Consider the following 40,700-nt stretch of genomic DNA (forward strand, 5'->3'; position numbering starts at 1 on the left):
CGCGCCCGTTCCGTACGCGCCTGTTCCGTACGCGCCCGTTCCGTACGCGCACAGGCACCGCTCAGAGCGTGAAGTCGCCCTTCAAGGTGTCCAGCGCCCGGTCGACCAGCGCGATCAGGTCGTCCTGCCGGCCGCCCTCGGCCCAGTACACGCCCGTCTCCATCACGGCGGCGACGACGCTCATCGACAGGACCCGTACTTCGAGGTCGTCGGCCTGGCGGCCCGTCCGTTCGGCCACCACCCCGCAGAGCATGCGCCCGGTGACGGACATGCTCTGCATCATCCGGGCGCGTACGGCGGGCACTTCGACCATCAGCTTCGTGCGCAGCAGCATCTCGTCGGGCTCGGCGTCGAGGGCGTGCCGCAGAGCCTGCTTGATCACGGTCCGCAGGGACTCGATGAGCGGCTCGTCGGCGGGCCTGGAGCGCAGCGCCGCTTCCACCTGCGGGTCGTACTCGTCGGTGAGGACGATGTCTTCCTTGGACGGGAAGTACCGGACGACCGTGGAGGGGGAGACTTCGGCGGCCTCCGCGATCTGCTCGATGGTCGTGGCGCCGTACCCCTGTTCGGAGATCAGTCGGTACGTCGCGTTGCGGATCGCGATCCGCGTCTTGAGCTTCTTGCGCTCGCGCAGGCCGGGGCGGGCGCCGGGGCCGGTCATCAGGCCTGGTAGGCGACGAGCGAGATGCCGACGTAATGCGCGACGAACGCGGCCAGCGTCAGCGAGTGGAACACCTCGTGGAATCCGAACCAGCGGGGCGACGGGTTGGGGCGCTTGAGGCCGTAGATCACGCCGCCGGCGCTGTAGAGCAGACCGCCCACGATGACCAGGACGAGCACGGCGATTCCGCCTGCCCGCATGAAGTCGGGAAGGAAGAAGACGGCCGCCCAGCCCATCGCGATGTAACAAGGGGTGTAGAGCCAGCGCGGGGCGCCGACCCAGAAGACCCGGAAGGCGATGCCCGCGAGCGCTGCCCCCCAGACCGCCCACAGGAGCGTGCGGCCGGTGGAGTCGGGGAGCAGGAGCATCGTGAGGGGTGTGTAAGTGCCCGCGATGATGAGAAAGATATTCGCGTGGTCGAGTCTGCGCAGGATGGCTTCGCCGCGCGGACCCCAGGTCCCGCGGTGGTAGATCGCGCTGATGCCGAAGAGCAGACAGGCAGTCAGGATGTAGATCGCGCAGGCCACACGGGCGCGGGTGGAGTCCGCAAGGGCGATGAGCACCAGCCCGGCGACGACCACGGCGGGGAACATGCCGGCGTGCAGCCAGCCGCGCAGCTTCGGCTTGACCTGGCTGGAGAGGTCGGTCTCGGCGGTCGTCATGACGGCAATCCTAGCTACGCCACCGTAGGTTACGCGCCGGTACCCCGTATTGAGTGGTGATGCTCACATGAGAGGTCCTCTGGACATATGGGCGCGCGGCACGGATCATCAGATGAGTGCGGTCGGCACCGGATGAGCGCCAAAGAATCAACGCCGTAAAGCGTCCGGGTCGAGGCCCCCAAGGGGCATACATCTAAAAAACCCCTCATTTAGGAGCAACCGTGGCGCGCGACAACGCGGCTCCCACCACCCTTCCGACGAACCACCAGGAGCTGATCTCCTGGGTCGACGAGATCGCAGCCCTCACCGAGCCCGCCCAGGTCGTCTGGTGCGACGGCTCGGAGGCCGAGTACGAGCGCCTCGCCGAGGAGCTCGTGGCCAAGGGCACGTTCAAGAAGCTGGACCCGGTCAAGCGCCCGAACTCGTACTACGCCGCCTCCGACCCGAGCGACGTCGCCCGCGTCGAGGACCGCACCTTCATCTGCTCCGAGAAGGAAGAGGACGCGGGCCCCACGAACCACTGGAAGGCTCCCGCCGAGATGCGCGAGATCTTCTCGGGCGAGAAGGGTGTCTTCCGCGGCTCGATGCGCGGCCGCACGATGTACGTCGTCCCGTTCTGCATGGGCCCTGTCGGCTCGCCGCTCTCCGCCATCGGCGTCGAGATCACGGACTCCGCGTACGTCGCCGTCTCGATGCGCACCATGACCCGCATGGGCCAGGCCGTCCTCGACGAGCTCGGCACCGACGGCTTCTTCGTCAAGGCCGTCCACACCCTCGGCGCCCCGCTCGCCGAGGGCGAGGCCGACGTGCCGTGGCCGTGCAACTCCACGAAGTACATCTCGCACTTCCCCGAGGACCGCGAGATCTGGTCGTACGGCTCGGGCTACGGCGGCAACGCCCTGCTCGGCAAGAAGTGCTACGCCCTGCGCATCGCGTCCGTCATGGCGCGCGACGAGGGCTGGCTGGCCGAGCACATGCTGATCCTCAAGCTGACGCCGCCGAGGGGCGAGTCGAAGTACGTCGCCGCGGCCTTCCCGTCCGCCTGCGGCAAGACCAACCTCGCCATGCTGGAGCCCACGATCTCCGGCTGGACCGTCGAGACCATCGGTGACGACATCGCCTGGATGCGGTTCGGCGAGGACGGCCGGCTGTACGCGATCAACCCCGAGGCCGGCTTCTTCGGCGTCGCGCCCGGCACCGGCGAGCACACCAACGCCAACGCCATGAAGACCATGTGGGGCAACTCCGTCTTCACGAACGTCGCGCTCACCGACGACAACGACGTGTGGTGGGAGGGCATGACCGAGGAGGCGCCCGCGCACCTCACGGACTGGAAGGGCAACGACTGGACCCCCGAGTCCGGCACCCCCGCCGCCCACCCCAACGCCCGCTTCACCGTCCCGGCCGGGCAGTGCCCGATCATCGCGCCCGAGTGGGAGGACCCCAAGGGCGTCCCGATCTCGGCGATCCTCTTCGGCGGCCGCCGCGCCACGGCCGTGCCGCTGGTGACCGAGTCCTTCGACTGGCAGCACGGTGTCTTCCTCGGCGCGAACGTCGCGTCGGAGAAGACCGCCGCCGCCGAGGGCAAGGTCGGCGAGCTGCGCCGCGACCCGTTCGCCATGCTGCCGTTCTGCGGCTACAACATGGGCGACTACATGGGCCACTGGGTCAAGGTCGGTGCCAACGCGGACGCTGCGAAGCTCCCGAAGATCTACTACGTGAACTGGTTCCGCAAGAACGACGCGGGCAAGTTCGTGTGGCCCGGCTTCGGTGAGAACAGCCGCGTGCTCAAGTGGATCGTGGAGCGCCTTGAGGGCAAGGCCGAGGGCGTCGAGACGCCGATCGGCATCCTGCCGGCGAAGGGCGCGCTGGACACGGAGGGCCTGGACCTGCCGGAGTCCGACCTGGACTTCCTGCTCTCCGTCGACAAGGAGGTCTGGCGCGAAGAGGCCGCGCTGATCCCCGAGCACCTCAACACCTTCGGCGACCACGCCCCGAAGGAGCTGTGGGACGAGTACCGCGCGCTGGTCGAGCGCCTGGGCTGATCCCCGGCTCACCAAGAGCCCCGCGGCCGGGCCTTCCTGACATCCGCCCTGACCTGTGGGGTCACGGGCCCGCCGCGGCAGAGCCCCCCGAAGCCCCCTCACGGTTTCGGGGGGCTGCTCCATTTTGTAATTCAGCCCCTTGGGGGTCCCCCCGGACGAAGTCTGGGGGAGTTTGAGGAGCGGGGTCTGGGGCGGAGCCCCCACGCGGCGGCAGCCGCGAAATGTCACAGCCGGGAAGAATGGGGTCTCCCCTGCTCGAACGAAGTTGAGAGCTTGGGGAAGGGCAGGGGAACTGCGCCGCAGGCAGCCGCACCGCACACGCACCCGCACCGCACACGCACCCGCCCCACGCGCACAGACACGCAGTGAATGGCACCCGGTTCGTGGGCCTCTGCGGCCTACGAACCGGGGCCGTCAGTGGGCGCCGACCAGATCGAGGTCGGCGAGCGCAGCCGCATGCGCGTCCATCCGCTCGGCGGCGAGAATCGCGGCCGCGGTGTCCGCGCGCGACGCGGCCACGACGAGCGCGCGGCCCGCCAACTCGTGCGCGCGGCGGTGGAGCGCGGCCGGGGCCGCGTGGGTGAGACCGGCGTGCCGGGCCGGCGGGGCTCCGCGCAGCCTGGCCACCTCGGTGGCGATGCGCTCGGCCGCGGCGTCGAGGCCGAGCTCGTCGGTCACGGCGAGGAGCGCCGCGAGATGCCCGGCGAGCTGGATGTCCAGCTCTTCCTCACGGCTGCGGTGCGGGAAGTCGGCCTGGTCGACGGCCATGCGATGGACCGACTTGCTGCGGATCGGCTCGTACATGGGAAGGCCTCCTGCCAGGGTCAGGACACCAGCCTACATTAGATTCTGTCTAAAGTTGAGCCGAGTCGGGGCGAGTCCGTGAGCGCTACGGCTGCCCGTACCCGTCCAGGAAGCGCCCGATCCGCGTCACCGCATCCGCCAGATCCTTCGCCGCCGGCAGCGTCACGATCCGGAAGTGATCGGGCTCCGGCCAGTTGAAACCGCTGCCGTGCACGACCATGATCTTCTCCGCCCTCAGCAGGTCGAGGACCATCTCCCGGTCGTCCTTGATCTTGTAGACCTTCGGGTCGAGACGCGGGAAGAGATACAGCGCACCCTTCGGCTTCACGCACGTCACGCCCGGAATCTGGGTCAGCAGCTCGTACGCCGTGTTCCGCTGCTCCAGGATCCGCCCGCCCGGCAGCACCAGGTCCTCGATCGACTGCCGCCCGCCGAGCGCCGTCGCCACCGCGTGCTGCGCCGGCATATTGGCGCACAGCCGCATATTGGCGAGGATCGTCAGCCCCTCGATGTACGAGGAGGCGTGCGCCTTCGGACCGCAGACGGCCAGCCAGCCGGACCGGTATCCCGCGATGCGGTAATTCTTCGAAAGCCCGTTGAAGGTGAGCGTCAGCAGGTCGGGCGCGACGGCCGCGGTCGGCGTGTGCGTCGCGCCGTCGTACAGAATCCGGTCGTAGATCTCGTCGGAGCAGACGACGAGATTGTGGCGCCGGGCGATCTCCGTCAGACCGCGCAGCATCTCGTCGTCGTACACCGCACCCGTCGGATTGTTCGGGTTGATGATGACGAGGGCCTTGGTGCGGTCCGTGATCTTGCGCTCGATGTCGGCGAGGTCCGGCATCCAGTCGGCCTGCTCGTCGCACCGGTAGTGCACGGCGGTGCCGCCCGCCAGCGAGACCGACGCGGTCCACAGCGGATAGTCCGGCGCCGGTACGAGCACCTCGTCGCCGTCGTCGAGCAGCGCCTGCATCGACATCTGGATCAGCTCGGAGACGCCGTTGCCGAGGTAGATGTCCTCGACGTCCAGGTCGATGCCCTTGGTCTGGTAGTGCTGCATGACCGCGCGCCGCGCCGCCAGGAGCCCCTTTGCGTCGCCGTAGCCGTGCGCGCCCGCGAGATTGCGGAGGATGTCCTCCAGAATCTCGGGCGGGCACTCGAAACCGAAGGCCGCCGGGTTGCCGGTGTTGAGCTTGAGGATGCGGTGACCCGCCGCTTCGAGCCGCATCGCCTCCTCGAGCACGGGGCCGCGGATTTCGTAACAGACGTTTGCGAGCTTCGTCGACTGGATCACCTGCATGACGGCAACCTTACGGGCGCGTAACGGGACACGCTCCGTGTTTTTGGCCACGTGGGTGTCAGGCCGGGTGTCAGTCCTTGTCTCAAGCCTTCTTCAGAAATGCGGTCTTGAGGACGAGGCCCTTGACCTTCTTCGTGTTGCATTCGATCTCGTCGGGCTTACCGGTAAGGCGGATGTTTTTTACCAACGTTCCGCGTTTCAGGGTCTCCGAAGTGCCTTTTACCTTCAAATCCTTGATCAGGGTTACGGAATCACCGTCCGTCAGAAGGGTGCCGTTGCTGTCTTTCGTCTCGCTGCTCATGGTGTGAAAGGTTATTGCATCGGCCCGTGCGGCCGGTATGTCCCATTATCGGTCTCAGCTACTCCCGGCGCCCCGAAGTCCTTACAATCCGCGCCCATGAGCCACCAGGACAACGCGGTCTTCGCAGACGCGTCGGGGCGGCGCAACCGCCTCATGAAATACGTGGCCGTGCTGATCGGCGTCGGCTGCGTCGGATTCGTCGCGGTCGTCGTCGTCGGGCTGTTCGGTGCGGCGCCTTCCGGCGGCCCGCTGCCCTGGGGCGACGGGCGCAAGGCCGACCCGCCCGCACAGGCCGAACGCTCCCCGTCACCCACCGTCCCGGCCCCAGGCGCCGCCGAAAGCGCCGGTCCGGCCTCCTCCGCGGTCCCGGCCGCCGCCTCGTCCTCCTCGGGTGCGTCGTCCCCCGGCGCCCCCGCGAGCTCCGCCGCCCCCGCGTCGAAGACCTCGCCCGCCGCCCCCGCCCCCGAAGCCTCCGCCGCCCCCAGCGACAAGGGCCACACCGGTGACACCCCCGGACGTGGCACCCCCGCCGCCCCCGACGCCCCCGGCAAGGGCCACGACAGGTGACCCGGCACGCCGTCCGCCGCGACCCGCGCGCCCACTGGCTGCTGCTCTCCCTCACCATGGCCGTCGTCGCCACCGCGCTCGTCTTCAGCGGATACGGGCGCCACGAGATAGCCCCGACGGCCGCCCCCTCGCCGGCGCACACGAAACAGTGCGAGCGGGCCCCCGCCGGGCTCCTCGAAGGCGGCCCGGTCGTACGCCTCGACGAGAAGACCGGCGGCGTACTGGCCACACGCCCCCTCCCCGGCAACGTCGCCCTCACCTACGACGGTGGCCCCGACCCCGCCTGGACCCCGCGCCTCCTGGACGTACTGCGAAAGCACGGCGCCAAGGCCACGTTCTTCCTCACCGGAAGCCAGGCCGCCGCCCACCCCGCTCTCGTACGCCGCATCGCCGACGAGGGCCACGAGATCGGCTCGCACACGTACACCGACGCCAATCTGGCCGGTCTCTCCACGCCCCGCACCCGCCTGGAACTCGCCCTCACCCAGAACTCCCTCGCGGGCACAGCCGGCATCGGCACCCACCTCCTGCGCCTCCCGCACACCACGACGACGGCGGCGCTCTGCGACGACCAGTGGCAGGCGGCCCGCAAGGCCGTCGCCGACGGGTACGTCGTCGTCGCGTCCGACGGGAAGTCGGTACGGCAGCTGACCGGATCGCCCGCCGCCGTACGGGAGACCGGGAAGCTCCTCGAAGGGGCGGACCCCGAGAGCCGGTACACCACGCTCAGCACAGGCCTCGGCGGCCGGCAGTCGGCCACCTACCCCGTCACCGCCCTCGCCGAGTGGAGGGGCACAGCCGTCGTATGGGCGCAGAGCGCGTCACGTGCCTTCGCCGACGCCATGACCTGGCTGCTGGTCGTCGCGGGCGCGATCACCGTGCTGCGCCTGGTCATGCTCTTCACCGTCGCCCGTGTCCACGTACGCCGCACCCGGGCCAAGCGCAACCGCGGCCGGGGCAGGGCCGCCCCGCGGCCGGCCCCGCTGACCGACCCGGTGTCCGTCATCGTCCCGGCGTACAACGAAGAGGCGGGCATCGAGGCGACCATCCGCTCGCTCCTGGCCTCCACCCACGAGTACGTGCAGATCATCGTCGTCGACGACGGTTCGACCGACCGGACCTTCGCGATCGCCGACGCCGTCGACGACCGGCGCGTGATGGTCGTGCGCCAGCCCAACGCCGGCAAGGCCAGTGCCCTCAACACGGGCCTCGCCTGGGCCCACTTCGACATCATCGTGATGATCGACGGCGACACGGTCTTCGAACCGGACGCGATCAGGAACCTGATCCAGCCGCTGTCCGACCCGCGCGTGGGCGCCGTCAGCGGCAATACCAAGGTCGGCAACAGGCAGGGTGTGCTGGGCCGTTGGCAGCACCTCGAATACGTCATCGGCTTCAACCTCGACCGCCGCATGTACGACGTACTCGAATGCATGCCGACCGTCCCCGGCGCGATTGGCGCCTTCCGCCGCGAGGCGCTCACCGGTGTCGGCGGCGTCAGCGACGACACCCTCGCCGAGGACACCGACCTCACCATGGCGCTCTGCCGGGCGGGCTGGCGCGTCGTCTACGAACAGTCGGCCGTCGCCTGGACCGAGGCGCCTTCGACGGTCCGCCAGCTCTGGAAGCAGCGCTACCGCTGGTGCTACGGCACGCTCCAGGCGATGTGGAAGCACCGGGGCTCGCTCGTCGAACGCGGCCCGGCGGGCAAGCTGGGCAGGCGCGGCCTGACGTACCTCGCCGTCTTCCAGACCGTACTGCCGCTGCTCGCACCGCTGGTGGACGTTTTCGCGCTGTACGGGCTGCTGTTCCAGGGGGCCGGGCAGGCGCTCGCCGTGTGGACCGGCTTCACGGCGGTGCAGGTCTTCAGCGCGGTGTACGCACTGCGCCTGGACCGGGAGAAATTCGAACCCCTCTGGACCCTTCCGCTCCAGATCTTCGTCTACCGGCAGTTGATGTACCTGGTGGTCGTCCAGTCGGTGGTGACGGCACTCCTCGGCAACCGCCTGGGCTGGCAGCGCATGCAGCGCACGGGCACGGCGACGGAAACGCTGGACCGGCAGCCGGTCCGCGGATAAGGATTGGGCCGTTCAAACGTCAAATGGCGGTCATGGCACCGCAGTTGTCAGGAACCTTGAGGAGAGCGAGTGGCCACAGGCAGTGAACGTTCCCGGATGATCGCCGCGGAGGACGGGCACAGGGTGACGCCTGCCGAGCTGTTCTTCGACTTGGTGTTCGTGTACGCGATCACGCAGGTCACCGCACTGATGGCGGCCGACGCGACGCCGCTGCGGGTGCTCGGCGGGATGGTCGTGCTCGCGCTCCTGTGGTGGTGCTGGTGCTGCTTCGCCTGGCTGGGCAATGTGGTGCGCGCCGACTCGGGAGCGCTGTTCGCCGTACTGGTCGCGGTAATGGCCGTGATGCTGGTGGTCTCGCTCACCGTCCCCGAGGTCTTCTCCGACCTGCCCGGCGGCCTGCCCTCGCCACTGGTGTTCGTACTCTGCTACGGCGCGGTCCGGCTGCTGCACCTGGTCTCGTACCGCATCGCCCACCCCGACGACCGGATACTGCACGCCACGCTGCGCCGGACCGCACTGCTGTCGGTGGGGCCGCCGTTCGTCCTGCTGCTGATCGGCAGCGCCCTCACCGGCGTCGGGCAGGTGCTGGTGTGGCTCGGCGCGGTCGTGATCGATTACGTCGGCATCTACGTCACCGGGGCCTCGGGCTGGCGTATCGCCTCGCCGGGGCACTTCGCCGAGCGCTACGGCCTGATCGTGATCATCGCCCTGGGTGAATCGATCGTCGCGATCGGCGTGGGGGTGTCCGGCTACCCGGTCACCGCTGTGGTGCTGGCAGCCGCGGTCGCGGGCCTGTTGGTCGTCACCGGGCTGTGGCGCCTGTACTTCCGGCAGATCAGCGAGGCCGCGGAGCACCGGCTCGCGCCCTTGGAGGGCGATGCCCGCACCCGCCTGGCCCGCGATGTCTACACGTTCCTGCACCTGCCGCTCGTGGCCGGAGTGGTGCTCGCCGCGCTGGGCATGAAGAAGGCTCTCCACCAGATCGCCGACAGCAAGCACTACGCCCTCTCCGAACCGCTGCACGGGGTGGTGGCCTGGGCGCTGACCGGCGGCGTCGGCGTATTCCTCCTCGCGGCCGCGGCAATCCTGCTGCGCACCGGCGCCCGCAGGCCGGTCACCCTGATCGCGGGCGGCCTCGGCTGCCTGGCGGCGGGCGCCGTGGTCGTCCTGATCCCGGCGCTGGTCGCGCTGGCGCTGCTGGCAGCGGCGGTGACGGCAATGGTGCTGCTGCACAGCCGCTCGGCGCGAGTGGACGTGACGCTGTGATCAGCGACGCGGAGTGGCGCCGAATCCGTGGTGAGTTGCGCTTCGGCCAGGTCTTCACCGGCACGGTCGTCAAAGTGCCCAAGCCTGGAGTGATCGGCATCTTCGTGGACATCGGGCTTGACGTGGGCGGCTTCGTCGATGTCGTTCACCTGCCAAGGACAAGGGCCGAGGAGCGGTGGCCGGTCGAAGGAACGGTCACTCGGTTCGAGGTGTGGTGGGCAGCGGACGAGCCGCAACAAATACGCCTGAGGCCGCTGGATCCCGCCTACCGGTGCGACGACTTCGCCGAGCACGTGGAGCGCTGGCGGCCAGGGTGGCCCGAGCAGGTCGGGCAGATCGTCGAACCGCAATAGCCTGGAACGGCTGCGCTCCAGGGGTCTTGTCCGCCGCACCGAATCCCCCAACAATGCCCATGACAAACCGAGCGCAACTCCGGTTGCGCAACATCGGTCACAGAGGCAACAAAGAGGGGACCCCCACATGAAGAAGCCTCTCGTCGGCGCGCTCTTCGCCCTCCTGCTCCTCGGAGCGGGAGCGGCGCCCGCAGCCGCGGAGACTCTCCACAAGCCCCAACCGGCCGCCAAGGCGGTCGACTTCGCCGGAACGGTGGCGCTCAGCAACTGTTCCGGCTCTGTTGTACGTACGCCCGATTCCCAGCCGGACGACCCCGCGCTCGTCCTGTCCAACGGCCACTGCCTGGAGACCGGCTTCCCCGGCCCGGGCGAGGTCATCGTCGACCAGCCCTCCTCCCGTACCTTCAGCCTGCTCAACTCCTCCGGCAGCAAGGTCGCGACGCTGCGCGCAAGCAAGATCGCGTACGCGACGATGACCGACACCGATGCCTCGCTGTACGAACTCACCACCACGTACGCCCAGATACAGAACAGCTACGGCATCAAGGCGCTGGAGCTGAACGCCGCCCGCCCGGCGCAGGGCACGGCCATCAAGGTCGTCTCCGGCTACTGGAAGCGGATCTACAGCTGCAGCATCGACGGCTTCGCGTACCGCCTCAAGGAAGGCGCGTGGACCTGGAAGGACTCGGTCCGCTACACCTCCGCCTGCAAGACCATCGGCGGCACCTCGGGCTCGCCCGTGATCGACACCGCCACGGGCAAGGTCGTCGCCGTGAACAACACGGGCAACGAGGACGGTGCGCGCTGCACGGACAACAACCCGTGCGAGGTCGACGAGAGCGGAAACGTCACCGTGCGCAAGGGCATCAATTACGCCCAGCAGACGTACGGCTTCGTCGCGTGCATCGGCACCGGGAACAAGATCGACCTGACCCGCCCCGGCTGCGTACTTCCCAAGCCGTAGGCGTGTGACGCGGCGCCGCCGGGGTACCGGCGGCGCCGTGACCGGCCGGTCCGGTATCGGCCAACTTCGAGGCATTGCTCCCGCACACACCCGGGGGCGGCCGTTCGGCGGGTTAGGTTCGCGGCAGCGTGACGGTCACTCCGTTCCATGTACGTGAGAAGGGTGTGTCATGAGCGAACTGCCTGTTCAGACGTGGGGTTTGTGGGATCGCGAGGGTGCTGCGACCGTGCCGGCCGCTCCCGCCCCCGACGCCGAATGGATCTTCCCGGCCGAGCGCACCAGACTGGGCGGCTTCGCGCGGGTGTACTACGCGAAGAACCGTACGCGGCTGGAGAAGCCGGTGATCATCTCGGACGGGTTCAACTCCGGCCGGTCCGACATGGACGAGTTCTGGGACGGACTGAACAACAAGAACTACCCGTTCGCGACCGAGCTCTCCCAGCGCGGCTACGACCTGATCCTCCTCGGCTACGAAGAGCGCTCCGCGCCGCTCCTCGACAACGCCAAGGTCGCGCGGGCCTGCATCCTCAAGGCCATCGCCGAGCGCTCCGGCACCGCGACGCTGACGGTCGGCGGCTTCAGCATGGGCGGACTCATCACCCGCTACGCGCTCGCCAGAATGGAGTTCGACCGCGTCGACCACGAGGCGTCGCTGTACTTCAGCTACGACACCCCGCACCGCGGCGCATGGATCCCCGTCTCCCTCCAGGCGCTCGCCCACTTCATGACCGGCATCCCGAAGCTGAGCAGGCAGATCAACAGCCCCGCCTCGCGGGAACTGCTGTGGCGGCACATATCGACCGTGGACGGCACACCGGCAGAAGACCGGATGCGCCGTGAATTCCGCCTCGCACTGCGCGAGGCGGGGGAGTGGCCGATGATGCCGCACAAGATCGCGGTGGCCAACGGCGACGGCCGTGGCCGAGGTAACGGCGTACCGCCCGGCGTAAAGGCGCTGGAGTGCACGGAGGGCTACTTCACGCCCACCACCCTGCGGAGCCAGACCCCGGACGAGTCGGTCGTCGTCGCCTACCTCAAGGGCCTGCTCCAGGAGAAGGAGGTGGGCGGCGCAGGTCTCCCCGCGCTGGACGGCGCGGCCGGCGGCATGCTGGAGTCGTTCGGCATCGCCGCGCACAACCTGACGAAACCGCTGCTGGGGATGAAGGCGGTGGCGTACCACCCCTCGATCTGCTTCGTACCGACGATCAGCGCGGTCTCGATCCGGGACATCGGTCCGGAGACGCTGCAGGAGCCCGTCGGCATGCTCTCGCAGGACGAGAGCGACCTCGACGAGTTCATGTGCTCGTCCACCAACACCATGCACTCGCAGATGACGCCGGAACTGGGCAGCTGGATCCTGGACCGGCTGCCGGAGAAGTAAGCGGAGGAATAAGCGGCAATTGGACTGGACGCTGGGGCATCGGACGGCGGAAGCGGGCATGTGGCCGCCGCCCGATGCCCCGCCCGACGTCAGGGACGCATCACCGGAAACTCGGCAGAGCTCCACAGCGCACGTACGCCGGCCCGCTCGTCGTAGGCCAGACCGTCGTCGGTGTTCCAGATCTTGACGGGGTTCGTGGCGTCGTCGACCGTCGCCCAGCCCGGGTCGCCGGTGGTGGCGAAGTCGGACCATGCCCGGACCATCGACTGTGACAGCCGGTGGTCCGCGGGGTTGGGCGGGCCGCCGATGAGGAATGCGAGACGCTCGTCGTCGATGTTCCCGAAGGCGAAGGGAATGTCCGCGCAGTGCCAGGCACGTACCGCCGTCGCCCCCTCTGTCCCCGTACGCCGACGGGCGAAGCGCGACATGAACGCGCGGCCGCCGGCCCGGGCATGCTGCTCGGCGAGCCGGTTGCTGTACTCGCCGAACAGCAGGTCGCCGAAGACCGCGAGGTAGACGTCGAGCACCGGGGCGTCGGGCGTGAAGTCGCGGTAGCTGGCGATCAGGCGGTCAGGGAGCCCGAAGTCCTTTGCGAACTGCGCGAGTTGCTCCTCCGTCGTCACCTTGGCGCTGCTGCCGACGGCATCGAGCAGCCAGTACTCCTCGGTGGTGTGGCACACCAGCAGATCCACACCGGCGGCGGCACCGGCGGCCACGCCCGCGAGCGGGTCATGGGGGAGAACATCGCCGTCGACCACCGGGGCGTAGATCACGGGGTCGTAGTGGCGGTTACCGGACCCGGGGTCCTTGCGGTACCTGTCGACCACCTGGTCGGAGGCGCGGACCAGCGCCTGCGGGGTCGCGGCAGCCAACCCCTCGGCGGTGGCGGGGCAGCCCGCCGCTGCGGCGACTTCGCGGGTGGTCGCGTCGGCGAGTCCGGGCGAGTAGCAGGGCCTGGCGACGCTGTGGGCGATGGCGCGGCGGAACAGACCGCGGGCGCGTTCCATCACCATCAGACAGGCGACGGAAGCGGCCCCCGAGGACTGCCCGGCCACCGTGACATTGCCGGGGTCGCCACCGAAGGCAGCGATGTTGTCGCGTACCCAGCGCAGGGCGGCGACCTGGTCGAGCAGTCCCCGGTTATCCGGGAAGGAGGTTCCGCCGACGGGTATACGGCCGAATCCCTCGAACCCCAGCCGGTAGTTGAGCGTGACGACGACGAGCCCGGCGCGGGCGAGCGCGGTGCCGTCGAAGTCGGGCTGGGCGGAGGATCCGAAGGTGTAGGCACCGCCGTGGATCCAGACGAGGACAGGCAGGCGCCGCCCATCGGCATCCGGCGTCCAGACATTGACGCTGAGGATGTCCTCGTCACCGGCCGACCAGACCGGCGAGCCCGGCAGCTCGGCCGACTGCGGGGCGATCGGACCGTACCGGCCGCAGTCCCGGACACCGCTCCACGCCGCTGCGGGGCGTGGCTCGCGGAACCGATCGGCGCCGAACGGCGGCGCGGCGTAAGGAATTCCGAGGACGGCGACGACGTCGGGTACGACCGGCCGATGCCCCAGGACCCAACCGCCCTGCGTCTTGAATACGTCGTCGTCCATGAAACGTCCTCCCGGCTTGACCGGTCGTGATCATTCCATCGCCCGCCGCCCCGGCACCAACACCAAGAGCGCACCGATTCACGCACCCTGGATGTCAATCACCCCTACTCGTATCGGTACTTGAGCGAGTCGGCCTCCGCCTGCAGAACGTCCTCAATGCTCAGCTCGGGCATCCGCAACTGGGCAAGAGTCACCTCGGCGGAGCTCGGCTGCGCATCGGCGGGCAGCCACTCCTCGGGCTTCCACGCGGAACTGCGCAGCAGAGCCTTGGGGCAGTGCGGGTAGACCTCTTCGATGTCCACGACCAGCGCGCTGACCGGCGGCTTGCCCACGGCGGTCAACTGCGAGAGCAGCTCCGGCCGAGCGGACACACAGGCACGCCCGTTGACGCGCAGGGTGCTGGTACGCCCCGGAATCATGAACAACAGCCCGACCCGCCCGGTCTCCAGCACGTTCTGCCAGGTGTCGAGCCGCTTGTTGCCGGTGGCGTCCGGTATCGCCAGCGTCCGCTCATCAAGCACGGACACAAACCCGGCGGGCCCGCCGCGCGGAGTGGTGTCGCAGTTCCCCTCGGCATCGGCGCTGGAGATGAACACCAGCGAGGCGCACGCGATGAGCTGCCGCGTCTTGTCGGTCAGGCGGTCCATCTGCTTGCGTACGGCGGCTTCACCGGGCAATTGGTACAGCTCGCGCAGTCCGGCGGCGTCGCGCACGGCATCGGCGCGCAACGCATCGAACAGGGGGCTGGTGCGGCTCTTCGACATGGAGCCAAACCTAGAACATCACTGAACGTCACACCTGGTCGGCGCGGCCTGCGCCTGAGCTCCGCCACACGGGCAGGCTCACTCTTGCCGGTCGGTGTCCGCACCGCTGTGTCACGGATCCGACACGACCGGTGCCGGTCATTCCGGCAGGACGTAACGTGAGCCCGCCTCATCTACGTGCACCCCGGGGGGATTTCATGTCCAACTCGTATCCGCCGCCTCCAGGACAGCAGCCTCCTCCCCAGTGGGGGCAGCAGCCGCCCCAGCAGCCGTGGGGCCAGCAGCCACCGCCCGGCTGGGGCCAACCGCCGCAGAAGAAGACACCCATTGGCTGGATCGTCGCGGGCGCCATAGGCGGAGTGTTCCTGCTGCTCATCGTCCTCGGGCTGGCGGTGGGCGGCGGCGCCGACGGCAAGGCCGATGCGAAGAAGTCGGCCACTCCGACGGCCGACGTGAAGGGGGACCAGCCGCCAACGAAGGACAAGCGTGAGCCGCCCGCCAAGGAGGAGGTGGGGGAGCCCGCGGATGACGACCCGAAGGGCGACGTGCGGATCACGGGATGCGTGGTCGAGCCGACGACGACGTGGCCGGCGGCAGACTTGACGATCACGAACCGCAGCAGCAAGACGAGCAACTACATCATCAGCGTCGAGTTCGTCGATGCGTCCGGCACCCGACTCGGTGAGGGCACGGCCGCGGCGAACAACGTCGCCCCGGGCCAGAAGGTGAAGGAGAAGGCGCAGAGCCTCGACGACACCTCCGGGAAGATCAACTGCAAGGTGCTGAAGGCGACCCGGTACGCCTCCGGCAGCTGACACCCGCCGCCCCCACGGGGGCTGGGGCAGTGGCGGCGGTGTCGCATCGTCCCGCGTGCACACCGACGGGGGCGGGCTGCGACCATCCCTGATCAGTGGTGCAGCGCACCCCTGAGCGCCGCCACTCTCCGCCGTACGTCCTCGGCGGCCACCGCCGCACCTGCGCCGCCCGACGCGTCCCCGTCGCCCCCGCCCCGGCATCCCTTGCACAGCCCGTCCGGCAGCAGCTCGGGCAACCCAGGTGCGCCGCACTCCGCGCACTCCACAAGAACCTGCCGCCGCGAAGCCTCCGGCACGGCCGCCCGTACGGGCATGCTCGGCGGCATCTTGTCCCGCAGCCGGCGCCGGACGAAGGCCCCGGGGGAGTGAACCTGATCCGGCAGCCCGGCGGAGACCGCCCGCAGCAGCTGCGCGGGGGTGATCCCGCGCGCCAGCCACTGCGCTGCGAGCTCTTCGAGCGCGGCGCACTCCGCAGCGGACAGCAGCAACCGCCCATCCGTAACCCCCAATTGGGCAAGCACGCCGTACGCCTCCGAACGCGCGGCCGGGACCGCTGCCGCCTCCTCCGGAGGTACGTCACCACTCAGGAACCGCAGCCACCAGTCACGATCGCGTGCGGTACGGCTGAAGTAGGTGTGGAACACCCACTGTGTAAGCCCCTCGCCGAGCGGCACGCGCAGCCGCCGCAGATGCCCGGCCCGGGTGAGCGCGACAAGCGCGGACGCGACGGCCTGCTGCCCGTACCGGGGCAGGTGCTTGGCCAGGGTCTTCACGTCCATGGCGGCGCCTTCGGGCAACCGGTCGAGATAGGCGGCGATGGACGCCTCACGGACGGGCAGATGCTCGAACTCACCCTTGCGCCGCACCGCTTGCCCGGGAACGTTGCGTTTGCCGTACCCCGGCTTGGCCAGGGGGTGTGCGGACGTGGGCAGGGCAGCGTTAAAGTCTTCGGAAGCCACGAGATCCCTCCTGAGGATCTTGTAGGTCAGACCCCGGTCAGGTGCTCTAACACCTGGTCGGGGTTGTTTGTTGTCGCGAACGCTAAGTGCTCGCAACGCCCCGTGGCAAGCCGATCACGAAAAGTCACCTGCGGTGTCACGAGGGCCAATTGGGAGGGTGGGTGGGTTGAGCCGACCACCCATTCCATTAACAAGGCGCTCGGATCCCGAGCCCCGAATCCCGGATCTCACCGGGGCAGCGGCGCCGAGAATCCCCGAGCATCTCGCCGGGCCACGCGGGCTGCCGCTGATCACCGCGCGGTCCGAACTCGGCGAAGTACGGGGCGAGGTCGTAGACCGGGGTCCCATCGATGGCGTCCAGGTCGGTCACGTGCAGATCCAGTCCGTCGGCCTTGAGCAGCCGGGGGAAGCTCACTGCCAGCTGATTCGGCCGGCGGTGGTTGCGGTGTACGAAGGTGCCGGTGGCCGGTCATGTCCCCTGTGGTGGTGTAGCCGATCAGTCCTCGAGCTGACCGGGGAGGGCCGGGGGTGTCGGTGGTGGGGTCGTGGCGGTAGAGGCCGTCCAAGCTGCCTTCGGGCAGGTAGCGTCGGGGGAAGGCGATCCTCTCGTCGTGCATCTCGACCAGCACGGCGGTGACCAGCCCAGGCCGGCGGGGTTGGGGAAGACCTGGACGACGTCGGTCAGGCGCTTGATCTCTCGGTTGAATCGCTCCACGGGGTTCGTGGACTGGATCTTCTTCCAATGCCGGGTGGGGAAGGCGGCGAAGGCGGTCAGGTCGTCCTTCGCCGCCCGCAGTAGCTGTTTGACCTTGGGGGACTGGCGGCCGAGCATCTCGGCGACTCGCTGCCGCTGCCCGGCAGGACGCCATCTGCCGTCATCGGGCCCCCGGCATGAGTTCGACGCGCACGTCGTCGGTTTCTCGGATTACATAAGTCGAGTCAGTGTCATGCTGCCAGCCCACAGCGACGGCGTGATAGCGCCCGCCGCGCTCGATGATGAGCCTCAGCCCGGTGTACCGGTAGCGATAGTGCACCTGCTCTCCGAGATCTTTAACCTGCAGTCCGCGGCCGGTCATGCTCAGTCGTTCGGTGCTGAAGATTACGATCGCCGTCCTGCCGACCAGATGATCTGCGCTGCGCTCAGCGTCGCGCAGACCTGACTGATGCGCCGCCAGCGCGACAGCCCAGAGCAGGCACAGGCATGCTGCCGTGATCGATGCGCCCCGTGCACGGATGCCGCTTGAGCAGCGGCCGTTGTTCGCAGCGGGCGACTGCCCCAAAAGGATGCCGGTGGCCAAGAGAACGGGCACCAGCCATTGGTACGGCTGAATTCGACCCCAGCTGAACAACATGATGACGGCCACGCACAGCACGAGCAGATGGAATCGGGCCGCCCGCCGCACGACTCGTCGGCACTGGCCGATCACGGTGGGTGGCAGAAGAGGCAGGACTGACCGGCTGAACAATTGCGGGTCGCGCAGCACAACCACAGCCACCACAGCGGTCAACACCACGGGAGCAGTCACCAGCCGCAGGCTGCGCATGACGAACTCCGGGAAGCTCAGGCCCAGAGCCAGCACGTCGATGTGGAAGTACTCGAAGAACGCCCGGTTATGCACCGCGCCGGCATAGAACAACAGCGCCGCAGCGAGCGACAGGAGCGTCGCCATATCGGCGGTGTAACCGGCATCCGGGTGCTGGGCATTGGGCGGCTCTGTGCCACGAGGGCCGGAATCACGCCGCAAGATCCGCCTGCGATGTTGTCGGGCACCGGCACGCCGCAGACGCCGTTCACGCTCCTGCGTGGACGCTCGGGCGCGGGGAGCGGAAAAGGAGCGAGCGTTGTTCACGATGTCGGCGTCGGCGTCGGCGTTGGCTCTGTCTCGGGTGACGCGGTGGATGTGGAGCTACACGGACGCGGGCGGCTGTTGGATGAAGGGCCCGGAGACGCGGATGCGCTGGAGGATGGACCGCCGGAACAGTCATCGGTGGAACACGGCTCGGTCTGACAGTTGGATTCCGGGCCCGGCATCGACTCTGCTGGATCCGGGTCTGGTACCAGCACGGGGGAGGGTTCCGGGCTCGGAACCCGCGTCGGCTCCGGCACGGGGTCGACGGGGTCTCCGCCGAGAGGCGGTGGCGTGCTCGACTCACCTGTCGGCTTCGAAGGAGTCCCCGCCGGAGCGGCGCTGTTCAGGGGCGTGCTCGACGCGCTGTGCCTGCCGTGCCTGGCGCGTTCGCCCGGCGGGGCATTGGGACTCGTGGTGGGTGAGTCAGCCGGCGGTGCACCCAGAGGAGCAGGCCGTGCGTCCGGACCAGGTTCATGAGCGGACGTGGAAGAGCAGCCTGCACACGAGCCGACCGAGGCAGCCACCACAAACACAAGACACTGCAGCCTCAGATGCCGAGCACGCATGCGCCCCATCTACCGTTGCACCGGCCCTTTCAGACGCTACTTGTGGGAACACCACTACGGAAGGTGACCAATCCCAGTGCCCAGAAGTCTGCCGCAGACACGGCACCCGCAAAGACACAGATCGTTACTGACTTCAGCTCGTTGGGGTGAACCGTTGCGAAGTCCCTGATGGGCGTGGGCGGGTGGCTGTATCCGTGGTGTGTGAGATATGCGGATGGGGGCGGACTGACTCCTACGGGACGCCGGCGCCGGGAGTCGGTACGGATGCAGGCGGCTGAACTGTTCGAGCAGGAGATCAAGCCGTCGGAGGCGGCACGGCGGCTGCGGGTGAGCGTGAAGTCGGCCTATCAGTGGCACCAGTTGTGGCGGGAGGGCGGTGTTCAAGCTCTGGCCTCCCGCAGTCCGAGCGGGTCACGGTGTCGCCTGTCCGCGCGGTCCCTGGAGAAGCTGGCCGCATACCTGGAGCAGGGTCCGGCTGCGCATGGCTGGGTGGAGGATCAGGTGTGGACCGCGTCGAGGGTGGCCACGCTGATCGGCCGGAAGTTTCACGTCTCTTACAGCGTTTCCGGGGCCACACGGTTGATGCACCGGCTCGGCTTCAGCCCGCAGGTCCCCGCCCGGCGGGTTGCCGAGCGCGACGAGCAGGCCGTGAGTGCGTGGCGGGAGGCGACCTGGGCGGAGGTAAAAGGGCCCGGGCGGCCTGCGGGGGCTACGTCTGTTTCGAGGACGAAGCCGGGTTCACCCGCAGGCCGCCCCGGGGACGGACCTGGGGCCGGCGCGGAGTGACTCCGGTGGTCACCATCAGCGGCCGGCGTTCGGGACGGCTGTCGGTGGCCGGGCTGATCGCGATGCGGCCGGGTTCCCGGACCCGGCTGTGTCACCGCCTGCGCACCCACCCCGCGGGCAAAGGCACACGTCGCAGTATGGGCGAGCGGGACTTCATCGCGTTGGTCGACGGAGTCCACCAGCTCGTCAGGGCACCGATCGTGCTGGTCTGGGACCGCCTGAACACCCACGTCTCCCGCAGGATGCGGGAACTCGTGGCCGAGCGTGAGTGGCTGACAGTGTTCCTGCTGCCCGCCTACTCACCCGACCTGAACCCCGTCGAAGGCGTATGGGCCCACGTCAAACGTAGCCTCACCAACCTCGCCGTCTCGGCACTCGACCAGCTCGAAGTCCTCGTCCGCAACCGGCTCAAACGCCTTCAATACCGGCCCCACACCCTCGACGGCTTCATAGCCGGCACCGGCCTGACCCTCGAGACATCAGCCTCACCCTGACAAGCCGAAGTCAGTAATGGCCATCCCTGGCGCTGACTGTTCCTCCGTGAGCGATCCAGGGCAAGTTCCTATACGCCTGGTTCTGTCCACCCAGCTTGCGGACCGGTTGCCAGTGGACCGGATCGCCCCCGCCCTGCTGCTGACGCTCGCTGGAGGAACCGCAAGTGCGGCAGGGCAGCAGATCTGGGAGTCCCTGCTGAGCAAGACGGCCAGCCCGGGTCATGTCCCGTCGGGTGGTGCAGTCGCTGGCCGACCTGATTGGGTTCCCGCTGTGGAGGAAACTGGCGGTCGTCCCCGGTCGGTTCGGCGGTGAGGAGTTCGGTAATGGAGCCTTCCGAGAGGTAGCGGCGGCCGAAGACCTGCCATTCGTTGTGGAGTTCGGCCAGGACCGCGGCGGCGAGCCGGTCGAGCGCCGCAGGGTTGGGAAAGTACCCCTTATCGCTCCCCGTTGTCGGAACTCTGCACGGCTGAGAGCCAATACTTCCAGGAGCAGGCACCTCGGAGGCAGGATCGGGCCATGAGACTTCTGGTCATGGGCGGTACGTGGTTCCTGGGCAAGTGCGTCGTGGAGGGGGCCTTGCGGCGCGGCTGGCAGGTGACGACGTTCAATCGTGGGCGTTCCGGCCGCGACGTGCCCAGAGCCGAAACAGTCCGCGGAGACCGAACCGTCAGGGAGGACGTGCGGCGGCTGGCCGGTCACGGGCAGTGGGACGCGGTGATCGACACCTCCAGTTCAGAACTCCCGCCCCGTGATGTGCTGTTGACAGCAAGGGAGTTGAGCGGAAACGCCGCTCGCTGGGTGCACGTCTCCACAGTCTCCGTCTACGCGGGCTGGCCGCACCACGCGCTGACCGAGAAGTCCGAAGTCCTGGAATGCCCACCGGACGCGGACGAGACGTACGGGTACACCGGCCCGGACGGCTCCCCGACGGCGTACGGATTTCAGAAGGCGGGCGGGGAACGCGCCGTCATCGAGGCATTCGGCGATGAGGCTGTCCTGCTGCGTCCCGGCGTAATCGTCGGACCCGGTGAGTACGTGGGGCGCCTGCCGTGGTGGCTGCTACGGGCCGAACGAGGCGGGCGGATCCTCGCCCCAGACCCGCGTGGCCGGTTCATCCAGCCGGTCGACGTACGTGATGTGGCGGCCTTCGCCCTCGATCAAGCTGCCGCCGAGGACGGTGGTGGTGCGTACAACGTGACCCACCCGCAGGGCCTGGCGATGGAAGAGTTCGTACGGTCCTGCGTCGCCGTCGCCGGGAGTGACGGCAGCCCTGTATGGGTCCCCCCGGAGCTGCTTGTTCAGCACGGCGTGACGCAATGGACCGAGCTGCCCCTGTGGCGTACACACGAAGGCGTGTGGATCGTCGACCCACGGCGCGCGGTGGCGGCGGGCCTGCGATGCCGCCCTCTGTACGAGACGATCGCGGACACCTGGACGTGGCTTCAGGACGGCGGGCGCCCCGTGAGCCACCCACGATGGGCGGAACACGGGATTTCGCCCGACAAGGAGGACCGGATTCTCGCCTCCCTGGGCTGAGCTCAGCCCTCCAGAGCCGGTGAGCCCGATCCCGTACAGAGCTGCCGCTGCGCGGAGAGCCGGACGAAGTCCTCCACACGTTCGCCGAGTTCGTCGGCGAGCGCGGCGCCACGGTAGGGGACTTGCGTCAACGCGCTTCGCACGCGTGACGTACGGGCAAGAAGCCCCGTGACGCGCTGGTCCTGAGGGACTGTCCACACGCGGTCCAGCGCAGCCGCAGCACCGTCGAGATCGCCGTAGATCAAGCGAGCCATGGCGAGGTCTGCGGAAGCGCCGCCTGCGACCGGGGCCGAGCGAAGAGCGGTCGGCCTGGCGGAAACCAGCTCCAGGGCCCGGTGAGCGAACGCCTCGGCCTGTTCCCCGTCTCCCAGCAGCAGACACGTCGAACTGCTGGACATGGCCAGGCGCTCCGGAGTGAACCCGAACTCCCCGCCCATTCCGTCGTGCAATTCGTCCAATACGCCGTGGCCTTTCTCTTGCGAGGTATGAATGGCCCGCTGCGCGGAGGCGACGTTTCCGAGGTGGCCGTGGGCGCGGGCCTCGATCGCGGCAAGCCGGTGGCGGGCGACGTCGCCGAGCCCGCCGAATGACTGTGCCCGGTGAGCCAGCTGCACAGCCTCGGCAGGGCGCCCGGAGAAGTAGGCGATGTACGCGAGGGACCCTCCGGCGAACGCCCGGAGCGGTTCGAAGCGGGCGGTCTCTCCGTACAGAGCGGCTGACCGGGCGAGACGGGTGGCGCCGTCGAGAGACCCCAGGTCGAAGGCGGCTGCGGACAGCAGGGCGCAGGCTTGGCCTGCGAGGATCAGCAATTGTTGTTGCTGTTGGGGGACTTGAGTACGGTCGCGCTGCTGCTCTGCCTCTTCGCGGAGACCGCGTGCGGTCCTGAAGGCGTCGAAAGCCGACAGGGTGTTGTAGTGGCGGGCCAGAGCGGCCACGTCGTCGCGCAGTTGGTCGAGCGTGGTCTCCGAGATGGACTCGGCGGCTGCCGAGCCGGCCTCGCTCTGGGCGTCACGTGCTGTCATTTCGATCTCGTCTTCCAGGTTGAACGCGGGTACCTGCGAATCGGTCGAGGGAGGTGGCGCAAAGAGCGCAGAGGCCTCGACCCCGAACATGGCCTCCAGTACGCGGCAGGTGTCGGGGCTCGGCAGCGTTCGGAGCTTCCCTGCGGTCCAGCGTCGGAATTGTGACTCGCACACCGTGGGATTCTGGGATCCCTTGGCGATGGAGCGTTCCGCTGTGGCCCGGAATTTCCCCTCGAAGTCTGTGTAACGCCACCGATGCTGCCCTACGAGGACCTTGAGCAGAGTCTTCGGTGAATCAGTCATGATCGACCCCCTGATATCGGAGCGTCGGATGAATTGGCGCTCATTTGCGTTGCTCACACGAAGGGAAGCCCGAAGGCGGCGTCCCATTCAACTCCCTTAGGGAACACGCCATTTCAACGCTACGCCTGAGCCACTTGTGCCACCCGGAAGAGCGTCCGATGCCATCCGCGACAGCATGGTGGGCGCACCCTCGGCGAGTGCAATCTGATCCGCATCGTCAAACCGCGCCGATTCGAGTAGGGACGGCGCTCCGAGGCCCGGCCAGGGGGATTCGTGATCGAGGTTGAACGAGCAGCTGATGTGACAGAGGACCTCGCTGTTGCGAATGAGTCGCGCGTATGCCCTGTAGCCGAGACATTCACTCATCGGATGGCCATGAGGCTGGAGGGCGACGTCTCCGAGGTGCAGAGAGCGAGACGAGATGTATCAAGGGTGCTGGCCGCATGGCGAATCCCGAGGGCGATCGACGACGCGCTTCTGGTTGCGAACGAGCTCGTCGCCAACGCGCTCGTGCACACCGGCGGCGACGGCATCGAGCTGGTCGCGACGTACGGCGATGGACTGCTCCTCGTCGAGGTGCGGGATGCCAGTGATGAGCCACCCAGTCCTGTCGCAGATGCGGGACTGGACGTATGCGGACGGGGGCTGGCGATGGTTCATGCGCTCAGCTCCGACTGGGGTTGGACGCGTCGCGCTGAGGGCGGCAAGAGCACCTGGGCGCTGCTGGCGGTGCGCCGTGCCGAGTCGCCGAAGCGCCGAGTGGAGCCAAGGGAAGGGTGTTCCTGATGCAACACACGCTGAGTGAGTGCGACCACGAGTGGGTGCAGTGGAGCGGCCAGCAGCGTTGTCGTAAGTGCGGCGCGACTCAGGGGTAGGGGGACATATGGGACCGCGTTTCGAGTGGGAAGAACTTCCGGACGACGTTCGGCGGGCCGTTGAGCTGCGGGCGGGCCGTGTGGTCGCGGCAGAGACCGTCGAGGAAGGGCTCAACTGCTCTACCGCGCTCGTGCTGGACACTGAACGAGCGGGGGGCGTCTTCCTCAAGGGCGTACTTCTGACGGACAGTGCGGGGGTCGGCGCGCTGGAGGTCGAAGCCCGGGTCAACATCGCTGTCGCGGGTGTCGGCCCACGCCTTCTATGGGCGGGAATCCAGGCGGGTGGCTGGTACTGCCTCGTCTTCGACTACGTCGACGGCCGCCATGCGGACCTGAGCCCCGGATCGCCCGATCTGGAGTCCGTGGCGCTTCTGCTGCGCAGGATGCAGCTGCTCAGGGCTCCGGCGTTGCCCTTTCCGCAGCTCGCAGCCAGATTCCGGGCGTACCTGTGTCCGGGGGAGGCTGGTCTATTGCGTGGGGACCATCTGCTTCATACGGATGCCAACCCGCACAACATCCTGATCAGCGACGACGGCTCGGCCTCCCTGGTGGACTGGGCCATGCCCGCTCTCGGGCCCGCCTGGGTGGATGCGGCGTACACCGCCGTACGACTCATGGAGAGCGGGATCGCTCCCGTGCGTGCCAGGGCCTGGCTGTGCGGCTTCGAAAGCTGGAAACAGGCGGATGCGAAGTCCGTACGGACATTCATCGGCGTGACGTGCAGGCACTGGGACGCCGTTGTCGGGCCGGACAAGGCGCGGCCGAGCAATCAGCGCTTTCGTCAACTCATCGAGTGAGGGCCTGCCGCGGGCTGCGCGTTCGGTCGTCTGTTCTCAATTTGCCCTGCACGGAGGTCTCTTGATCTTGTATGTTGATCGCGCAAACCACTGACCATGGTTGTTTTGTCTTCAGGGGGAATTGAGTCATGCGCAAATTCATCATTGCCGCCGCGGCATCGTCCGCACTCGTCCTTGCCTTCGGGGCGGCGGCTCCTGCCGGCGCTGCCGAGCAGGCGGCTCCGCCCGAGCCGGGGGTGTTCGTCACCAATGGCGACCACGTTCACATCTCCAGCACGGCGCCCGCCACCGCGTCCGCCCACGGATGGTGGAAGAAGATCAGCGGGCCCGGCACCAAGGCGAAGGTGACCATCGAACTGCAGGCGCTGGACTACCGGGACAACAAGTGGAAGACGGTCGCGACCGGCTCCAAGACCGTGAAGTCCGGCGGTGGCAGCGTCAACCGGGCCAATGCGCGCATGACGTGTACGAACCGGGTCATGCAGGTAAAGTGGCGCAGCCGTATCGACGTCGACCTCATTGGTGTCGCCGACTCGCCGGAGAAGGCCATCACGGCGACCAAGACACTGTGGTGCGGGGCCTTCTAGGAGACTGCATTGTTGGGACCGGGCTCGGAATCGACCATGATCCTCGGTGTTCACGGGGTCCTCGGCCTGAAGCCCTGGATTCGTCGGGCGTACGAGGACGAGGAGCTCGAAGAGGACACCTTCAGCCTCGTGGTCAAGCGGACCATGGCCTACGGGTGGAGTTCGTTCCATGCCGGAGGCCCGGAAACCGGGCGCTGGGGCCACAACGACGCAGGCGGTGACTGGAGCCAGGACGGACGCGTTCGGCAGCTGGCCTGGCTCCAGGTCGACGTCCCGGGCGATCCGCGCGGGCAGCGTCTTCCGGTCCTTCCGGCTGCCACGGTCCTCGGTGACGTACTCCATCGCGTGGGCCGGTTCCAGCTCACGGGACTGCACACGCTGGCGCCGATGGACCTGGCTGTCGACAGCCGCGCGGACCTTGCCAACGCGGCTGACTGGTTCTCCCTGGCGGAACAGGCGGAACAGGGCGGGGAGTCCGGTGAGTTCACCCTGTCCGTCCTCGGTACGGAGAAAGCCGACCTGCCCGGGCGCGCGGCCGGCATTCTCGCCTCAGCCCTGGACCGTACGTACGGATGCATGACCATCGAGGCTTCACCGGCCGACGACGGCACCGCACGGGCCGGGCTGTCCCTGCCGCTGGCCGGGGAGTTGCAGACCGAAGGCCTGCGGCACGGTCCGGCCTTCCGGTGCGGTGTGCGGGAGTGGTCGCTGGACGTCGCCGCCTGGGCGACCGAGGTGTTCATCGATGCCGTCAGGGAGAGCGGGCCGACGGGCCCGGTGCTTCTTACGGTGTCGAAGATGTCCAGGCCTGCGGCGGCCTGAGCTTCACGTCAGGCAGCCACCCGCGCCTCCCGCCGGTATACGCCGGGAGCCGTGCCGTATTCGCGTTTGAAGGCTTTCGCGAAGGCGAACTCGGAGCCGTATCCCGTCCGGGAGGCGACGGTTGTCAGCGGTGCGTCGGATTCGCGCAGCAGTCTGGCGGCCGTGGTCATGCGCCAGCGGGTCAGGTACGCCATGGGCGGTTCGCCGACGAGGGTCGTGAATCGTCGGGCGAAAGCCGCGCGGGAGAGGCCTCCCCGGTCGGCCAGCGCCTCGACGGTCCACGTCGCCGAGGGGGCCTCGTGGATGGCCGCCAGGGCCGGGGCGACCGCCGAGTCGCCGAGCGCGGCGGCCCAGCCGGCGGCGGCTGCGGAGGGCTGGGCCTCCAGCCAGGCCCGCAGGATGTAGAGCAGGAGCGAGTCGATCAGCGTGGGGACAATGCCGTCGGACCCGATCCGGGGGTTCTCCAGCTCCGCGCCGAGCAGTTGGACCGCCGCGCTCAGCTCGGGGTGGCGGCCGTGCCGCGTCGGCAGGTGGATGACCTCGGGCAACTGGCGGACCAGGGGGTGCGGACGCCCCTGGTCCAGGTGGTAGTTGCCGCACAGCAGGCTCGTACGGGCGCCGTCGCCGCCCATCGAGACGGTGGCGATCGGCGAACCCGGACGGAAGTGCTCCGGCCTCTCCTCCTCGGCGGGCGTGGCGGGATGGTCGGCGAGGATGTGGCCGCGGCCGTCGCGCAGGAAGACCACGTCGCCGGGGCTCAGTGCGATCGGCTTCAGCGGTTCCAGGCGTACCGGTGCGTCCTCGTCCTCCAGCGGTATCAGCCAGCACGTGCCGTGCAGCACCACATGGAAACCCGCCCCCGCGACGGACGGCAGCCGCAGCCCCCACGGCGCGCGGCCTTCCGTACGGACGGACGTCGGACGCCCGGTGCGCATCGACGCCAGCGCTTCGGTCAGGATGTCCAACGTCCTCCCCCTCCTCTTGGCCGCCCGAGACTGCCTCAGACGACGGTCAGTACGATCTTGCCCTGCGCACGCCCCGATCCGACCACCTCATGCGCCTTGCCGGCCTCGGCCAGCGGGAACGTCTCACTGACGTACGGGCGGATCCGCCCCGCGTCGACGAGCTCGGCGATCGCCTCCAGCGACGCGTAGTCCGGCTCCACCGAGATCCCCGCGAAGCGGTATCCGGCGGCCTCGACCTTGGCGGCGAGCTCCCGGTCCCCGTGCTCCATGATGCTGACGAGCGTGCCGCCGGGCTTCAGTACGTTCAGGGAACGCTCGCCCTGGGAGTTGGAGTCGAAGACCACATCGACGTCCGTCACCGCCTCGGTGAAGTCGGTGGTCCGGTAGTCGATCACCTCGTCGGCTCCGAGACCCCGTACGAAGTCGTGCTTGGGCGCGCTCGCCAGCGCGATCACATGAGCACCGCGCGCCTTCGCTATCTGCACCGCGAGATGACCGACGCCACCCGCTGCCCGGTGGATCAGCACCCGGTCGCCGGCGGACACGTTCGCCGCGTCCACCAGGCCCTGCCAGGCAGTGAGCGCGGCGAGGGGGAGTGCGGCGGCGTGCACATGGTCGAGGGATGCGGGCTTACGGGCCAGCTGGCGCGACGGCGCTGCGACGTAGTCGGCGTAACCGGTCGCGGCCCGAGGGAAGAACGGCATCCCGTACACCTCGTCGCCCACCTTGAACCGGGCCCCGGGGCCGGCTTCCTCGACGACGCCGGAGATGTCCCAGCCGACGCCGAAGACCGGCTCGCCGAGGAGGGGGTAGGCGCCGGACCTGACGGCCACGTCGACCGGGTTGACGGCGCTCGCGTGGACCCGGACGAGGACCTCTGCGGCGAGCGGCTCGGGTCGCTCGGTCTCGACGATTTCGAGTACTTCGGGACCGCCGAAGGACTTCTGGACAACAGCGCGCATGGGGAGTCTCCCTGGGACGTTCGGGTTGATGTCCTCAACCGTAGGGAGATCCAACGAGCCGCAGAATGGCCTGCCGTCTCGGAAACATGTCCCAGCGTCTTGCGCCAGAGCGGTATCAGGCGCCGTTCGTCTGGGGGTAGTTCGTCGCGATGTACGACCAGCGCGCCATCCCCAGCACGACGAACACCGCCGGCGGCGCCAGCCACCAGCCGCTCAGGGCGTGGCGCATCACCGGGAGGGCGGCGATCAGCAGAGTGGTGACGCCGATGAGGATCAGGCAGAAGGAGCCGACCTCCATCGCCGTCAGGCTGCTCTCGTCCCATGCGCCTTGCGGCGGATGCAGCGCCCAGAACGCGATGTAGGCGTTCAGCGCGTTCGCGAGGACCATCGCCGTTACCGCGGTCCCCCGGAGGAGGCCATTCAATTCAGGCGCCCCATGTTTCCCCCGTGGGCCGTGCCCGTGCAGTGCCGTGCCGTGTGGTCTCGTGCAGTTCGGATTTTGATGCCTGGTTAACGTACAACATCCGTAAGGGGGTTACGGGGCACCGCCTGTTACGCCGCCGCCTACGCCGCCCCCTTGATGCGGCGGATCGCGTGGCCCGCCAGGACGTCCGTACGGCGGCCGTCCTCGATCACGAACTTGCCGTCGATCAGGACGTACGGGATGCCGACCGGCAGCGTGCGCGGCGCATCGAAGGTGGAGCCCGCCGCGACCGTGGCCGGGTCGAAGAGGACCAGGTCGGCCCGGTAGCCCTCGCGGATCAGGCCCCGGTCGGGGAGGCGCAGGCGGGCCGCCGGGCGGGAGGTGAGGTGGGCGACCGTCTCTTCGAGGGTGAGGATGTTGAGGTCGCGGGCGTAGTGGCCCAGGTAGTGGGGGAAGGTGCCGTACGCGCGCGGGTGCGGCTTGCAGCCCTGGAGGATGCCGTCGCTGCCGCCCGTGTGGACGCGGTGGCGCATGATCTGCCGCACGTTCTCCTCGTGGCCGACGTGCTGGAGGATCGTCGAGCCGAGGTTGTCGTCGATGAGCAGGCGGCGGGCCGTGGCCCAGGGGGCCTCGCCGCGCCGGGCGGCGGACTCGGCGATGGTTTTGCCGACGCAGCTCGCCAGGCCGGGGTCGCTGACGCCCGAGATCTCGATGGTGTCCCACTCGATGGGTACGCCGTGGCAGCCGTCCGCGCCGATCTCCTCCATGTGGTGGCGGATCTTCTCGGCGGTGGCGTCGTCCCGGAGGCGGGCGAGGATCGCCTCGGGGCCGCCCTCGCTCGCCCAGCTCGGCAGCATCGCGACGAGCGTCGTGCAGCCGGGCGTGTAGGGATACGTGTCGAGGCTGAGGTCCGCGCCCTCGGCGAGGGCCTTGTCGAGGAGGGCGAGGAGGTCCGGGGCCCTGCCCTTGTTCACGCCGAAGTTCATGGTGGCGTGGGCGAGGTGGAGGGAGCAGCCGGCGTTCCGGGTGAGGGTCACCATTTCCTCGTACGCCGCGAGGGCGCCGACGCCGTAGGAGCGGTGGTGGGGGCAGTAGTAGCCGCCGTAGCGCGCCACCACCCTGCACAGTTCGGTGAGTTCGGCGTCGTCGGCGTACATGCCGGGGGTGTAGGTCAGGCCGGACGACATGCCGACGGCGCCCTGCTCCATGCCCTCGGCGACGAGCTGCTTCATGCGGGTCAGCTCTGCGGCGGTCGCGGGGCGGTCGTCCCAGCCCGCCGCGTACATACGCACGGTGCCCTGCGGGACGAGGTACGCGGCGTTGACGGCGATGCCCCGGTCCAGGCGGTCCAGGTACTCGCCGACCGTCCGCCAGCCGAAGTCGATGTCCGAGCCGTCGCCGTTCCAGCCGGTGATCGCGCGGCGGACCTCGGTGAGCGTGCGGTCGTCGACGGGTGCGTAGGAGAGACCGTCCTGGCCCAGGACTTCGAGGGTCACGCCCTGCGCGGCCTTGGCGCTGTGGTCCGGGTCGCGGAGGAGGGCGAGGTCGCTGTGGGCGTGCATGTCGATGAAGCCGGGGGAAAGGGCGAGGCCGGTCGCTTGCAGCGTGCGGGGGGCGGTGAGGCGGGGGCCGCCGCCCTCGCGCCGTATATCGGCGATGCGGCCGTCGCTGATGCGGATGTCTGCGCGGTAGGAGGGAGTGCCGGTGCCGTCGATGACGCGGGCGTCGCGGATGACCAGGTCCATTGGTGGTGCCTCTCGCTTCTGGGGGAACCCAGTCCCCTTGCTTACGGGGGCTGCGGTGCGGGCTCGGCGGCGTGTCCGGCGAAGCTTTTCTTTTCCCCTACCCGCCCCTTCCCGAACTGGGGCTCCGCCCCAGACCCCGCTCCTCAAACGCCGGAGGGCTGAAAGTTGCCCGGGGGTCTGGGGGCTTGCCCCCAGTTCGGGAAGGGGCGGGTAGGGGAACTGCGCCGCAGGCACCTGCATCGCACCCGCACCCGCAGTCGCGCCCCGCCTAGAAGAACGTCCGGATGTAATCCGTGACCGTCCCGTCCGCCTCCACCAGCGGAATCAGCTGCCACTTGTCGAACGACGTGCACGGGTGCGAGAGGCCCATGCCCACCCAGTCACCCACCTCCAGCTCCGCGCCCGGCCCCGTCCGCACCCACCCGTGCTGGTCCGACAGCCCGGTGATCGTGATGCCGGTCGCCGGGCGGATCTCGCCGGTGCGTGCGTCGCGTACGACCTGCGCCTCCGGCAGGTCCAGGTCGTACGCCGCGTCCCGCTTCCCCGCGTTGACGAACGCCTGCTCCGGCGTCGGACGCGAGACGACCTGCGCCCAGAGGCGGAACGCGGGCTGGAGGGTGCCGTCGTCCGGGATGCGGTTGAAGGGGGTGATGCGGCGGTAGTGGCCGTCGTCATGCGAGACGTACGCGCCCGAGCGCAGCAACTTCAGTACCGGAAGCGAGAGTTCGGGGACGGTCGCGAAGACGTCCGCCACCGCGTCGAACCACGCACTCCCGCCCGCGCTGATCACAATCTCGTCGAGCCCGGCCGGGAAGCGGCCCGCCTTGTCGAACTCCACCGCGATCCCGACGAGTTGCCGCATCCACGCGTGGACCTTGTCGCTGTCCGCCTGCGGGACCTCGCCCTCGTACCCGGCGACCCCCACCAGCCGCAGCGTCGCCGTGGCCGCCACCGCGTCCGCGACCGCCGCGCAGTCGGCAGCTGTACGGGCGCCGGTACGGGCCCCTTCGCCGGCGCCGAGTTCGACCACGACGTCCACCGGTCGCGAGGGCGACGCCGCCCGCAGCGCTTCGTCCATCAGCTCGACGCCGCGCACCGAGTCGACGTAACAGATGAAGCGGAAGTCGGGATCGGCGTCCAGTTCCCCGGCCAGCCAGCGCAGCGCCACCGCGTCGACGACTTCGTTCGCGAGGAAGATCCGCTGGATGCCGTACGCACGGTAGACCCGCAGCTGGTGCGGAACGGCGGCGGTGATGCCCCACGCGCCGCGCGCGAGCTGGCTCTCGAAGAGCTGCGGCGACATGGACGTCTTGCCGTGCGGGGCGAAGGCGAGGCCGTGCTGCTCGGCGTACGTCTCCAGGAGCGCGAGGTTGTGCTCGACGGACTCGGCGGAGAGGGCGAGTACGGGGGTGGTGAACCCGCCCGTGAAGAGGTTGCGCCGCTCGGCCGCCAGCTCGCCGACCGTCAGCCCTTCCGCGTCCGGCGGGAGCGCCTTGAAGCGGTGGTCGACGCGCTCGTCGGCGAGTTGTACGACCGGGTTGCCTACGGCCATGAGGGAGCCTCCTCGATAAGTGTCGTTGCAGTATCTGCAACGACCATTGCGCGTTTCGCTTGGCGCTGTCTAACATCCGAGCCCAAGCAGGGTCAATGGTGAGGAGTTCGATTGTGGTGGACGAGGTTGACGTGGTGGACGTCGACGTCAACGTCAACTACGACGTCGACGTGGTCTGCCTCGGCGAGTCCATGGTGACCTTCCTGCCGTCCCGTCCCGGCCGCCTCGCCGACGTTCCCTCCTTCGAGCGCGGCATCGGCGGCGCCGAGTCGAACGTCGCCTGCGCCCTCGCCGCCGCCGGCCACCGCGCCCGGTGGGTCAGCCGGGTCGGCGCCGACGGCTTCGGCGACCACCTGGTCGAAACCGTCGCCGCGTACGGAGTCGACACCTCCGCCGTCCAGCGCGACCCGCACCGCCCCACAGGCATCTACTTCCGTACGGCCATCGACCGCGACGCCGACGGCTTCGAGGTCGTCTACTACCGCACCGGTTCGGCGGCCTCCGCGATGTCCCCGCGCAACATGCCGCTCGACCGGCTCACCTCGGGCCGCGTACTCCACCTCTCAGGCATTACGGCCGCCCTCTCCGCCGACTGCCTCTCTCTCGTACGCAGCCTGGTCGCCCCGCGCCGCCCCGGCCGCCCCCTCATTTCGTTCGACGTCAACTACCGCGCGAACCTCTGGCCCGAGAACGCCGACGCCCACCTCCTCCTCGACCTCGCCCGCGCCGCCGACCTCGTCTTCGTCGGCGAGGACGAAGCGCAGACCGCCTGGGGCCTGCGCGGCCCCGCCGAGATCCGCGCAGCCCTCCCCGAGCCGGACGTCCTGGTCGTCAAGCAGGGCGCGACCGGCGCCACGGTCTACGGCGGGGACAGCGAGAGCGGCGGAAACGGCGGGAGCGGTGAGAGCGGCGGAAACGGCGGGAGCGGTGAGAGCGGCGGAAACGGCGGGAGCGGTGAGAGCGGTGAGTACGGCGGGAACGGCGCCGGAAGCGGCGCCCCCACCACCGTCCCCGGCCTCCGCGTGGACGTCGTCGCCCCCGTCGGCGCCGGCGACGCCTTCGCCGCCGGGTTCCTCTCCGCGACCCTGCGCGGCCTGCCCGTACGCGACCGGATCCGGCACGGGCACCTCATGGCCGCCGCCGCCCTCACCGTCCCCGGCGACCTCGGTACGCCCCCTGCCCGCGCACACGCCGACCGCCTCGCCGCCCTCGACGAGACCGCCTGGGGGAGACTTCGTCTCGGCCCCGGCTGGACGGGCGCCGCCGACCAGGAGGTACGTACGCCATGAGCCAGACCGTCGATCGCGCGCTGAGCATCCTGCCGCTGCTCGCGCAGGGGCCCGCAGACCTCGGCCAGGTGGCCGAGCGGCTGGGCGTGCACAAGTCGACCGCCCTCCGGCTGCTCCGTACGCTGCACGAGCACGGGCTCGTCTACCGGCAGCAGGACCAGCGCTACCGCCTCGGCGCCCGCCTCTTCGCGCTCGCGCAGGAGGCCGTCGAGAACCTCGACGTACGCGAGATCGCGCACCCCCACCTCGCCGCGCTCAACGAGCAGTGCGGGCACACCGTCCACCTCGCCGTGTACGAGGACGCCGAGGTCCTCTACATCGACAAGGTCGAGAGCCGCTACCCCGTCCGGATGTACTCGCGCATCGGCAAGCCTGTCGCGATCACCGTCGCCGCGGTCGCCAAACTGCTCCTCGCCGACCTCCCCGAAGCCGAGCGCCGCACCATCGCCGAAAAGCTCGACTACCCCACCTACACGTCCCGTTCGACCCCGAACGCCGGCGCCTTCCTCAAGGAACTGGCCGTCGTACGCGAACAGGGCTGGGCCACCGACCTCGGCGGCCACGAGGAGTCCATCAACTGCGTCGCGGCCCCCATCCGCGGAGCGGACGGCCGGGTCGTCGCCGCCATGTCGGTGTCTGCACCGAATGTCGTCGTCACCGCCGAGGAACTCCTCACCCTCCTCCCGCTGGTACGCCGTACCGCCGACGCGATCAGCCGGGAGTACTCAGGAACCACACCCCCGAAGGACGTATGAGCATGAGCGAGAACACGGCCGAGAAGACCGCGATCACCCCGTCCACCCACACCGCCCCGCCCGCCAAGTTCTCCCACGGCGTCCGCAAGGGCAACATCCTCCAGGTCGCGGGCCAGGTCGGCTTCCTCCCGGCCGTCGAGGGCCAGGCGCCCACCCCGGCGGGCCCGACCCTGCGCGAGCAGACGCTCCAGACCTTCGCCAACGTCAAGGCGATCCTCGAAGAGGGCGGCGCGAGCTGGGACGACGTGATGATGATGCGCGTCTACCTCACGGACGTGGACCACTTCGCCGAGATGAACGCGATCTACAACGCGTACTTCGAGGAGCAGGACCTCAAGGCCCCGCCCTCCGCCCGTACAACCGTCTACGTCGGCCTGCCCAAGGGCCTGCTCATCGAGATCGACGCGCTCGCAGTCCTGAGCTGATCCTCGTCTGACCCCGCACCAACCACGCCTGCCGCACGGCACGGTGCCCACCGCCATCGTCCTGCCGGCCGAAGGGGCGCCGTGCCGCGATCCCCCCTGCCCCGAAAGACCCATGGAATTACGAGGTCCGCCCCATGCCTCTGCTCGCCGCCACCGCCCCCGTTCCCGCGGAGACCCCACCCCACACCGGCGGTCTCCTCACCCTCATCGACGGCACAGCCGGACTGCTGACCGTAGCGACCCTCGGTATCGCCCTTCTTCTCCTCCTGATCATCAAGGTCAGGCTCCAGCCGTTCGTCGCGCTGCTCGCCGTCTCCATCGCCGTCGGCCTCGGCGCGGGTCTCTCGGTCACCGAACTCTTCGGTACGGTCCAGAAGTCCGCCGTCGTCTCCGTCATCGAGTCCGGCATGGGCGGCATCCTCGGCCACGTAGCGATCATCATCGGCCTCGGCACGATGCTCGGCGCGATACTCGAAGTCAGCGGCGGCGCCGAGGTCTTGTCGGCCCGCCTGCTCGGCCTCTTCGGCGAGAAGCGCGCCCCGCTCGCGATGGGCCTCACCGGCCTCATCTTCGGCATCCCGGTCTTCTTCGACGTAGGCATCTTCGTCCTCGCGCCCATCGTGTACGCCGCCGCCAAGCGATCCGGCAAGTCGATCCTGCTCTACGCGATGCCGCTCCTCGCGGGCCTCTCCATGACCCACGCCTTCCTGCCCCCGCACCCGGGCCCGGTGGCGGCAGCCGGCCTCTTCCACGTCTCGCTCGGCTGGGTCGTCCTCATGGGCATCGTCTGCGGCATCCCCGCCGTGCTCGCGGCCTGGGCGTACGCCGCCTGGATCGGCAAGCGCGTCTTCGTCGAGGTCCCGCACGACATGGTGGAGGCGGCCGAGGACGCCAAGGCCGCCGTCATCGCCGAACAGAGGGCCGCGGGCCGTGCCCCGCAGGAGCAGCCCGTCTCGCTCGCCACGGTCCTGACCATCATCGGTACGCCGCTGGTCCTTATCCTCGCCGCGACGTTCTCCTCGATCGCCCTGGACCCTCCCCCAAGCACTCCGACAGGCTCCGTGCAGGGGGGACCCCCATCCCTCCGCTCGGTCGTCGAATTCTTCGGCAACCCCTTCGTCGCCCTGACCATCGCGCTGCTGATGGCGTACTACCTGCTCGGCATCCGGCGCGGCTGGTCCCGCAAGTCGCTTGAGCAGGTGTCGACTTCATCCCTCAAGCCGGTCGGCAACATCCTGCTCGTCGTCGGCGCGGGCGGCATTTTCGGCGCCGTACTCAAGGCGAGCGGCGTCGCGCAGGCGCTCTCCGACACCTTCAACGACGTAGGCCTGCCGGTCGTCGTCCTCGCGTACCTGATCTCGCTCGTGCTGCGGGTCGCCCAGGGCTCGGCGACGGTCGCGATCGTGACGACGGCCGGCATCGTGCTCCCGCTCGTCGAGAACGGCGACCACTCGCAGGCCTTCCTGGCCCTGGTCATCATGGCGATCTCGGCGGGCTCGATCTTCGCGTCGCACGTCAACGACGGCGGCTTCTGGATCGTCGCGAAGTACTTCGGTATTTCGGAGCGGGACACGCTGAAGTCCTGGACGGTGCTGGAGTCGGTCCTGTCGGTCGCGGGCTTCGCGGTGGCGGCGGCGCTGAGCCTCGTGATCTAGCTCCTGTACGAGCTCTCCTGTACGAGCTCTCCGGTACGTACGAAGGTGCCCCGGGATCGTTGGAAACCGGGGCACCCATACTTGGACGCATGGACGAACAGACCGGATATCAGGGTGGCGCGGCACCGGGCCCGGGCTCGTACCCGCCGCCTCCGCAAGGCTTCGGCCCGCCGCCCCCGGCCTACGCCCCCGCGCCGCAGGCGCAGCAGCCGTACGCCCCTTCGCCGTACGCGGCCCCTGCGCCGTACGCGCCGCAGATGCCTGTCGCACCGACGCCGGCACCTGCCCCTGCCCCTGCTCCTGCCCCCGGCCCGGAATTCCTCGCGGCGGACCGCAGGAATGCCGTCGTTGTCGACGCCGAAGGAGTTTCCTTCGAATGGAACGGCGCCACCGCCGACTTCCCCTGGCGAGACATTCAGACCGTCCACTTCAAGCAGGGTCCGCAGGGCCTTGTCCTCATGGTGGCCGTCGTGCTCCCCGACGGCCGGTTCTACGAGGGCGCGGTGCTGGCCCGGAACCAGGGCAAGCTCCACGAGTGGTTCGCGGAGCTTGCCCCGGTGCTCGGCTTCTATCTGGCGGGTCGCGGAAACTAACTGCTCAGCTTCCGCTGCAGTACTGCTGCTCCTTGCCGATCGACCGGTACATGCAGTCGCCGTTCTCGATCAACTGGAGCACCGCGTCACGGTTGCGGCTGGTCTCGCGCTCGATCACCTCGTCGGGCGGGTAGAAGCCGCCACCGCCGAAGCCGGTCGGGAACATCTCGAAGGTGTAGCCGAAGATCTTCTGGTTGCCCCACAGCCAGTCGTCGATCGACCCGTCCGTGATGTAGAGGTCGCTGGACTGCTCGGGCGTGTAGCCGTTGCTCGCGGCCATCTTCTGGCCGACCGCGGCGAAGGCGTTGCGGTCGTCCTGCGTCATGCCGGGCGCGGTGTCCGCATTGGTGTAGCCGAACGGCCAGAGCACCAGCTCGCTGTACGTGTGGAAGTCGATGCCCGCCTTGATCTGCTGCTTTCCGCCGACCACCCGGGAGCGGACGAAGTCGGCGACGACCTTCACCTCGGGGGCGGACTCGGCGGCCCGGCCGCGGTAGGTCTCGGAGCTGAACGAGCCCGAAGAGCCGCCGCAGCAGCCCCACTTGTAGTTCCAGTTGCGGTTCATGTCCGTACCGACGTACGACGAACCGGAATTGGGCTGCCGGTTCTTGCGCCAGCTGCGGTACGAACCGGAGGCGATGTCGTACTCGCCGCCGTCCGGGTTGAGGTCGGGCACGATCCAGATCTCGCGGCCGTTGACGGCGTTGGTGATGCGGGAGTCGGAGCCGTAGCCCGCGCCCAGTTCGCGCAGCAGGTAGAGCGCCATCTCGACGGTGAGGTGCTCACGCGCGTGCTGGTGGTGGGTGAAGAGGATCTCGGGCTCGTTCTCGTCGCTCGCCACGTTGTCGCTGATCTTGATGGCGACGATGTCCCGGCCCTGGTACGACTTGCCGATGACGCGCTTGCTCATGATGTTCGGGTACTGCTGGAGACGCTGGTTGATCTCTGTGTTCATATCGGCGTAGTTGTGATAGCGCGAGTCGGCGGGCGGGAAGTCGAACGGCTCGACGGCCAGCCCGTTGGTCCGCGCGGGCGGCCCCGGCAGCGCCTTCGGCGCGTATCCGAGCGCCTTGAGCCGCTTGAGCTGCGCGGCGTTGGCGCTGACGACGACCGAGTGGTCGTCGGCCTCGTCGACCGAGACGCCGGTGGCGGCGACGGCGGTCCGGTCGGCGGCGGTGGCCGGGCCGTGGATCTCGTACTGCCTGATCACTTCCTCTGCGGTGGCGGCCGGGGCGGGTTCCGTCCCTGCCGTGGTCGCGCTCGCGGTGAGTGGCGCGGCCAGGGCGAGTGCCACGAGGGCGGCGAGGGTGGCCGGCCCTCTTCCGCGTATGCGTAGTCGCATGCTGTCTCCTGGGTGGGGAGTGTGGGGGTGTGGGGGGTGTGCTCAGTGCGACGCATGTCGTGCGGGTGCTGCGCACATGGTGGGCGCATGGCATGACCCGGTCAAGAGTGAGGATCGGCCACAGGGCGTCGTACCTCTTGCGCGAACACCCCGGCCCGGCTTTGGTGACCTTGACCTGGATCACCATCGGGGACGAGCGGGAGGACGCCGGAGATGACAGGCAGCAGCACGACAGACAGCGGCACGGGAGATCTCATCTCCCAGCCGCGCAAGTCCAGTTGGAAGTACATCGGCCCCGGCATCGTCGTCGCCGCGACCGGTGTCGGCGCCGGTGACCTGGTCGCGACGCTGATCGCGGGCAGCAAGTTCGGCTACACGCTGATGTGGGCCGCGGTCATCGGCTGCATCGTCAAGATCTCCCTCGCCGAGGCGGCGGGCCGCTGGCACCTGGCCACCGGCCGCACGCTCTTCGAGGGCTGGCGCAGCCTCGGCCAGTGGACCACGGTCTACTTCGCGGTCTACGTCGTCATCTGGGGCTTCGTGTACGGCGCGACGGCCATGTCGTCGTCCGCGCTGCCGATTGTCGCGCTCTTCCCGGACGGCCCGGGCCTCAAGACCTGGGCGATCATCATGGGCCTGATCGGCCTGGTCTTCGTCTGGTTCAACCAGTACGCCGTCTTCGAGAAGGTCATGACGGTCCTGATCGGCGTGATGTTCGTAGTCGTCGTGTACGTCGCGGTACGCGTCGGCCCCGACGTCGGCGCGACATTCGCGGGCCTGGCGCCCGTACTTCCCGACGGCTCGCTCCTCTACACCCTCGGCCTGATCGGCGGCGTCGGCGGCACGATCACCATGGCGGCGTACGGCTACTGGGTAAACGCGAAGGGCTGGACCAACTCCGGCTGGATGAAGGTGATGCGGCTCGACAACCGCGTCGCGTACATCACCACCGGCATCTTCGTCGTCGCCATGCTGATCGTCGGCGCGGAGCTGCTGCACTCCTCCCAACTCGCCCTGACCAAGGGCGACAGGGGCCTCATCGACCTCGGCAAGATCCTGGAGGACCGGTACGGCGCGGCGACCGCGAAGCTCTTCCTCGTCGGCTTCTTCGCCACCTCGTTCTCGTCGCTGATCGGCGTATGGCACGGCGTGAGCCTGATGTTCGCCGACTTCGTCGAGCGGCTCCAGCGCGACCGCAAGGGCGCACCGGTCGACGAGGGCACGGTGGAGGAGGTCGCGGCCGGGGTGAAGGAGCGCTCGATGCCCTTCCGCGCGTATCTGCTGTGGCTGACGTTCCCGCCGATGGCGCTGCTGTGGCTGGACCAGCCGTTCGGGCTGGTGGTGGTGTACGGCGTGCTCGGCGCGTTCTTCATGCCGTTCCTGGCGCTGACGCTGGTGTGGCTGCTCAACTCCTCGCGTACGCCCGCGGAGTGGCGGAACGGGTGGCTGAGCAACGGCATGCTCGCCGCTGCCGGACTGCTGTTCGTCGTGCTGTGCGTACAGCAGGTGCGCGAGCTGCCCTGGTAGTCAGGGGCTTTCGCAAGCGCGCAGCTCACACCAGACGGTCTTGCTGCCGGCCCTCTGCTGGACGCCCCAGCGGAGGGCCGCGGCAGCCAACAGGGCCATGCCGCGCCCGGACTCGGCGTCCTCGGCGGCGTGCAGGTGCACGGGCAGAACACGCGGGTCGGGATCGGTGACTTCGACGCGCGTACGGTCGCCGGTCGCGCTCACGCGCAGGGTTACGGGAGTGCCTTCGCCGACGTGCGTGATGACGTTGGCGAGCAGCTCGCTGACGCAGAGCTGAACGTCGGCGCATGGCGCACCGAGGTGCTCGCGCAGGGCTCGGCGGAGTTCGGGGACGGCCTTGGGGACGGCGAGGAGTTCGAGGTGGAGGTGGGGGGGGCCGTGGGTGTGGTGGGGGTGGTCGGGATCACGGGCGTACGCCTTCCAGTGCGCTGTGTGACGAATTGCTCACACAGTGGCGTGATCCGCCCTACCGTTGAAGGGCTTTGCGTTGCACTGGACAACTGGCAAATGGCGGTGGTGGGTTGTGCCCCCTCGTAAGGATCCCGACGCGTCGGCGAACGTTCCGTCCTTCTACGGCGCGGAGTTGCGCTTCAAGAGGGAGACCGCAGGCCTCACGCTCGAACAGCTGGCGGAAGGCAGCTTCCGCGGAGTCCCGTTCCTGAGCCAGATCGAGCGCGGCGAACGGCGGATGCCGCTGGATCTGGCCCGGCATGTCGACGAGCGACTGCGAACGGACGGCTTTTTCGTACGCCGCTGTGAAGATGCGCGCAAGGCGCGGCAGTCGGGGCATGCGGAGTACTTCGCGGATGTGGCGGAGATGGAGCGGTATGCGGAGGCGATCGAGGAGTGGGCGCCGATGCTGGTGCCGGGGCTGTTGCAGACGGCGGCGTACGCGCGGACGATCGTACGGGGGGCGATGCCCCGGGCCTCGGTTGAGGAGGTCGAGGAGAAGGTGGCTGCCCGAATGGGACGGGCGCAGCTCTTTGAGGCGCAGAAGCCCCCGGCCTTCTGGGCGATCCTTGACGAGTCGTTGCTTCGTCGACGGGTTCTCCCGGCGGACCAGATGGCAGAACTGCTGGAGCGCATTGCGGAGGTGGTCGAGACCACTCGGTCCATTCTGCAGATCGTTCCGGAAACCGCTGCCGCCCACCCCTTCATGATGGGCATGACCAAGATCATGACCTTCTCGGACGCACCGCCGGTGGTGTATGTCGAGAGTCTCCACAGCGGCCAACTCATCGACTATCCGGCGCTCGTGAAGCAGTACCGGGAGTCGTACGATCTGCTTAGGGCCTGCGGATCATTA

The 40,700-nt window shown here is 68.8% G+C and carries 40 protein-coding genes and 2 pseudogenes; 22 read left to right on the forward strand and 20 right to left on the reverse strand.

The annotated features are described in order from the left end of the window. Positions 1-61: 61 nt before the first annotated feature. Positions 62-661 (reverse strand): TetR/AcrR family transcriptional regulator, encoded by a 600-nt coding sequence (locus tag J7I98_RS31490; RefSeq protein WP_214928460.1) that lies wholly within the window; start codon positions 659-661, stop codon positions 62-64. Then, positions 661-1,323, reverse strand: coding sequence for a hemolysin III family protein (locus tag J7I98_RS31495; protein ID WP_214928461.1), 663 nt, complete (start codon positions 1,321-1,323; stop codon positions 661-663). The genes J7I98_RS31490 and J7I98_RS31495 overlap by 1 nt, the downstream gene beginning before the upstream one ends. A gap of 221 nt (positions 1,324-1,544) precedes the next feature. On the opposite strand from J7I98_RS31495, the gene J7I98_RS31500 reads away from it, so the two are divergent. Next, positions 1,545-3,368: a phosphoenolpyruvate carboxykinase (GTP) gene (locus tag J7I98_RS31500; protein ID WP_214928462.1), complete on the forward strand. Its 1,824-nt coding sequence runs from the start codon at positions 1,545-1,547 to the stop codon at positions 3,366-3,368. Positions 3,369-3,782: 414 nt separating this feature from the next. On the opposite strand, the gene J7I98_RS31505 is transcribed toward J7I98_RS31500, so the two are convergent. From J7I98_RS31505 to J7I98_RS31515, 3 genes are all read right to left on the reverse strand, one after another. Beyond that, the gene (locus tag J7I98_RS31505; RefSeq protein WP_214928463.1) at positions 3,783-4,172 is read right to left on the reverse strand and encodes a hypothetical protein; all 390 of its coding nucleotides are present in this window, start codon (positions 4,170-4,172) and stop codon (positions 3,783-3,785) included. Positions 4,173-4,257: 85 nt separating this feature from the next. After that, the gene (locus J7I98_RS31510) at positions 4,258-5,469 is read right to left on the reverse strand and encodes a pyridoxal phosphate-dependent aminotransferase (RefSeq protein ID WP_214928464.1); all 1,212 of its coding nucleotides are present in this window, start codon (positions 5,467-5,469) and stop codon (positions 4,258-4,260) included. A gap of 82 nt (positions 5,470-5,551) precedes the next feature. After that, positions 5,552-5,770, reverse strand: a complete 219-nt coding sequence (locus J7I98_RS31515; protein WP_214928465.1) for an alkylphosphonate utilization protein — start codon at positions 5,768-5,770, stop codon at positions 5,552-5,554. A gap of 96 nt (positions 5,771-5,866) precedes the next feature. Here J7I98_RS31515 and J7I98_RS31520 point away from each other — a divergent pair, with 96 nt between their 5' ends. The 6 genes from J7I98_RS31520 to J7I98_RS31545 all read left to right on the forward strand — a co-directional run bounded on the left by J7I98_RS31520 (position 5,867) and on the right by J7I98_RS31545 (position 12,379). Next, positions 5,867-6,337 carry a hypothetical protein gene (locus J7I98_RS31520; protein WP_214928466.1) on the forward strand — a complete coding sequence of 157 codons (471 nt, stop codon included), beginning with the start codon at positions 5,867-5,869 and terminating at the stop codon, positions 6,335-6,337. Next, complete coding sequence (locus tag J7I98_RS31525; RefSeq protein ID WP_308378009.1) at positions 6,334-8,415, forward strand: bifunctional polysaccharide deacetylase/glycosyltransferase family 2 protein; 2,082 nt, start codon at positions 6,334-6,336, stop codon at positions 8,413-8,415. Before J7I98_RS31520 ends, J7I98_RS31525 begins: the two co-directional genes overlap by 4 nt. 69 nt (positions 8,416-8,484) lie before the next feature. After that, entirely contained in the window at positions 8,485-9,681 is a 1,197-nt protein-coding gene (locus J7I98_RS31530) for a low temperature requirement protein A (RefSeq protein ID WP_308378010.1), read from the forward strand. After that, positions 9,678-10,034 (forward strand): hypothetical protein, encoded by a 357-nt coding sequence (locus J7I98_RS31535; protein WP_214928467.1) that lies wholly within the window; start codon positions 9,678-9,680, stop codon positions 10,032-10,034. Before J7I98_RS31530 ends, J7I98_RS31535 begins: the two co-directional genes overlap by 4 nt. 127 nt (positions 10,035-10,161) lie before the next feature. Then, on the forward strand, positions 10,162-10,998 hold the full coding sequence (locus J7I98_RS31540; RefSeq protein ID WP_214928468.1) for a serine protease: 837 nt from the start codon (positions 10,162-10,164) through the stop codon (positions 10,996-10,998). A 169-nt stretch (positions 10,999-11,167) separates the two neighbouring features. Beyond that, entirely contained in the window at positions 11,168-12,379 is a 1,212-nt protein-coding gene (locus J7I98_RS31545; RefSeq protein ID WP_214928469.1) for a triacylglycerol lipase, read from the forward strand. An 89-nt stretch (positions 12,380-12,468) separates the two neighbouring features. Here J7I98_RS31545 and J7I98_RS31550 read toward each other — a convergent pair whose 3' ends face one another. Beyond that, the gene (locus J7I98_RS31550) at positions 12,469-13,983 is read right to left on the reverse strand and encodes a carboxylesterase/lipase family protein (protein WP_214928470.1); all 1,515 of its coding nucleotides are present in this window, start codon (positions 13,981-13,983) and stop codon (positions 12,469-12,471) included. Positions 13,984-14,087: 104 nt separating this feature from the next. Beyond that, positions 14,088-14,747 (reverse strand): MSMEG_1061 family FMN-dependent PPOX-type flavoprotein, encoded by a 660-nt coding sequence (locus J7I98_RS31555; RefSeq protein ID WP_214928471.1) that lies wholly within the window; start codon positions 14,745-14,747, stop codon positions 14,088-14,090. Between the two features lie 197 nt (positions 14,748-14,944). Here J7I98_RS31555 and J7I98_RS31560 point away from each other — a divergent pair, with 197 nt between their 5' ends. After that, positions 14,945-15,562 (forward strand): FxLYD domain-containing protein, encoded by a 618-nt coding sequence (locus tag J7I98_RS31560; protein WP_214928472.1) that lies wholly within the window; start codon positions 14,945-14,947, stop codon positions 15,560-15,562. Positions 15,563-15,654: 92 nt separating this feature from the next. On the opposite strand, the gene J7I98_RS31565 is transcribed toward J7I98_RS31560, so the two are convergent. The 4 genes and pseudogenes from J7I98_RS31565 to J7I98_RS31580 all read right to left on the reverse strand — a co-directional run bounded on the left by J7I98_RS31565 (position 15,655) and on the right by J7I98_RS31580 (position 18,191). Beyond that, positions 15,655-16,521: a hypothetical protein gene (locus J7I98_RS31565; protein WP_308378011.1), complete on the reverse strand. Its 867-nt coding sequence runs from the start codon at positions 16,519-16,521 to the stop codon at positions 15,655-15,657. Between the two features lie 187 nt (positions 16,522-16,708). Continuing rightward, positions 16,709-16,990: pseudogene (locus J7I98_RS31570) on the reverse strand (TrmO family methyltransferase); the annotation flags it as partial. 27 nt (positions 16,991-17,017) lie between these two features. Continuing rightward, positions 17,018-17,353, reverse strand: a complete 336-nt coding sequence (locus J7I98_RS31575) for a transposase (protein WP_374225194.1) — start codon at positions 17,351-17,353, stop codon at positions 17,018-17,020. 43 nt (positions 17,354-17,396) lie between these two features. Beyond that, positions 17,397-18,191, reverse strand: a complete 795-nt coding sequence (locus J7I98_RS31580) for a hypothetical protein (RefSeq protein ID WP_214928473.1) — start codon at positions 18,189-18,191, stop codon at positions 17,397-17,399. A gap of 947 nt (positions 18,192-19,138) precedes the next feature. Here J7I98_RS31580 and J7I98_RS31585 point away from each other — a divergent pair. Both J7I98_RS31585 and J7I98_RS31590 read left to right on the forward strand, forming a co-directional pair. Next, a complete protein-coding gene (locus tag J7I98_RS31585; RefSeq protein ID WP_308378012.1) occupies positions 19,139-19,723 on the forward strand; it encodes a winged helix-turn-helix domain-containing protein in 585 nt (194 codons plus the stop codon). Further along, positions 19,609-20,217 carry a transposase gene (locus J7I98_RS31590; RefSeq protein WP_214928498.1) on the forward strand — a complete coding sequence of 203 codons (609 nt, stop codon included), beginning with the start codon at positions 19,609-19,611 and terminating at the stop codon, positions 20,215-20,217. Before J7I98_RS31585 ends, J7I98_RS31590 begins: the two co-directional genes overlap by 115 nt. A gap of 296 nt (positions 20,218-20,513) precedes the next feature. Here the strand turns inward: J7I98_RS31590 and J7I98_RS43055 are convergent. After that, positions 20,514-20,651, reverse strand: a pseudogene (locus J7I98_RS43055) (IS256 family transposase); the annotation flags it as partial. An 83-nt stretch (positions 20,652-20,734) separates the two neighbouring features. On the opposite strand from J7I98_RS43055, the gene J7I98_RS31600 reads away from it, so the two are divergent. Then, on the forward strand, positions 20,735-21,754 hold the full coding sequence (locus tag J7I98_RS31600; RefSeq protein WP_214928476.1) for an NAD-dependent epimerase/dehydratase family protein: 1,020 nt from the start codon (positions 20,735-20,737) through the stop codon (positions 21,752-21,754). Between the two features lie 2 nt (positions 21,755-21,756). On the opposite strand, the gene J7I98_RS31605 is transcribed toward J7I98_RS31600, so the two are convergent. Next, positions 21,757-23,079, reverse strand: a complete 1,323-nt coding sequence (locus tag J7I98_RS31605; RefSeq protein ID WP_214928477.1) for a DNA-binding protein — start codon at positions 23,077-23,079, stop codon at positions 21,757-21,759. A gap of 369 nt (positions 23,080-23,448) precedes the next feature. Between J7I98_RS31605 and J7I98_RS31610 the strand changes: the two genes are divergently transcribed. From J7I98_RS31610 to J7I98_RS31625, 4 genes are all read left to right on the forward strand, one after another. Beyond that, positions 23,449-23,865 (forward strand): ATP-binding protein, encoded by a 417-nt coding sequence (locus tag J7I98_RS31610; protein ID WP_214928478.1) that lies wholly within the window; start codon positions 23,449-23,451, stop codon positions 23,863-23,865. A 97-nt stretch (positions 23,866-23,962) separates the two neighbouring features. Next, the gene (locus tag J7I98_RS31615; protein WP_214928479.1) at positions 23,963-24,751 is read left to right on the forward strand and encodes a phosphotransferase; all 789 of its coding nucleotides are present in this window, start codon (positions 23,963-23,965) and stop codon (positions 24,749-24,751) included. 128 nt (positions 24,752-24,879) lie between these two features. Then, positions 24,880-25,338 carry a hypothetical protein gene (locus J7I98_RS31620; protein WP_214928480.1) on the forward strand — a complete coding sequence of 153 codons (459 nt, stop codon included), beginning with the start codon at positions 24,880-24,882 and terminating at the stop codon, positions 25,336-25,338. Between the two features lie 36 nt (positions 25,339-25,374). Then, positions 25,375-26,160 (forward strand): hypothetical protein, encoded by a 786-nt coding sequence (locus J7I98_RS31625; protein WP_251021495.1) that lies wholly within the window; start codon positions 25,375-25,377, stop codon positions 26,158-26,160. 8 nt (positions 26,161-26,168) lie between these two features. On the opposite strand, the gene J7I98_RS31630 is transcribed toward J7I98_RS31625, so the two are convergent. From J7I98_RS31630 to J7I98_RS31650, 5 genes are all read right to left on the reverse strand, one after another. After that, positions 26,169-27,125 carry an AraC family transcriptional regulator gene (locus J7I98_RS31630; RefSeq protein WP_214928482.1) on the reverse strand — a complete coding sequence of 319 codons (957 nt, stop codon included), beginning with the start codon at positions 27,123-27,125 and terminating at the stop codon, positions 26,169-26,171. Between the two features lie 35 nt (positions 27,126-27,160). Continuing rightward, on the reverse strand, positions 27,161-28,087 hold the full coding sequence (locus tag J7I98_RS31635; RefSeq protein WP_214928483.1) for an NADP-dependent oxidoreductase: 927 nt from the start codon (positions 28,085-28,087) through the stop codon (positions 27,161-27,163). A gap of 115 nt (positions 28,088-28,202) precedes the next feature. Then, positions 28,203-28,511: a hypothetical protein gene (locus tag J7I98_RS31640; protein ID WP_214928484.1), complete on the reverse strand. Its 309-nt coding sequence runs from the start codon at positions 28,509-28,511 to the stop codon at positions 28,203-28,205. A gap of 140 nt (positions 28,512-28,651) precedes the next feature. Next, a complete protein-coding gene (locus tag J7I98_RS31645; protein ID WP_214928485.1) occupies positions 28,652-30,256 on the reverse strand; it encodes an amidohydrolase family protein in 1,605 nt (534 codons plus the stop codon). A 268-nt stretch (positions 30,257-30,524) separates the two neighbouring features. Continuing rightward, the gene (locus J7I98_RS31650; RefSeq protein ID WP_214928486.1) at positions 30,525-31,808 is read right to left on the reverse strand and encodes an alanine racemase; all 1,284 of its coding nucleotides are present in this window, start codon (positions 31,806-31,808) and stop codon (positions 30,525-30,527) included. Positions 31,809-31,999: 191 nt separating this feature from the next. Here J7I98_RS31650 and J7I98_RS31655 point away from each other — a divergent pair, with 191 nt between their 5' ends. The 5 genes from J7I98_RS31655 (at position 32,000) to J7I98_RS31675 (ending at position 36,525) form a co-directional block, all read left to right on the forward strand. Then, positions 32,000-33,097 (forward strand): sugar kinase, encoded by a 1,098-nt coding sequence (locus J7I98_RS31655; RefSeq protein ID WP_251021504.1) that lies wholly within the window; start codon positions 32,000-32,002, stop codon positions 33,095-33,097. Continuing rightward, positions 33,094-33,852, forward strand: a complete 759-nt coding sequence (locus J7I98_RS31660) for an IclR family transcriptional regulator (RefSeq protein WP_214928488.1) — start codon at positions 33,094-33,096, stop codon at positions 33,850-33,852. The genes J7I98_RS31655 and J7I98_RS31660 overlap by 4 nt, the downstream gene beginning before the upstream one ends. A gap of 2 nt (positions 33,853-33,854) precedes the next feature. Further along, complete coding sequence (locus J7I98_RS31665; protein WP_214928489.1) at positions 33,855-34,277, forward strand: RidA family protein; 423 nt, start codon at positions 33,855-33,857, stop codon at positions 34,275-34,277. Positions 34,278-34,411: 134 nt separating this feature from the next. Next, positions 34,412-35,932, forward strand: coding sequence for a GntP family permease (locus J7I98_RS31670; protein WP_214928490.1), 1,521 nt, complete (start codon positions 34,412-34,414; stop codon positions 35,930-35,932). Positions 35,933-36,021: 89 nt separating this feature from the next. Next, positions 36,022-36,525, forward strand: coding sequence for a hypothetical protein (locus tag J7I98_RS31675; protein ID WP_214928491.1), 504 nt, complete (start codon positions 36,022-36,024; stop codon positions 36,523-36,525). A 4-nt stretch (positions 36,526-36,529) separates the two neighbouring features. Here the strand turns inward: J7I98_RS31675 and J7I98_RS31680 are convergent, their stop codons facing one another. Continuing rightward, positions 36,530-37,867: a M14 family metallopeptidase gene (locus tag J7I98_RS31680; RefSeq protein ID WP_214928492.1), complete on the reverse strand. Its 1,338-nt coding sequence runs from the start codon at positions 37,865-37,867 to the stop codon at positions 36,530-36,532. A gap of 213 nt (positions 37,868-38,080) precedes the next feature. Between J7I98_RS31680 and J7I98_RS31685 the strand changes: the two genes are divergently transcribed. Beyond that, positions 38,081-39,394, forward strand: coding sequence for an Nramp family divalent metal transporter (locus J7I98_RS31685; protein ID WP_214928493.1), 1,314 nt, complete (start codon positions 38,081-38,083; stop codon positions 39,392-39,394). Here J7I98_RS31685 and J7I98_RS42695 read toward each other — a convergent pair whose 3' ends face one another. Further along, complete coding sequence (locus J7I98_RS42695) at positions 39,395-39,835, reverse strand: ATP-binding protein (protein WP_214928499.1); 441 nt, start codon at positions 39,833-39,835, stop codon at positions 39,395-39,397. It abuts the gene before it with no gap. Between the two features lie 82 nt (positions 39,836-39,917). Between J7I98_RS42695 and J7I98_RS31695 the strand changes: the two genes are divergently transcribed. Beyond that, positions 39,918-40,700 (forward strand): helix-turn-helix transcriptional regulator (locus J7I98_RS31695; RefSeq protein WP_214928500.1); only part of this gene is annotated, 783 nt, incomplete at its 3' end.

It is taken from the genome of Streptomyces sp. ISL-98 (genome assembly GCF_018614055.1).
GTDB lineage: Bacteria > Actinomycetota > Actinomycetes > Streptomycetales > Streptomycetaceae > Streptomyces > Streptomyces spiramyceticus.

Excerpts from the sequence above, each read along its gene's own strand:
- J7I98_RS31650 (WP_214928486.1), bottom strand. The coding sequence starts at position 31,808 with ATGGCCGTAGGCAACCCGGTCGTACAACTCGCCGACGAGCGCGTCGAC.
- J7I98_RS31540 (WP_214928468.1), top strand. The coding sequence starts at position 10,162 with ATGAAGAAGCCTCTCGTCGGCGCGCTCTTCGCCCTCCTGCTCCTCGGA.
- J7I98_RS31580 (WP_214928473.1), bottom strand. The coding sequence starts at position 18,191 with ATGGCGACGCTCCTGTCGCTCGCTGCGGCGCTGTTGTTCTATGCCGGC.
- J7I98_RS31615 (WP_214928479.1), top strand. The coding sequence starts at position 23,963 with ATGGGACCGCGTTTCGAGTGGGAAGAACTTCCGGACGACGTTCGGCGG.
- J7I98_RS31685 (WP_214928493.1), top strand. The coding sequence starts at position 38,081 with ATGACAGGCAGCAGCACGACAGACAGCGGCACGGGAGATCTCATCTCC.
- J7I98_RS31575 (WP_374225194.1), bottom strand. The coding sequence starts at position 17,353 with ATGCTCGGCCGCCAGTCCCCCAAGGTCAAACAGCTACTGCGGGCGGCG.
- J7I98_RS31600 (WP_214928476.1), top strand. The coding sequence starts at position 20,735 with ATGAGACTTCTGGTCATGGGCGGTACGTGGTTCCTGGGCAAGTGCGTC.
- J7I98_RS31555 (WP_214928471.1), bottom strand. The coding sequence starts at position 14,747 with ATGTCGAAGAGCCGCACCAGCCCCCTGTTCGATGCGTTGCGCGCCGAT.
- J7I98_RS31620 (WP_214928480.1), top strand. The coding sequence starts at position 24,880 with ATGCGCAAATTCATCATTGCCGCCGCGGCATCGTCCGCACTCGTCCTT.
- J7I98_RS31490 (WP_214928460.1), bottom strand. The coding sequence starts at position 661 with ATGACCGGCCCCGGCGCCCGCCCCGGCCTGCGCGAGCGCAAGAAGCTC.
- J7I98_RS31560 (WP_214928472.1), top strand. The coding sequence starts at position 14,945 with ATGTCCAACTCGTATCCGCCGCCTCCAGGACAGCAGCCTCCTCCCCAG.
- J7I98_RS31675 (WP_214928491.1), top strand. The coding sequence starts at position 36,022 with ATGGACGAACAGACCGGATATCAGGGTGGCGCGGCACCGGGCCCGGGC.
- J7I98_RS31510 (WP_214928464.1), bottom strand. The coding sequence starts at position 5,469 with ATGCAGGTGATCCAGTCGACGAAGCTCGCAAACGTCTGTTACGAAATC.
- J7I98_RS31610 (WP_214928478.1), top strand. The coding sequence starts at position 23,449 with ATGGCCATGAGGCTGGAGGGCGACGTCTCCGAGGTGCAGAGAGCGAGA.
- J7I98_RS31520 (WP_214928466.1), top strand. The coding sequence starts at position 5,867 with ATGAGCCACCAGGACAACGCGGTCTTCGCAGACGCGTCGGGGCGGCGC.
- J7I98_RS31660 (WP_214928488.1), top strand. The coding sequence starts at position 33,094 with ATGAGCCAGACCGTCGATCGCGCGCTGAGCATCCTGCCGCTGCTCGCG.
- J7I98_RS31495 (WP_214928461.1), bottom strand. The coding sequence starts at position 1,323 with ATGACGACCGCCGAGACCGACCTCTCCAGCCAGGTCAAGCCGAAGCTG.
- J7I98_RS31515 (WP_214928465.1), bottom strand. The coding sequence starts at position 5,770 with ATGAGCAGCGAGACGAAAGACAGCAACGGCACCCTTCTGACGGACGGT.
- J7I98_RS31670 (WP_214928490.1), top strand. The coding sequence starts at position 34,412 with ATGCCTCTGCTCGCCGCCACCGCCCCCGTTCCCGCGGAGACCCCACCC.
- J7I98_RS31545 (WP_214928469.1), top strand. The coding sequence starts at position 11,168 with ATGAGCGAACTGCCTGTTCAGACGTGGGGTTTGTGGGATCGCGAGGGT.
- J7I98_RS31550 (WP_214928470.1), bottom strand. The coding sequence starts at position 13,983 with ATGGACGACGACGTATTCAAGACGCAGGGCGGTTGGGTCCTGGGGCAT.
- J7I98_RS31625 (WP_251021495.1), top strand. The coding sequence starts at position 25,375 with ATGATCCTCGGTGTTCACGGGGTCCTCGGCCTGAAGCCCTGGATTCGT.
- J7I98_RS31505 (WP_214928463.1), bottom strand. The coding sequence starts at position 4,172 with ATGTACGAGCCGATCCGCAGCAAGTCGGTCCATCGCATGGCCGTCGAC.
- J7I98_RS31655 (WP_251021504.1), top strand. The coding sequence starts at position 32,000 with ATGGTGACCTTCCTGCCGTCCCGTCCCGGCCGCCTCGCCGACGTTCCC.
- J7I98_RS31665 (WP_214928489.1), top strand. The coding sequence starts at position 33,855 with ATGAGCGAGAACACGGCCGAGAAGACCGCGATCACCCCGTCCACCCAC.
- J7I98_RS31645 (WP_214928485.1), bottom strand. The coding sequence starts at position 30,256 with ATGGACCTGGTCATCCGCGACGCCCGCGTCATCGACGGCACCGGCACT.
- J7I98_RS31635 (WP_214928483.1), bottom strand. The coding sequence starts at position 28,087 with ATGCGCGCTGTTGTCCAGAAGTCCTTCGGCGGTCCCGAAGTACTCGAA.
- J7I98_RS31605 (WP_214928477.1), bottom strand. The coding sequence starts at position 23,079 with ATGACTGATTCACCGAAGACTCTGCTCAAGGTCCTCGTAGGGCAGCAT.
- J7I98_RS31680 (WP_214928492.1), bottom strand. The coding sequence starts at position 37,867 with ATGCGACTACGCATACGCGGAAGAGGGCCGGCCACCCTCGCCGCCCTC.